Genomic DNA, 56,198 nt, shown 5'->3' on the forward strand with positions numbered 1-56,198 from the left:
CGCGTCCCGCTTGAACTCGGCCGTGTACCGCTTACCCATGTTGCTCTTGCTACTCACTACCTGTGACTGCTTCCTCCGGGACCATCCGTCCCAGTATCAAGCTGTCCGGCCGACAGGGGGAACCTCAGGCCGCCTTGGTGATATCCCAGGTGAACACCTGCGAGGGTGCGGTGGCGACCAGCTCGGGCACCGTCTTCGCCGGGTGGGTGGCCTGGCGGCGGCGTTCACCGGCCTGCCCCTTCTCGCGCAGGATCCGGTACATCGTGGAGACGGAGCAGTGGTAGCGCCCGGCATCCAGCTCGCGGGCCCAGATCTGCGCGGGCGGCAGCTCGGCGTACTCGCCCGAGTTCATCAGCTCCAGGACCGCCGCCCGCTCCTCGGGCGTGAGGGCCGAGGGCTGGACCTGCGGTTTCCTGGGCTTTCGCCCGGGCGGGGGCCGCAGCCGGCGGTAGTGGGTGGCCCGGGAGCGGCCGGTCAGCCGGCAGGCCGCCGTGACACCGAGCTTGCCCTCGACGCCGGTGAACGCGTCGTCGACCACCGGGTCGGCGGCAGCGTTCAGTCCGCGCCCTCGGAGATCATTTCCAAGAGCGCGGAAGCTTTTCCCATGACCTCCAGCGCGGCCTTGTTCCGGGCCAGTTCCTTCTGAAGCCGTTCCACCTGACGGCGCAGCTTCTCGTTCTCCGCCTCGGCAGCCGGCTTCTTCGGCCTCGCCGGGCTGGTGCGCTTGTCAACCAGCTTCTCCAGGGCCCCGGCATCCCGCGCGGCCCGCCATTCCTTGACGTGCGAGTGGTATAGGCGCTCGCGGCGCAGGACCGCGCCCTTCTCGTTCTTGGGCGCGGCGTCGTACTCGGCGACGATCCGCAGCTTGTACTCGGGACTGAACGTGCGGCGCTTCGGCCTGGGGGCCGGATCGGACTCGGCGGTGGTGCTGGTCATGAGGGGGTGATTCTCCTGTCGTGCCCTCTCAGGCTAACCCGACGAAGCGGAACGTCTCACCCAAGGCTGGCAGAGAGGGTCTGGACCGCGACCAGGTGGTGCCGACCGCCTGCGGCTTCGGCGGCCAGGGCACGCAGCTCCCCCACCGTGATCCCGCGCGGTGCTCGCTGCCCGGCCCCCGGGTGAGTGCTCGTCGTCGCGTCTCCTTCGCCGCCCCGGCCGGGGCGGTAGGGGCGCAGGAGCAGCGTGCAGCCGACCCCCTTGGACGCGGTCTGAACCGTGGCCGGTAGCGGACGTAGTCGAGTAGTCGAGGGGAATCTCGCCCCTCGTCCCTCACCTCGAGTGTGCAGGGGGCCGTGATCTTGGTGTGGGTGGCTCTACGCTGCTGCTTCCCAGGCGCGGACGACCGCCGCGATCTCCTACGGCGGGTTCTGCGTATCAGCGCTGGTCAGCGACCCACGGGAGCGACAGGAGAGCCCGCTTTCCCTCTCTGCCGGACACCCCGCAACCTCGTCACCTGAACCGACGCCGGGCGCGGGACCCATCCGTGCCCACGAACTGCTGAACTCAGGCGTCGTGGGCGCTCGCAAACGAAGCGGTCGGGACCACGAGTGATCCGACGGGCGGAATCCTCGCCCATTCGCCCCTGAGGCACCGTCACTTTCTTCATGTCGCGCCCATCATCGTGACCTGCGGCGATGCGAACAGAAGCGCCAGCCAGGAACCCAACCGGGCTAAATTCGCGCGCCCTTCTCACGTTGCGACGATCACACTCCGGGGTTTGCCTCGTACGAGGAGCGCAGCACAGGCACCGCGCAGACAAACCGTCAGGAAAGCTCCACCGAAGGAGAAGGAATGCGTCTCGCACACGTCGGTCCCCAGGTCGCCCTGATCACCGGCGCCCTCACTCTGTCCGCCCCCGCCGCCATGGCCGCCGCCTGGGAACCGGCCACCGGCGAGTCCACCGCCGACGTCAGCCTCAGCCCGCGGAAGGCATCTCCCGGCAGGACCGTCACCGTCACCACATCCGCCTGCGGCAAGGAGACCTACGGCAAGGGTGAGTCGGAGGCGGGCGGGAAGTTCCACCTCCTGGCGGGCGACCGGGAGGGTGTTCTGGTGGGCGAGTTCAAGGTGCCCGAGAATGCCACCCCCGGCACGGACACCGTGACCCTCAAGTGCCCGCCTCGCATCAAACAGACCGTCACGTACCAGATCGTCGATCGCCCCAAGGGCGGCGTCGACGCGGGACGCGGCTGGGCCGCCGGAGCCGGTGAACCGGACGACCGGAACTCCCGGCTCGCCCTGGGCGGGCTGCTGCTCGGCGGAGCCGTCGCCGGCGGAGTGGTCACATGGCGTCGACGCTCCACGGACACCCGGACAACTGCCTGAGCCTGTTATACAACCCTTGCGAGCTTTGACCTGGTATCAGGATCTTCGAGAACCATCGAGGCGGGCGGTTCGCCTGCTGAGCACGCGATGTGACGTCTCGCCGGCTCGTAGCGGTGTCGGGTGTGGGAAGCAGTGCAGGCATGGGCGCTGGTGATCATGTGGGTGTCAAATCCGTATGAGCACCGAGCGAGTCCATGCCTGCCCACCCGTCTTCCCCCATGCCCTCCCACCCTGGAACAGCTGGGGGACGTCTCTCGTCCCGTCGCGCTGGAAACCATCGCCGACCTGCGGACATACCTGAATGGCGTCCCCGATCGAGGCGCGCACCGTGGTGTCCATCGCCTTCCACGACTTCGACCCCGGCGCCCGGTAGGAGGTCGGCACCGCCGACAGCTTCGCCTGCACCCGGCCGTCCGACAACTGCCAGAACCGCGCGTTCGCCGTCCGCCGCCCCGGTCAGCACCTTGACCCGCTTCGCTGCCGGCTCCTCACGCCCCTTCGGCAGCTTCTGCCGGTCCGCGACAGCGAGCTCATCGTGCGACGGCGGCTTGCCGAGTATGTGGTCGTTGTCGTCGTCCGTGAACCATCCCTTGACGGTATCGACAATTCCCTTGCCGTCACCATCGCCGGATCCGGACGTCGCATACGCGACCTGAGGCAACGCGGTACGTGTCACCGCGGAAACCACCAGGCACACGATCAGCGTGGCAAACCTGTGCCTCACCGCAACCCTTTCCAACTCTCAGACATCATGAACGCGCCGCCCGAAAGACATCTGGCCTGCCGTCAGAGCAGGTCGGAGGAGAGCAGCGCCGCAGTTCCAATCACCCAGGCCACCACCTACCGCGCCGGGACGGATGATGAAGTGTCAATCCCCTCTTGCAGCGTGGAGACGATCTATACGGCCAGTCCCTCGGCGAGGGCGGCTCGGCAGTCACGTTCGTAGTCGATCGGGCTCTTGAACCCGCACACGCTGTGCAGCCGCCTGGCGTTGCAGAAGTCGGTGATCCAGGTGGCGATCCTGATCCGGGCCTCGGTGCGGGTGGCAAAGGTGCGCCGGTTGAGTGAGGCCACCAGCAGCTCGGCGTCGTGCCGGGCGCCCATCGCGTGGCCGAGCAGCCGACGGGAGAACAGATCGATCACTGTTGCCGAATAGTAGGACTCCGTTAGGTCAGTATTGATCTTGATGCTGCAGTTCTGGCAGGGAGAGGTTGGTGGCAGGTCGCGCAGGTGCCGGTCCAGCACCTCAGGATGTCCTGGATGGCGCCCAGGATCTGGTACAGGGTGAGCGCGGTCCAGGTGCTTTGGGGGCCAGACGCTGTTCGGGGAGGAAGGCGTGTGCGGCGTGACGAGGGCGACGTGGCGGTGCCAGCCGGGCCAGGAACAGCCTTCGAAGTGGTCCAGGCCCAGGCCGCGCTTGAGTTCGCGGTAGTCGTGCTCGATGCGCCAGCGGACCTCGGCCAGGCGGGCCAGGTCGGCGATCGGGGTGTCGGCGGGCAGGCTCGACAGCCAGCAGTCGGTGGGCGCCTCGGCGTGCTCGGGCCACTCGACCAGTAGCCAGCAGTCGGGCAGTACGCCGTCTCGTTCAGGGAGAGGCCGGTCGCCGGTGACAGGCCGGCAACCGGATGCGAGGTCCCAGCGCCAGAGCGAACTCTCAGCAGATATACACTCAGAGTGTATCTGCGGTGTATGGTCCTTGCATGAGTGTTCCTCTCACCCTGTTGGGGCTGCTGGAGCGGGAGCCGAGTCATGGCTACGACCTCAAGCGCGACTACGACGCTTTCTTCAATCGCGGCAAGCCGCTGCCGTACGGGCAGGTCTATACGACTCTGGGCCGGCTGGCGCGGGACGGAAAGGTCATCGCCGGCGAGGCGGAGCCCGGGGTCGGCCCCGAGCGCAAGCGCTACGTGATCACCGAGGCAGGGGCGACGGAGTTCGAGACGTGGCTCACCGAGCCGGTGGCCCCCGAACCCAATTTGCAGACCGTGCTGTTCACCAAAGTCGTGCTGGCCCTGATGCTCGGCCGGGACGCCCAGCAATATCTCGACACCCAGCGGGCCGCCCACCTGGAGCGGATGCACGAGCTGACGAAGCTGCGCCGCACCGGTCCGATCATCGACGCCCTGCTCGCCGACCATGGCCTGTTCCACCTTGAGGCCGACCTGCGATGGATCGAGCTGACCACGGCCCGGATGGATACGCTGGCAGCGGCGGTGCGCACATGAGCGCCCTCATCGAGGCCCGTGACCTCACCCTCTCCTTCGGCGAGACCCCCGCCCTGCGCGGCGCCAGCCTGGCCATCGAGGCCGGCGAGGTATTCGCCGTGATGGGCCCGAGCGGCTCAGGCAAGTCCACCCTGCTGCACTGCCTGGCCGGCATCCTCACCCCCGACTCGGGCGAGGTGCACTTCGACGGACGCCGCATCGACACCCTGAACGAGGCCGAGCGCAGCGCCCTGCGCCGCGACACCTTCGGCTTCGTCTTCCAGTTCGGCCAGCTCGTCCCCGAGTTGACCGCCGAGGAGAACGTCGCCCTGCCGCTGCTGTTCTCCGGCGTACGCCGGGCGGCCGCGCTCGCCGAGGCCCGGCCCTGGTTCACCCGGCTCGGGTTGGACGGCCTGGAGCGGCGCCGCTCAGGGGAGTTGTCGGGAGGGCAGGCGCAGCGGGTGGCGCTGGCCCGCGGTCTGGTGGCCCGGCCCAAGGTGCTGTTCGCTGACGAACCGACCGGGGCGCTGGACTCGCTGACCGGCGAGCAGGTGATGGACCTGATGGTGGACGCGGCCCACGAGGAGGGCACCACCGTCGTCCTGGTGACCCACGAGCCCCGGGTCGCCGCGCATGCCGACCGGGAGGCCATCGTCCGGGACGGCAGGGCCAGCCTGCTCACGACCGGACGGATCGCCTCGTGATCGCCTTCGCGCTCCGTCTCGCGGTCAGCGGCGGCCGGGAGGCGGTCGCCCGGCTGGCCATGATCGCCGCCGCGGTCGCCATCGGGGTCGGGCTGCTGCTGTCGACTTTCGCCAGCATGAACGCCGTCGAGCGGACGAACCAGCGACAGGTGTGGCTCGACACCGGCGCCGCGAGCCGTACCGAGCGGGCGGATGCTGATCCGGTGTGGTGGTGGCCGCACGGCGACTACTACGACGGCAAGTCCCTCACCGAGGTCGACGTCGCCGCAACCGGCCCGACCTCGCCCGTCCCACCCGGCCTCACGCACCTGCCGGCGCCCGGCGAGTACTACGCCTCTCCCGCACTGGCCAAGCTGATCCGCGACACCCCGGCCGACCAGTTGGGCGACCGCTTCCCCGGGCGGCTCACCGGCACGATCGGCGACGCCGCTCTGGCCTCCCCGGACTCGCTCATCGCCGTCATTGGCCGTACCCCCGCCGAACTCAAGGGCGCACCAGGGGCGAGAGTGGTCACCACCATCGCCAGTAGCCGGCCACCCATGTGCGACAACGAGTGCTGGGACAACGCCGTGCGCGGCGACGCGCTGACGCTCATCTCCTCCGTGGTGGCCGGGGCGCTGATCTTCCCTGTGCTGATCTTCATCGCCACGGCGACCCGCTTGTCCGCTGCCACGCGCGAGCAGCGGTACGCGGCGATGCGGCTGGCTGGGGCCGCTCCCCGGCAGGTGTCGGTGATCTCGGCGGTGGAGTCCGCACTGGCGGCGGTCGCCGGGACGGTGGTCGGCTTCGGGCTCTACGCCGCGCTGCGCCCGGTGGTCGCCACCATTCCGCTCACCGGGCAGCAGCGGTTCTTCCTCTCGGATCTGACGCTCAGCACCCCGCAGGCCCTCGGCGTCGCCGTCGGCGTGCCGGTGGCGGCGGCGATCGCGGCGCGCCTCGCACTGCGCCGCGTCACCATCTCCCCGCTCGGCGTGACCCGCCGGGTGACCCCGCGCCCGCCGCGCGCCTGGCGGCTGATCCCGCTGCTGGCGGGCCTGGCCGAGCTGGCGTACTTCGTCTTCGCCGGCCGCCGCCCGGCGACGGGGAACGGCCAGACGGCGGCCTACCTCCCGGGCTTCCTGGTGGTGATGCTGGGGCTGGTGATCGCCGGGCCGTGGCTGACCATGGTCGTCGCCCGGGCGGTGGCCCGGTACACCCGACGCCCGGCCGCCCTGATCGCGGTGCGCCGGCTCGCCGACGACCCGAAGGCCGGCTTCCGCGCGGTCAGCGGCCTCGTCCTGGCCCTGTTCGTGACCACCGCGACAGTCAGCATCATCGGCACTGTCAACGACTACCGCGGAACGCTGGGAGGCGACCGGCAGACCCGGACGGTGGTGGAGGTCGGCAGCGACGGCGAGGCGCCGCTGGCCGGGGCCGTCCCGGCACAGCTGCTCACCGAGGTGCGCGCGATCCAGGGCGTGCGGGGCGTGGCGGTCGTCCACGCCAACCCCGACGGCGTCGGCAAGGTGGTGCACCGGGGGGTCCACCCCGGTGATCCGCCCCTGGGCGCGCCGGCCCTGGTGACCTGCTCCGACCTGGCGCAGACTCCCATGGTGGGCCGCTGCCCGGCCGGGGCAAGTGTCGCGGCCGTCGACTTCTACACGTTCGTCAACCTGCAGTCGGACCCGAGCTTGCCGTGGCCCGCCGCCGAGATCAGCACCGCGGCCGTCGCGAAACTGCCCGTGCAACTGGTCTACGTGGCCACCGACGGGTCGACAGCCGCCATGGAACGCGTACGGACGGAGCTCACCACCGCCTACCCGCACCAGCAGGCCCGCACGGTGGGCGACTGGGGCACCAAATTGCAGCAACAGCTGGCCGGTTGGCGGCAACTGGCCAACGTGGTGCTGCTGACCACCCTGCCGATCGCAGGCTGCAGTCTGGCGGTGAGCGTGGTTGCGGGCCTGTCGGATCGCCGACGCCCGTTCGCGTTGCTGCGGCTCACCGGCGCGCCGCTGCGGTTGCTGCAGCGGGTCATCGGCCTGGAGAGCACACTGCCGCTGCTGGCAGTGGCCGCGATCTCGATCGGTACGGCCTTCGCCGCCTCGGCCCTGTTCCTGAAATCGCAGATGCACTACGACCTGGTGTCGCCGGACGTGGCGTACTTCGCGCTCGTCGCCCTCGGCCTCGTCGCCTCGCTGGGCATCATCGCCTCGACCCTCCCCCTGCTCAAACGCATCACCGGCCCAGACGCCGCCCGCAACGGCTGACACGCCAACTCGCCGCTACGGCCCCGGACATCCTTCCCATCGGCGTCCGGGGCTGATGGAGCTCTTCGCAACACGACAACGGTTGTCTCTGCACCCACAGCCAAGAGCCTTGACGATGTACAACGCTTCGGACCATCCGTCTCGGCGCCGGGAACCCCGGCCCGACCAAGGCAGTGTCCGGCGGTGAACATCCTCGAAGAGGTCTTCCTTCCGAGCGCCCGCCATGTTCAGGAGGAGCGACAGCGACTGGAGTGGATGCGCGACGACGAGGGCGAGGGCGACCCCTACCGCGGGCCGATCGACCTCGACAGCGGCATCGTCCGCATGAGGATCAGCCCGAAAACAGCCGCCCAGGCGAAGCGACGTCGAGGACCTGACGCGAGGCCATGGCGATGCCGCCCCACACCCAGTGCCACAGGCTGCGAGACCGCTTCCGGCCAAGAAACCCAGACTCGGGAGGATTCATGACCGTCACGGCGTCCAACAGCCGAACACCAATGACCCGCCGTCGCATGCTCGGGGCAGCGCTGACCGCTGGGATCGGGACTGCCGTGCCGCTCGGCGTCGCACCCCGCGCGTGGGCGGCTCCGACCGCCTCCGGTCCGGCGCAACTCACGCTGCCTCCGCCCACCGGGCCTCACCCGGTGGGCATGGTGCCGCTCCACCTCGTCGACACCTCACGTCCGGATCCCGTGGCCGGCCCGGGGCATCATCGCGAGTTGATGGCCAGCGTCTGGTATCCCGCCCGTAGGGCGGAGGGCCTGCCGCGTGCCCCCTGGATGACCGAGGGCGCGCTGCGGGCGTTCCTGACGGACGCCGGCTTCGTCCTCGACCCCGCCCTCGGCCCGCTCACCGCAGGGCACGTGGGCGCGCCCGTGCACCGCATGGGCCGTCGCCTGCCCGCCATCGTGTACTCGCACGGCGCGGGCAGCCACCGCGGCGACCACACCATCATGGTCCAGGAACTCGCCAGCCACGGCTACGCCGTGGTCACCGTCGACCACACCTACGACACATTCACCGAGTTCCCCGACGGCCGGGTGATCACCCCGGGCGACGTCCCGATGTTCCCGAAGGACTTCGCCACGGACCTCCGGTTCCTGCTCGACTGCGTGGAGGAGCTCGCCACCGGCCGCAACCCCGACGTCGACGGAACAACACTGCCTCAGGGCCTGCTCGGCGCCCTCGACCTGCGGTGCATCGGCGCCTTCGGATGGTCGAAGGGCGGCACCGCCACCGCGCTCACCCTGCTCGCCGACCGGCGCGTCCGAGCCGGGCTCAGCATCGACGGCCCGATGTAGCCGACCATCACCGCCGACCTGGACCGGCCGTTCATGATGATGACCGCCGTATTCACCCGGGCCGCCATGCCGGACGTCGCCGAGTTCTGGACGCACCTTCGCGGCTGGCGGCTCGACATCCAGGCCGATGGGGCCGTCCACAACTCATACGGCGACAACGCAACGCTGATCCCGCAGGCAGGCAAGATCCTCGGCATGACCGACCAGCAGATCCAGGACTGGATCGGCACCCTCGACCCGGCCCGGTCGGTACGGATCCAACAGGCCTACCCACTCGCCTTCTTCGACCTGCACCTACGACACCGCCGAGGGCATCTGCTCGACGGTCCGAGCGCGGCCTTCCCGGAGGTGAGGTTCCTTCCATGAAGCCGTGGACCGCGGCGCTCACGTCCCGCGCCGCGGTCCGTGCGCGCCGGTGGCGAAGAGCCGCGGTGAGAACCTTGCTGCCCCGTCGAGCAGAACGCCAGCCGGAAACCTTTCCAGCAGATCTCTCCGGTCAGCTCCGACAGCCCCAGCTCGGCACGTGGGCGCGGGGACTCGGCCCATACTCCTCCGTCCAGCAGCCGACCCGCGGCCTTTTTGCCCACACGCCGCATCTCGATACGGTGACCAGCGTCGTTCACCGGCTCGCCGGTCAGGACGGAACCTTGCTCGGGCCCGTTGAGAGCGGCGAGAGCGCCGGAAGGCGCCCACACACACCACTGCTGGAAAAGAGCCACACGTCAGCCGCGACACACTGATCACGCATGGACCGTGCCCATCGCGGATCCATGGGCCTGGCCCGGGGGCCGGACTCGCCGCCGACGATCACCCGGTCCGGGCCGCCGGCCGGCCACGGACGGATGTCCAGCGCACCCAGCAGAGGCTCGCAACCGGCAAAGCCCACCGCAGCCGGGGTCTCGGCCAGGAGCGGCAGGCGCACCTTCGCCCACCGCTGGCTCTCTGCCGGCACCCCCCAGCCACGCGTTCGGCAGCACAGCCGGCATACACGGTGCCTCAGGTACGTCCTCGTGATCGCACCGACCGCGCTCCGCCGCCGCCTCGATCCAGGCGACACACTGATCCCGATCGCCCCACCGGTGCACCCAACCACGCGTCCGGCCGGGACGCTTGGTGAGAATTTGGTAGGTGTGCAGCCCTGGAACCGGCCCCTCCACGATGCCTGCCGGCATCCACCCAATGTCCCGGCCGCCCATCCGACGACGTCCAGAACATCGTCGTCCACACTGCCGCGACGAACTCGTCAGGCACCGCGTCATGCCACAAGTCCGACCTGCTGTTGAGGAACACCCGCTTGGGCTTCCGCCAGCGCAGCGGCAGTCCCAGCCGGTCCGGCCACAGCGCAAGGTCGGGCTCTGCGCACGGGCGTCGGCGATGATTGGGGCCAGTTCCCCGTCGTGCCAGGCAGCCGCGCGCCGGACCACCTCGTCGTGCAGCAGCGGGAGGTGCGCGGTCAGGGCGGAGACGGCGTCGAAGACACCGTCGAGGGCGATGACGGCTGCGAGGCGCCGCTCATCGGCTGCCGCGCGAGGCGCCAGGTAGCCGCCGAGGCTGACGCCGAGCAGCGCGATGAGTGCCGGGTCGACGCCCGGGTACGGGGCGAGGAAGTCCAGGACGGGGCCGACCACGTTCTCCCGGTCCGGCCGAAAGATCAGCCCGTTCCGATGGATGGCCGCGGGCTGCCCGGGGCCGTCGAAGGTCAGGACGTGGCACCTGCGTTCCTGTCCACCGACGGCGCCGAAGAACTGCAGTGGTTCGGCAGCGCCGTCGAATCCGTTGTCCATCACCAGCGTCGGCTTCGGGCCCTCGCCTGCCGCCCGGTAGAAGTAGCCGTGCAATACGGCGTCCTCATAGGGCATCTCCACGGGAGTGATACCCCAGAGGTGGGCGACGGCATCACGGAAGCAGGCGACACCACGCTGGTAGGCGTGGCCGATGCGTCGGCCGTGGGGGTGCCATGGAGGAAGAACTCGGCCGCCCGGTAGTAGGTAGAAGCCCGCAGCAGCCCGTCCCGCGCGCTGACGGGGTGGCTTGCGCGAGCTTCGGGCTCCAGACGCTCGGCGGTGGGCAGCCAGGCGTCGTGCCGGCCGTCGTAGTAGCCGGAGGTGACCTGGGAGGCGGTTGCGACGATTTCACCGACGTCCGAGCCTCCGTGGACGGCCAGGCCGAGATTACGCAGGGTCTCGAACCAGAACTGCTGATCGTCCTGGAACATCAGCTGCTGCATCACATCTCCGTCTCAACGAGAGCCCGGAAGGTGCGCGGGGGTCGACCGGTGAGGCGCTGGACAGTGTCGGTGATGCGGTCCTCCGCCCCTTGGGCGATGGCACGGTCCATGTCGGCCAGTATTGCGGCGAACTCCACCGGCACCTGCGTCGTGAGGCGATCGCGCATCTGCTCGTAGGGCAGACGGCGGTGGACCACGGGCCGACCGGTGACCTCAGTGATGATCGCGGCGACGTCGTCGTAGCCGAGTGCCTCGGGTCCGGTGAGGACGAGATCGGTGTTGGGGGCTTGCTCGTCGGTCAGAGAACGCACGGCGACGGCCGCGATGTCCTCGGCGTCGACGAAGCCGACCTGGCCGCTCGCGGTGGCGGTCCAGATGATGCCCTCGTCGCGGATGCTGCGGGCGTGCACGTGCGTGCCGGTGAAGTTCTGCATGAACCACGAGGGCCGCAGTACCGCCCACTGTTCGAACAGATCGGGCAGGGCCTGGTGCACTGTTCCCACCGCCGGGCCGCCCTCGGGGATGGCCGAGGAACTCAGGAGCACCGCGCGGTGCACGCCGGCCATGCGGGCCTGCTCGAGGAAGGGCAGCATGGTCGCCGCGGGGTCGGAGTCGCCCAGGGGCGGTATGAGGTAGACGCGGTCGACGCCGTCGAGGGCGGCCGCGTGGGTGGCGGGATCGTACCAGTCGAAGGGGACCGGCTCGGCCCCGGCGACCGGGGTGGCCCGGCGGCTGGCGGCTTTGACGCGGTGCCCCGCGGCCATCAGCTGTGCGGCGGTGCGGCTTCCGGTGGTGCCGGTGGCACCGATGACCAGAGTGGTGCTGGCGGTGGTCATCGGCTGCTCCCGGAGAAGTCGGCGCCGGGCGCTTGGACGGCGAGGGGGTTCCAGTAGTCGCGGTAGGAGGACACGTGCCCGTCTCGAACGGTCACGACGGCGATGTAGGTCATGTCGAAGGGAGCGTCGCTCTCCACCAGGCGGCCGACGCCGCGCATCTCGACCACGATGGTCGCCGGATCGGTGGTCTGGTGGATCCGCAGGTCGGGGAAGTCGTGCAGGTCGATGTGGTCGGGGTAGTGGCGCATGTAGGTGGCGACGGCTTCCTTGCCCTCCAGACGCCGGGGCCAGCCGTCGGGGGCGAAGGGGAACTCCATGAGGCCGTCCTCGGCCCACAGGGCGACCCACGCGGGAATGTTCTTGTCGAGCAGGAGTCGCAGGCTGTGGCGGTACAGATCCGCCGGGGAGGTCGGTGCGGACATGGGTATCCTCCAGTCACAGAATCCGGACCCTGGGTCCGCTTCAACGATATGGACCACGGGTCCGTTTTGCAAAGGGAAGGAGCGGCATGCCCGAACGCCAGTCGTCTCGCAAGGACGCCATCCGCAACCGGGAGGCCGTGCTCGCGGCCGCCGATGCCCTCTTCACTCGCCGTGAGAGTCCCGAGGACGTCACCATGGCCGACGTCGCGGCTGCGGCCGGCGTCGGCAAGGGCACGCTCTTCCGGGCCTTCGGCGACCGCGCCGGGCTGCTCCGCGCGCTGTACGAGGCACGGCTCGAACCGATCAGGCAGGCCGTCGAGAGCGGCCCACCACCCCTGGGACCCGCGGCCCCACCGCACGATCGCGTACCCGCCCTGCTGGATGCCGTCCTGTGCTTCAAACTCGACAACCGGCGCCTCGCGCTGGCCCTGGAGGAAGGCGGGAGCAGCAGCCCGTACCGGGCGGAACACTACGAGCGGTGGCACAGCCTGCTCCGAGCCGTACTGGAGCAGATCCCCGGCCCGACCGACAGCGACTTCACCGCCCACGCCCTGCTCGCCGCCACACGAGCCGACCTCATCGAACACCTGGCCGAAGAGGAACGCATGCCACGCGAAAGTATGCGGGCACACTTGGCGAACTTCGCCACCAGAGTCCTGACCTCCGACCCACTGCAAGGACTGACCACCGAGGAGTGATCAACGATCGGACCAGCCCTTGATCAGCAGCGCCTCTCACAGACGGCTCTTTGCCCGAGCAAGGGATCTGTACGGTGAGTGGTGTGACTCCCGCACTGGAAGCGACAGTTGGCGGCTGACGTGACGAGTGACACCGAGGCCGGGAAGGCCGCTGTGAGTGGGACGGGCGCCGTGGATGACGTCCGGCAGCCCCCGCCGCGTTCACCCTTGACCGCCTTCCTGGGTACAGCTACCGCGCTTCGGCACAAAGGCAGCACATGCAGCTGCTCACCTTGGGCCGGGACTGCGACGCTGGCCGCCGAGCCCTGGGGGCCCTGTTTGTCCAGTCAGCAGGTCCTGCGGTAGGGGACGTCGGGGATGTGGGCTTTCCATTCCTGCTCGGTGAGGGAACCGCTCTTGGTACAGAGTTTCCGGATCAACTTCGCAGGCGTTGCGGCGTGTGTGAGGAATCTGCCGTCCTGGTCCACGCTGGTCAGCGTCGAACCGTCGGGTGCGAAGGTGACCGCGACGACCGAGCCGAAGGGGTCCCGGGTGCCCGTGAACGGAGGGCCGAGCTGACTGTGGGTGCGGCTGTCCCACACCATGATCTGTGCCTGCTCGCCCGGGTCCTTGTGCACCGTGGCGAACAAGCTGCCGTCGGGCGAGACGGCGACGGTATGGCCGAACTGGGTGGACACCGCCCCGGTGCGCAGGTCTTCCCCTGTGGGCAGCAGGGTTTGGGCGTCCAAGGTCCTGAGGTACGGCTGGAATCCCTGCGGATAGGAGTAGACCGTTGAGCCGTCGTCGCTGATGGCGTTCATCTGCAGGTTCCCGGCGCTCTTGGTTATGATGCGGCCGGACGGGAACGCGACCCGCCCGAAGTTGGGCGCGGCGATCACGGACGTGCCGCTGGGGTCGAAGAGGACAGCTGATCCGTTGCCGTCGTAACCGAGCTTCGCGCGTATGTCCCGGATCCGGTGCATTGTGGTCAGGTCCCAGAACCTGAGCGTGTTGGTCCCGTCGGGCATCACCACCTGCGCAGCGAACGACCGGTTGTCGGGTGAGAAGGCGAATTCCTGCATCGCCCCGCTGCGCTGTTTCCAGTCGAGGGGAGTGGAGAGAGTGCCGAGCTTTTTCTTCTCGGCCAAGTCCCAGATCTCGACTTCGGGGATGCTGCTCTGGACGGCGAGGAGGCGTCCGTCGGGGCTGAGGGTGGGGTTGCCCGCCGTCGGGCCTGGACTGGGGATGGTGGCCCGTTTGGTGTGTGTCAGTGGGGACCAGATCTCGATGTTGCTGCTGTTGAGGAGCGCAAGGGTGCGCCGGTCGGCGCTGACCGCGCCCTCCGTGTAGAACTTGCCTGTGCCCTTGGGCGCTTTGGTGACTGTGGTGATGTCGAGTGAACGGACGGCACCGTCGATTCCGACGCATCGCAGCTCGGAGTCGTCGGCTGTGAAGAGCGTGCCGTTGTCACTGAAGCACTCGCTGTCGGTGGTCGAGTAGTGCATGAGGGGCTTCGTCTGGCCCAGGAAGGCCGTTTCCCAGATGACACCGCCTTGGGCGAGGTACCGGCTGTCCCGGCTGAAGCGGAGGGGATACAGCGCGGGGTCGTCGCCCCCGGTGAGCTCTGTTTCCCAGAAGCCCTCTGCACGGTGGTACACGCGGACCTTCTCGCCCTTTACGCTCAGGGCGACCAGTTTGCCGTCCGGGCTGAAGACGACTGGGCCGGGAAAATCCTTGGTGCTCAGCTTGAGGTCGGGAACGGGGATCTTCTTCTTCGTCCGGGTGTCGTACCAAGTGAACGGCTGCCCCTTGCCGTTGGGGTAAGGGAGGGAGAGTGTGCGTTCGTCCGGTGAGAACGAGGTGTTCCAGACGGGAAAGCTGCCTCCGGTCGTGGTGATGATCTTCTTGGCCGTGCGGGTGTCCCAGATCGCCATGGTGGGCTCCGTGTCGGCGTCGACTCCCTCGGTCCGCAGATAGGTGCCGTGAGGGCTGAGCGCCACTCTCGGCTGGTGCACGTCTCTGCCGCTGGGGTAGGTGTGCGTGCCGAGGGGGCGCGCGTTGGTGGCATCGAGCAGGCGGGTCTTGCCGTCCTCGGTGCTCACGGCGGCCGTCCTGCCGTCGGCGGACAGCGTGACGTAGCGAACCTTGGACCGGGCGTTGTAGTGGCCGGTTTGTCGGCGGGTATCGACGTTCCAGATCCCGACGCGGGTGTCACCGGCGGCGATGAGGGTGTGCCCGGTCTCGTCGAGGGCGGAGGTCGACACGACGTAGCCGGGAAGCCTGAGGACCTCGTCTTCCTGCTGGTTGCTCAGAGTGAACAGTGCGGACAGCGACTCGGGGGTATCGCCGAGGCGGGCGGAGGCCACCGCCAGTCGGCGGGCGAGCTGGGGGTCGGTGCGGCGGAGCGACTCGGCGGTGCCGGCCACCTGCGCGGAGGCCGCGCGGTCGCGCTGACCGACGACGGTCTGTCGCTGTTGGAGGGCGACGCCGGCGGCGATCAGGGCGAGGGCCAGTGCAGCGGTGAGGAAGACGTTGATGCGTTTGGTGCGGCGCAACTGTGAGCGCTGATGCTGCCGGCTGGTCTCCAGCAGCACGGTGATTTCCTCCGGGAGCGGTCGCTGATCCGCCCATTCCTCTCCCTCCGCGAGGAGGGAGCCGTTCAGCAGGTCTCCGGGAAGCCCGCTCTGCGCATGGCTGGCCTGCTGGTCGGTGGCGCGCTGCAGCCAGACGTGGAACTGCCGGTCCTCGGCCACCCAGTCACGCAGGTCGGCCCAGCCGCGAATCAGCGCGTCGTGGATGAGTTCCGCCGCCGGCTCCCCGGGGGGCTCGCCGACGGCTGTGGTGGCACCATCGGTGGTGATGATGCGGTAGCGGGTGAGCGCCGCGATGGCCTCGTCGAAGGCGCCGTCGGTGTCGGAGCCGGGGCCTCTCGGGTCGGCGGCCAGGGCGCGCAAGCGTATGAAGGGGACTCGCCGGCGGGTGGCAGGGATGCCGCCGGCCTCGTCGGCGGGCCGCACCAGTGCGGTGAGGATCCGGCGGGCGGTGGGCTGTTGGTCCGCGGGCAGTTGACCGAGGGCGTGGTTGCACAAGTGCGAAAGGCTGCCCGGGACCTTGCCCATCTGCTCGTAGGCCTCGTGGGTGAGGCGGCCGTCGTTGTCGCGACGCAGCCACAGCTGACGCAAAGTCAGTTGCAGAGGTGGGAGCAGCGTGACCGGCGCCTGCCGTGCCACCGGGTCGATGTCCAGGATGTCGTCGACGATCCGGTCAGCGAGGTCGGGCGCGAGAGGCAGACCGACGGCGGCGGCAGGCCGCGTGATGATCTCTTGCAGGTCGCGGCGGTTCAGCGTCTCGGGGACGTTGCACAGTCCGGGCAGGGCAACATCCATCAGGTGGGGGGCGAGGGTGCTGAGGGGAGCGTAGAAGTCATTGCGCATGACCAGGAGCACGGTCACGGCGGTATGGGACCTGATCAGCTCCACGAGCTGGTCGATGGCTCGCAGACGCCGGCCCTCGGAGTGTGTCTGCGAAGAGCCGGCCGGCTGGGTGAGGAGTTCCTCGAACTGGTCTATGACCAGGAGCAGATGGTCGTGGTCCGGCTCGCCGTCGAGGCGGGCCCGCGCCGCGCTCGCCAGGCCATCGGCCACCGTGCCGGGCAGTCCGGAGTCCTCCAGCTCGGTGAGGAGGTCCTGGCCGGGGTGGGCACGCAGGGCCAGCCAGCGGTCGCTGCCTGGAATGTCCCCCTTGGCCAGGGCGGGCAGCACGCCCGCGTTGACCAGTGAGGACTTTCCCGCCCCTGAGGGGCCGAGCAGCATCAGCAGCCGGTTTCCCCTCAGCGTCGCAAGTACGCGCTCCACTGCGACCTCGCGGCCGTGGAACCAATCGGCCTGCTTGTCGGTGAACGGCTCCAGCCCCAGATACGGACATGCCGTGTCCTCGGTCAACTCGGGCCGGATGTCCCGCAGTACCCCGGCCGGGGTGGCGTAGGCGGTGCCGAGCCCTTTCAGATACTGGTCAGGGGAGGCGATGGAGGTGACCATGCCGATCGTCAGCCCGGTCAACTCGTCCACGACCGGTCCGCCGCTGAATCCGGTGGTGAGGTCGTTGGCCTTCGTCAGCTGGAGCAGCCGTCCCGTGGCACGGCCCCCGGGCAGCAGGCCGCCTGCCTCTCCGTACCCGAAGCGGCCGCCCGGCGGCGCCTGGGAGGGAAATCCGTACGAGAAGACCCGGTGTCCGCGGGAACCCGCGCTCGCGCCCACGGGCATGCCCTGGGCCCCGGACGGCACTGACTGGAGGCGGAGGACGGCGACGTCCTGTGCCTCCGGCGCCCGCCATTGCTCGGCGACCACCGCCGCCATGACCCGCGGTGTGTCCGGCAGGCGGGGAAAGAGCACCTCCACCTGCCCTCCGGGGTGCTGCCTCGCGGCATCGACGACATGCGCGCAGGTGAAGCCAGTCCTGTCCTCGGTCAGGAAGCCCGCCCCGGCGATGCCGCCGTCCGGCGCGAGAACCTGGAAGACACCGCTGTGGACGGCTGGTTCACCTGAGCCGGCAAGGCTGTTCACGTCCCCCCGGGAGGTCATCAGGCGGCCGCTTCGGCCCGGCGCCGAATCGCCCCCCGCTTCTTCACGGTGCATCCTGCCCGGAGTCACCGCGCTCCCACATCATGCGGACCTTGAGGTGGAGGGCCGCCTCCCCGGCCGTGATGACCGCACCGGCCTTCGCCGACAGGTTCACGCCGAACTCCACCTCCACCCCCCGGGGCCCCCGCCTGCCTCAGCGGGTCCTGCACTGCCCGTGCCGTCTCGCGTACGGGGACCAGCGACTCGTGCAGGGTCCGGGGCAGTTCGCGCACCGCGTCGCCGACTCGCCCCGCTACCACCGGTCCGTCGCACTGCGGTGCGCCTTCCACTTCTTCCAGCAGAATCGCCCCGCCGCCTTCCAGCGGCATCCGGGCAAGAGCGGGCACTGTCCTACCTCCTTGGGACCTCCACCTCGGATCTGATCCATTTAACCGGGAAACGTCTCCCGTCGGCCGCTCGTCTCTCTGCTTCCTCAGAGACCGCCACATTCGGATCAGGCGATTCCGTGACCTGGTTCGTGGGTCAGAAGGACGACCGCGGCCTGAAAGCAACGAGCGCATCGGCAAGCATCGCCGACCCGAACCCCGAACCAGCCGTCCCGCGCGTGGACGCCGACGACCCGCTCGCCCCGTACCGCAAGCGGTGCCGGCCGCCGATGGACGTCTACCGTTGTCACCGTCCGGTGCACGGCGGCGCCAGCCACCTGCGGCCCGACGGACCACGGGTCCTGGAGGAGTGGGACGCCTTCACCTACCAGGTGATCGGCACGGCACCGAGCCTCGCCGCCGCCCAGAACTGGGTTGCGCGACCCCGGCCACACCTCGGTCCACGTCACCTGATCGGCCCCGGAAGCGACCGCACCCGCGCCCAGGTACGCGACGACCACGCCCGGGGCGTGTGCCCCGCTCCCGTCGATCCCCCCGCCCGTGGGATCGGAATCGAGGCCTGAAGCGGAATCGGCTGGTCAAGGGCCCCAGGGAGAAACGGGGTTAGGAAGTCCAGGGGGGTGTCGGAGGCAGACCGCCGACGGTTTCGCCCGTATCCCCTGCGCCACCCACGCCTCCGCCCATGCCGCCCATGCGACCAACGCCGCCCGGTGCCGGGGCACCCAGTAGCACACGGCGCCGAGTGCTGGTCGGCGTCGCCGTAGGGACGGTCGTTGCCCTCCTGTCGACCCTTCTCACCGTCCTATGGCCCGGCGAAGCGCAGTCCAGCCTTCTCGACGGTCTACCCGCGTCGCTCGCGTATTTCCCGACGGCGCCGGAGTTCCAGTTCGACGGGCTCTTCGATGCGACGGTGTGCGTGTGGCGGGAGAAGGAGGCCAAGGCCTGGCAGTGCGGTCCGGTCGAGTTCGCCTCGGATGGCTCGGACGCGAGGTTCTCCTCGGCGAGGGTGTGCAGGGGCAGACAGTCGGGTGCGGTCGTCGTGCTGATCTCCTTACGAGACTTCGACACTTCGAAGATCAGCCGGTGGCCGTTCGTCTATGCGGGCACCATCCCGATGCCCGAGCAGACCCCCGGATCAGGTCGAACCATTACACCACTTCCCTGGACGCAGCCCCCGGACCTGAGGGAACCGCAGTGGGGGCGCCGGAATGGCGCCCCCACTGCAACGGCCGTGCGGCATTACCGGGTTCAGAGCAACCCGATAATGCCGTTGACGATGGCGGTCACGATTTCCGGGATCTGGCCGAGGATGGTCGACACCATTGCCATCACCTTTCCTCCCTGGACGACACACCCCGCAGGGTGATTTCACGAAACAGCGTACCCGTCACTTCGGCTGAATTACTGACCGCGCACTACATTCACTCCGGTGGGCCAATTCCAGTGGACAGGGGGAAAGGAATATGTTCTGAGGCGCCATTGACGGGGTGCACACCCCATTACAGGGTCGTGTCCCTCGTCGTGGTGTAAGCAATCAACTGGCGCGCTTCTGAGGTTTGCGTTTCGGGGTGACGTGGCTTCAGCGGACGAGCGTATTCCGGTGGCATGAGCTGTACCGATGGGGTGGCCCGACCGCGGTGGAGCGGGCCCGGGGCCGCCCGGGAGCAGTGACTGACCGTCTTCCGCCTGCCGGCCTACGCGCCGGACCTGAACCTGGCCGAAGGTGTGTGGGCGAACTTGAAGAACGACCTGGGCAGCCTTGCGGCCCGCACCGTCGACGCCCTGGCGGCCTTCACCCGCACCCGGCTGAAGAAGATGCAGTACCGGCCCGGCCTCTTCGACGGCTTCATCGCCGAGACCGGCCTCACCTGGACGCTGCCACGACGTCACCCCGAAGCGAAATCTCCAGTTGTTCGGGGTACTGGGTAGTGCGGGGGCGCTTTCGGGGGGGGGCTCGGCGTAGAGCTCGTCCATGCTGCCTTCGGGGATGGACATGACGGGAGGCGAACCCGCCCTCTTCATCGAGCTATTGATCGCCCACGGTCAGGAACTCGTCTACATCCCCGGCATCGCAGTGAACCGCGCCACCGACAGCTACCGCGGCGAGGGCAAGACCGACGCCCGGGATGCGAAGGTCATCGCCGACCAAGCCCGGATGCGCCGGGACCTGCAACCGATTCGCCCCGGTGACGAGGCAGCCATCGAACTGCGGTTGCTGACCGAGCGCCGTTCCGACCTGGTCGAAGACCGAACTCGCGCGCTCAACCGACTCAAGTCGCTGTTGAACAGCATGTTCCCGGCTCTGGAACGAGCCCTGGACTTGGGCAGAGTCGGCTCCTTGGTCCTACTGACGGAACATCAGAGCCCGGCAGGGATTCGCCGCACGGGCCAACGGCGCCTGACGACCTGGCTGCGCAACCGCAAGGTCTACCGCCCGGACGTCCTTGCGACCAAGGCCGTCGAGGCCGCAGAGCGCCAGCACACAGCCGTTGCCGGTGAGAAGGCGATCTCCGAGATGGTGCACACGCTGGCGCAGGATGTGCTGACCCTCAACGAGAAGATCACCGAGGTCGACAAGCTCATCGAGGCCCGGTTTCGCGAGCACGAGCTCGCCGAGGTGATCACCTCCATGCCCGGCATCGGCGCCATCCTGGGCGCCGAACTCCTCGCCGCCACCGGCGGCAGCATGGATGCGTTCCCCACCCCGGACCGGCTCGCCGCCTTCGCCGGAGTGGCGCCCGCGCCACGAGACTCCGGGCAGGTCAACGGTAACCTCCACCGCCCCAAGCGATACCACCGACGCATGCAACGCGCTTTCTACCAATCCGCGCTGGTCAGCATCCGCTGCGACCCCAACTCGCGTCGCTTCTACGACAGGAAGAGAGCCGAGGGCAAGCGCCACATCCAGGCTGTCCTCGCGCTGGCCCGTCGCCGTGTCAACGTCCTGTGGGCCTGATCCGTGACCGACGGTGCTACACCGTCACGCCACCAGTGACCTACACCGCTTGACTTCCAGATCGGGAAGCATCTCGACGAGCACGGCGGTGACCAGCCGCAGCGGGGCGTCGTCGTTGGGGAAGACCTGGACGACGCCGGTCCTGCGTTTGATCTCCCGGTTGATCCGCTCCAGCCGGTTCGTGGACTGGAACTTCTTCCAGTGCCGGGGCGGGAAGTCCGCGCACGCGGTCAGGTCCTCCTTCGCCTCCAGCAGCATTGTCTTGACCTTGGGGAACTGGGTGGCCGAGCATGTCGGCGACGGTGTCCAGCTGGGTGCGCGCGAGGCCGACGGTGGGCTGGGTGAAGACCGTGCGGATCGTCGCGGAGACCATCTCGCCGGAGTCCCGGTCGATCACGCTGAAGACGTTGCGCAGAAAATGGACGACAACGCCGCCAGACGGCGCCGAGCATGACCTTGCGGACCGCAGCGACCAGGCCCGAGTGCTGGTCGGTGACGACCAGGCGGACCCCGGACAGGCCGCGTTCACGCAGGGAGCGCAGGAACTCCTTCCAGAACGTCTCGCTCTCGCTGTCGCCGACCATCAGGCCCAGGACCTCGCAGTTGCCGTCCTCGGTGATGCCGGTGGCGACCACGACGGCCCGCGAGACGATCTGGTGGCTCACCCTCCCCGTGCAGTAGGTCGCGTCCAGATAGACGTAGGGGACGCGGAGGTGGTCCAGCGGGCGGGTGCGGAACGCGGCCAACGGCTCGTCCAAAGCCGCGCACATCTGTGAGACCTCCGACCTGGAGGTCCCGCTGTCCCCGCCGAGGGCTTCGACCAGGTCGTCCACGCTGCGGGTGGAGACACCGTGCACGTATGCCTCCATGATGACGGCGTAGAGGTATTGGTCGAGACGGCGTCGGCGTTCCAGCAGCGAGGGGAAGCAGTTGCCGGTGCGGACCTTGGGGATGGCCAGGTCCAGGTCGCCGGCCAGCGTGGTGAGCACCACCCGCAGACGCCCGTGCCCATGCGTCGACGCATTCCTGTGAGTGCTCAAGCAAGTACGGAGAGATCTGCACCAGCGCGAGGTCGGGACAGTCGGTCCCTCTGCCTCGTGGGCAAGGCGGGGGTGGGGAAGCGCACCTCCCAGCACGATTGCGGTGCCGGCCACGGTCCGGTCCTCGTGGATGTTGATCTGTTGGCCGGTTTCGACGTACGCCCGGTGAGTAGGGGTGAGGGGAATGGTGTTGCAGTCGACTACATATACCTTCAGGTCGGACGCCAATGGCCACCCGCCGATCTTCAGCCCGGTGGATCAGCCTCTTCGAAGCACCGCCTCGAGCATGGCCCGTCACTGACCTGGGACAGTGCCCAGCGGCACACGGGCGAGTACTCACCGTCCGCGCTCTCATCCAGCGCCACGAACCGTGCCGACTCGACAGGAAATGACGCGGGGAGGATGCGCGACCGGAGAGGGCGTAGAAAGGGCATATGGGTGCACGAGGTGTGTCGAAAGGCCGTCTGTCGGAGCAGCGCACGGGGCGTGGGCTGCTCGTGATCGCGCTCGCACTGATCGTGGTCATCACTGTGGCGGACATCGGTATCGGAACCAGTGTTCATCTGGGGCCGTTGCTGGTCATCGCGCCGGCGTTGACCGCCTCCTTCGCCGGACCGAGACTGACCGCGCTGGTCGGGGCTCTGGCGCAGGCTGCCCTGCTGTTCATCTCCATATTTCACGGTGGACTCACCACGACCAATCACGTGGCGCAGCTCATCGCCTTGGCCGTGCTGTCGGCTCTGGTGGTCTTCATCTGCTACGTGCGGGAGCGGCATGCCTCGCAGCTGAACCGGGTACGGTCGGTGGCCGAGACGGCACAGCGGACCCTGCTGCGGCCTCCACCCCGCAGGGTCGGACCCCTGCGGGTGGCTTGGCTGTATCTGGCCGCCGAGGACGAGGCCCAGATCGGGGGTGACCTGTTGGCGGTCGCCCGCACCGATCACGCCTGCACCCGGGTACTCATCGGAGACGTCCGAGGCCACGGGCTGGCCTCCATCGGCGAGGCATCGGTGGTGATGGGCGCGTTCCGTGAGGGCGCACCACGGTACGACTCCTTGCCCGAACTCGTCACCGCCGTCGAAGAGAGCGTCTGCCGGAACCTGGAGGATGGCGCCGATACCGCGCACGACGCCGGCGAGCATTTCATCACCGCCGTCATGCTCGACATTCACGACCAGGGCCTGCAGGCCGAGATGCTCAACTGCGGCCATCCGCCGCCCCTGTTGATCCGTGGCGGCCAGGTGACCGTCCTGAACTCCCTGCGTCCCGCACCCCCGCTGGGTCTGTGTGGCCTCTGGGTGCGGAACGACCGCTCCGACCACTTCACCCTGGAAGCGGGCGACATGCTACTGCTCTACACCGACGGCGTGATCGAAGCCCGCTCACCGACGGGGGCCTTCTACCCGCTCGTCGAGCGCCTCGCCGCCTTTCCCGCCTCGAGCCCTGACGCCCTGCTGCACCACATTCACCGCGACCTGCTCGAGCACACCAGCGAGCAACTCAGCGACGACGCCGCCTTCCTGGTCATCGAACGCACAGCCCCGCGCCATCTGCGCCGACCATCCCCCATCTCCCAACCGGCGAATCTGCCCCGTCTGCATCCGGCCGACCGTCACCGCCTGGCCCGCTGAGGACACTCCGCGCTCCCGCAGGTGGTCATTTCCAGTTCCGCTCCGACCGCGCCATCCGACGCCACCAGACCCTCGCAAGGGGGCTCGGCGGCCTGCCGCCCGGCCCGCCCGTCGTGCAGCATCTGTCCGTGCGCTGCCTCGCCGCCCCGCCCGGTGGACGAGATCCAGCGCATCACCCAGACGCGGCGCCGTCACCGATGCACCAGCACCCTGTTCTCCCCCGATGTCCCGGCCGGCACCTGGACACTGGTCCCGGCCACCGCGACGAGCGTGCAACTGCCCTGCGCCCTTGTCTCGCTGCTAGTCGAAGGCCGGGGCCCCGGCTGCCGCTCCGGAGGCGGTTGCGGATCGGGGCGGCCAGCTCGGGGATCGTGTGCGGGATGCCCCGTAGGCGGAGCCAGGTGCGACTCGCCTTCGAGCTGTCGCCCTCGTCACCGATGACGTAGACGTGCCCGGCGGCCGGCCGGGGCCGATGCGGGGCACCGGGATCGCCCCGCTCACTGTGAGGGGAACTGAGTGCAGTCGTCGGTGTCACTGCCGGTGACCACGGGTGTGAGGGGGCAGCCGACTGTGCGATGCCACCTTTCGGGCTCCGGTGACTTGGTGGATGGTGGGCCCGCACGATCGTGGAGTCGACCGACTCCAGCCAGTGGATGTCTCCCGCCGCGTCCGCCTGGGTCTGCGCCGTCTGGGGCATCCGCTTGAACATGCCGTTCTCGGCCCACCGGCGAAACGGGGGGTATGGAGCATGGCCCACGGTCCGTACCGCTCGGGTGCACATCCCGCCCAGGTCGCCCGGGTACGGACCTTCCGCTCGATCCCGTTGAGGACGTTCCGGTGGTCCAAGCTCTTACACACCCGCAACGGCTCGGGCAGCGGCGGCCGGACGAACTCCCACTCCGCATGGGACAGATCGTGGGGAACGTGTCACCCGACCGTGATCCACCACCGGCGATCACGGGACGACAGGTCCGCAGCGTCGCCGTACGCGGCTGCCGACAATCCCTGGGAACCTCGGGTCTGATGTGCTCGATCGTTCTCGACGTCGATCGAATGGGAAACGGGTTGTGACGCCCTAAGCTCTTTCGTAACGCCTCGCCTCCGTGACGAATGACTGGAGCCGCCCATGAGGGGACGGAAGCGTCAGGTCTGCGCCGCCCCGCTGCCGGATCGCGGCCGTGGCCGGACTCCCGTCTACTGCTCCGCGGCCTGCCGCCAACGCGCCTACCGCCACCGACGCACCGCAATCGACCAGCCGGCGGCCGACCTCCTCGCGGACATCGAGCAGCGTGTGAAGACCCTGGCTCTGCAGCCTCCGCATGCTTTCCGCTCGGACGCCGAGGCCCTGGCCGCGGCGGTACGCAAGCTGCGGCGGCTGGCCCACAACGTCACGCAGGTCGCCGTGACGAATACTGCGGAACGGCCGCCGGACTCCGACGACGAGGTCGACTTCGCCACACTCGTCGAACCCCACCGCACATGGTTGCACCTGCACTGCTACCGCATGGTGGGCTCCTACGACGACGCCGAGGACCTGGTGCAGGAGACCCTGCTCAAGCCTGGCGCGACCGATCCGGTTTCGAGGGCCGAGCAACGCCCCGGACCTGGTTGTACCGGATCGCCACCAACGCCTGCATCGACCACCTGCGCCGCACCGGCCGCCGTCCCCGGCGGTACGAGCCGGTGCCCGGCATCGAGTCCGGCATCGGCGAGCCGCCGGACCGCCTTCCCTGGTTGCAGCCCTATCCGGACCGGCTGCTCGACGAGTTGTCGGCCGACGGTGCGCAGCCGGAGACCGCCACCGAGTCGCGGGAGACCGTGGAACTGGTCTTCCTCGCCGCGCTCCAGCACCTCCCGCCCCGGCAGCGCGCGGTGTTGATCTTCCGTGACGTGCTGGGCCGCTCCGCGGAGGAGGTGGCGACGCTGATGGACATGAGTGTCGCCGCATCCAACAGCGCCTTGCAGCGGGCCCGGCAGACGCTGCGTGAGCGGCTGCCTCGACGGCGGATGGACTGGGCAGTCGGGAAACGCGGTCAACAGGAGCACGACATCGTGCGCCGCTACATGGTCGCGGCCGAACGCGCGGACGTGTCGATGATGGCCGACCTGCTCAGCGCCGACGTGGTGGTGACCATGCCACCCAATCCGGTGTGGTTCGCCGGCCGGGACGCACTGCTCCGGCATCTCGGACGGGTGTTCGACCCAACCTCGCCGGGGTACTACGGTCGCTGGCGGCACCTGCCGGTCTGTGCGAACCGGCAGCCGGCCGTCGCCGGCTACGTGCAACGGCCGGGGACCTCGGTGTACCGGGCGCAGATGGTCGACGTGCTGCGCATCGAGGCCGGACGCATCGTGGAGATCACCACGTTCGAGGCCCACCTGGTCGCCGCGCTCGGTCTACCGCTCAGGCTGCCGGTCGAACACGCCGCCGACGGGCACCGATGACAGACCCCTCCGGCCGACGTCCAACTCTTCGAAGTCGTCACCGATTCGGGAAAACAGGAGAGATCATGACCACGCAGAAGTTCCAGGTCGAGCGTACCTACGCCGCCTCACCAGAGAAGATCTGGGAGCTGTGGACCACCGAGGCCGGTATCGAGGCCTGGTGGGCGCCGGAGGGGTTCACCGTGCACGTCGACGCCCTGGACCTGCGCGTCGGCGGCACCTTGACCTACGCGATGACCGCGACCGGCCGCGAGCAGGTCGCGTTCATGGAGAGCGCGGGCCTGCCGCTGAGCTCGACTTCTCACAAGACCTTCACCGAAATCGAGCCCACCCGGCGTCTGGCCTACACCACGCTCGCCGACTTCATCCCCGGCGTCGAGCCGTACGAGTTCCTCACCGAAGTCGAGCTGCGTCCGACCGCCGACGGTGGAACGCATGTGACCATGACGGCCGACACCATGCACGACGAGGAATGGACCGGGCGGCTGGCCGCCGGTCGGGCGAACGAGATGGACAACCTCGCCAAGGTGGTCGGGTCCTGACCGATCGAGTCCGCGTGCCGTTCGCACTCGTCGGGAGCGAGGGTGCTACGGACGAGTTCGAGCAAACGCCCTGTGCCCAACGCGTAGCCACGTTGGGCACAGGGGTGTTCGACGTGGGGTTGCGTCCTGGGAAGCTCTACCGGGTTCACTCTTCGCAAGGTGCGAGTGTCCGCAGAGAGCCGCCTGTCAGCTCGGAACATCGTTCGGTGCCAGTGCTGCGCCGTCGGACTCCCGCGCCGCCGGGAGCTCCGCGACCCGATGCCGGCGGACCGAGCGGACGGCGGATACGGCCAGAACGAGCACTCCTGCTCCGAACACCACGTTGCCGACCAGGCCGACAGTGACCGGGACGCCCATGTCTGCCGCGTGGGTGAAGCCCACCCAGACGTAGGTCAGCAGTGCACCGATGGCCACCGCGGTGTTGTGCCCCGCTCCCCAGCCGCGGTTGCGCGACGAGCGGATGGCCAGGACCAGAGCCGTGGCGGCCAGCAGCAGCCAGATGAGGGCCGAGATCCAGTCCGGCACGCGGTCCCGCAGCAGCGCCTGGCTGACCCAATAGGCGCTGGTGAGGACGAAAGCCACACATCCCGCCCACCACAGGCCGGGAACGGCGGCCTGGGCCTGGGGCCGTGGGGTGTGGCCGGCGAGGCAGGCCGCCACCACAAGGACGACGATCAGGACCGTACCGGTGGTCCACTGCCCCGTCGAGGCCATGAACCTGTCGTTGTAGGCATACTGCAGGGCGGCCAGGGCCAGCGAGCCCACCACGAACACCAGTGTGGTCGTGCTCAGAGCGAGCCGTCCCAGCCATGGCCGCCGCGTGTCTCGGCTGAAAGCCTCGACGAGCGCGATCGGCACACAGATGCTCCAGATCATGTGCATCGAGATCACGTCCTGGAGGAGGGCCACGCTGGTGCCGAGCAGCGGCAGGTGGGCGCCCGCGTAGACGAGGCCGAAGTCGAGGCCGCCGTAGCGGGGGTTCCAGAGCATCTGGTCGACCGGCCCCTCCTCGAACAGCGTAGGCAGCGCCGAGCAGCAGCATCGTCGGCCAGCCGCGTCCGGTGCGCCGTGCGGTCTCTCGGATGAGCAGGGCTCCGCACCCGTACAGCGGAATGAACACGAAGAGTGCTTCCAGGTCGCTGATCGGCGTGTTGCCCAGGAGGAACTCGCCGATCAGCGGGGCCAGCATGATCAGGGTGAGGGCCGAGCGCCATCGGTGCGGGGTTTTGCGCACTTCGTTCATGCATTCGACGCTAGGTCCAGATCCTCGGCCGTCGCTTCTGCCGTCCGGCCAGAGGCGTTGGGCCACCTGGCCAGAGTGTCGGCTATTCGGTTTGCGCGTCGTGGGCGAGCAGGGCCAGCTGAAGGCGGCTGTCCAGGTCGAGTTTGGTCAGGGCGCTGGACAGGTGGGCCTTGACCGTGCCGGTGGACAGGTGAAGCCGCTGGCCGATCTCGGCATTGGACAGCCCCTCGGCCACCGCGTCGGCGATCTGACGTTCCCGCCCGGAGAGCACAGCGAGCCGGTGCCGCGCCTGTTCGGTGCGGATGTTGGCCCCCGCCGCTGCGTGTTCGATGAGCGCTCGTGCCGCCGCTGGGGAGAGCGCCGGCTCACCGAGGAGGCCCGGCGCACCGCCTCGACGATTTCCTCGGGCCGGGTGTGCTTGAGCAGGTAGCCCGCGGCTCCGGCGCGTATGGCTTCCAGGATGAGGCCGTCGGCGTCGAAGGTGGTCAGCATGATCACCTGAGGAGCGCGGCCTCGGTGGGTCACGGTGCGGGTCGCGGCGATCCCGTCCATGCCCGGCATTCGGATGTCCATGAGGACGACGTCGGGCGCATGCCGCCGCACGGCCTGGACCACGTCTGCGCCATCTTCGACCTCGCCGACGACCTCTATGTCGGGTGTGCCGCTCAGCATCAGGGCCAGCCCGGCCCTCACCAGCGGGTCGTCGTCGACCAGCAGGACACGGATCGTCTTCGTCATCTCACGGGCCAGAGTAGCTGGGCCTGCAGAGTGAAGGCTTGGCCGTCACTGCCGTATTCGAGCAGGCCGCCGTCCAGTCGCACCCGCTCGGCCAGTCCGGCCAGACCGGTTCCGGTGCCCGGGATCTCACGTCTGGGCCACGTCGCGGGCATCCGGTTGCTGATCTCCACAACCAGGCCCGAGCCCGGTTCACCGCTCAGCCGTACGCTCACCTTGGCCCTCGGGGCATGCTTGCGCGCGTTGGTCAGGCCCTCCTGGACCACCCGGTACACCGTGCGCTCGGACTGCGGGCGGGGCGGGTTGGCTTCATGACCGGCGAGCTCGTTGTGGAAGTCCACCTTCTGCCCTGCCGCTCGGGCCTCATCGACCAGCTTCGGCACGTCGGCCAGGGAGGGTTGCGGGGCCATCGGTTCGCCGACGCCGACCTCGGTGCGCAGCACCAGCAGTACGTCCTGCAACTCGTCCACGGCCTGGTGTGCGTTGTCGCGGATGATCTGTGAGCTCTGCAGGATCTCGGTGTCGCTCATGTGCCGTCCGGTTCCGGCGGCGGACTGCTCGGCCCGATAGGCCAGGGCGCCGGCATGGACCGACAGCAGCGAGATGCGGTGGGCCAGGACATCGTGCATCTCGCGGGCGATGGCCTCACGTTCGTCGCGGCGGATGTCGGCCAGCCGCTGGACATGCTCCTTGCGCTCCAGATCGGCTTCGCGCCGTACCGCCAGTGTCCACAGCCGTCGAGCCCGCAGGGTACTGCCCCACGCGAAGGAACCCAGGTAGTACCCGAGTGCGAAGGCCACCCCGGCCAGCCCGTCCGTCTCCCAACCTGCAAGGAGCAGTCCGCCGAGCGCACTCGCCACCAGATACAGACCGAGCACCGCCAGCGAGCGCCGCCACGGCAGCCTCAGCGCAAGGTTCACGGTGATCACGATGCCCGCGCCGAAGAAACTGCTGGATACGGCCACCGCCGGCAAGGCCAGTAGTGCCACAGTCAGCGGATGGCTCCGGCGCCACCACAGCGACAGGCAAGCCAGCATCCCCAGCAGCAGGTCCGCCGCCAGGAGCCAGTCCGAGGGGTGATCGTACTTCTGGACGAAGCCGCAGACCGCCAAGCCCAGCAGGGTAGCGCCGCCGAACGTAAGCGCGTCGACCATCCAGTCCCGCGTGGTCCTGCGGACCTGGCCCTGGTCTTCGCCGGCCAGGAACGCGCCGGGCAGCAGCCATTGCGGCACGGGCTGTTCTGCAGTGCCGTTGCGTCTCACGTTCCACACGATAGGTCCGCCGGCAACCGGCCGGGACGGAGGCGCGCGCTCTGAAGCCACCGGCAGTCACCTGGTCGCTCTCGGCATAGAACTCCGCGAGCCCTGTGCGCTTCCTGCGGCTGCGCGACGACCTCACCGTGCAGGAGGTTCCGCCCTTCGGGACGTGACCGCGTCCTAGCGCGAATCTCATCCGCGACCGGCTGCCTGCGTTCGGCGGCTGCGCGTGTGGCACGAGCCGAAATCCTCGCCCCGCGCCGGTACTTCGCTCCGGCGCGCAGGGGCGGGGCGCAGCCAGATGCGTGCGTCGAGGCCGGTGCCGGGGGCGGGGTGGAGGGTGATGGCGCCGCCGGAGGCGTCGACGAGGTGACGGACGATGGGCAGACCGAGGCCGGTGCCGTCGTGGTGGGAGTCCGAGGAGCGCCAGAACCGGTCGAAGGCGCGCCCACGGTCGGCGTCGCTCATGCCCGGGCCCTGGTCAACGACGTGGAGTTCGGTACCGGGAGCGCGGTGGAGGGTGATGGTGGTGCTGGGTGGGCAGACGCGCAGGGCGTTGGCGAGGAGGTTGTCGATGATCTGCTCGAGGGCGCCGGGGATCGCCCACACGTGGCCGGCAGGTGGGCCACTGGTGCCGAGGGCGACGTACTGCTCGGCGGCCAGCGGCTCCCACATCGCCACCCGGTCGGCAAGGACAGCGTCCAGATCGACGGGTTCGGGGGTGGTCGCGCTGTTTTCCAGGCGGGCCAGGGCGAGCAGGCCTTGCACCATGCGGCCGAGGCGTTCGACCTCGTGGACGGCTTCCTCCAGGCTGCCGTGGGCACGCGGGTCGAGGTAGGGCTCGAAGTTCTCCAGCCGCAGCCGTAGTGCGGTCAGTGGGGTTTTCAGCTGGTGGGAGGCCTCGGAGGCGAACGCCTGCTGGGCCTTGAGCAGATGCTGCAGCCGGGTCGCGGTGTGAGTGAACGACGTGGCCAGACTCCGCAGTTCGGGCGGTCCGGTGGTGGCGTCGGGTGGATGAGGCAGGTGCCCGTCGGCGAGCTGGGTGGTCGCGGCCTCCAGGGTGCGCAGAGGGCGGGTGATCCAGCGGGCCAGACTGAAGGCGACCAGCGCGACCGCGGTGAGGATGCAGGCTCCGGCCAGGGCCAGGGCGCCCCAGATGCGGTGCACCCGGGTACTGACCTGGTCCAGGGGATAGGTCAGGCGCAGGGCGCCGCGGATCGTGGTGCCCGAGGAGCCGGGCATGGTCGCGGACAGCACGTCACGGCCGTCGCCGTCGGCCGTGGTGGTGACGGTGGGCTGGTTGTTCAGGGCGCGGGCGATGTCCGGCTGGGCGGCGAGGCTGATACCGGTGCGGCCGTCGGGACCGGAGTCGGCCAGGACGATGCCCTGTTTGTCGGTGACGACGACGTGGCCGCCGGTGCGGGTGGCGTAGTCACCGACCACGTCCGGCAGCGCATCGAGCCGGCCCTTTTCGATGTTCTCCTCGGTGACCTCGGCGAGCATGGAGGCGTCGCGTTCCACGCTCTGGGCGGCGCGGGAAGTCTCGCCGCGTGCGTAGATGTAGCCGAGCGGGATCTCCAGTCCGGCCAGCACGAGAACGGCCAGGGCGAGGTAGCTGAGGAGGAGACGGCGGGTCATCCGGCCGCCTCGGAGACGGGGGGTTCGCCGGGGACGGTGAGGCGGAAGCCGACGCCGCGGGCAGTGGTGATCCATCCCGGGTCGCCCAGCTTGCGGCGCAGGGCGGCCACGTGAGCGTCGAGGGTCTTGGTGGGGCCGAAGAAGTGCGGGTCCCAGACCGTGTCCATGATCTGCTGCCGGGAGTGCACTGTCCCAGGATCGTCCGCGAGGAAGGCGAGCAGGTCGAACTCCCTGGGGGTCAGAGCGATGTGCCGGCCGTTCAGATGGACCTCGCGGGTGCGGCGGTTGAGGGCCAGCGGCCCCAACACCTGTGCTCCGGAGGCCGGCTGGTGTGGTTCGGGTGATTCCGCGGGCCCGGTCGGCGTGAAGGCGGGGGCTCCTGCGCGGCGGGCGACTGCGCGGATACGGGCGATCAGTTCCCGTACACCGAAGGGCTTGGCGAGGTAGTCGTCGGCGCCGAGCTCCAGGCCGACGATACGGTCGGCTTCCTCTCCCCGCGCGGTGATCATGATGATGGGGACGGCAGAGCGGGCCCTGAGGCTGCGGCAGACGTCCAGGCCGTCCATGTCGGGTAGACCGAGATCCAGCAGGACCAGGTCCGGCGCGGTTGTGGTGTCGGCGAGGCCGGCAGTGCCGGTGCGGACGTGGTCCACGGTGAACCCGTAGCGTCCCAGGCCCTCGGTGAGGGGGCCGGCGATTCGGTCGTCGTCTTCGATGAGCAGCAGCCGCATGGCGCCAGGTTCGCACAGCTGTGCCAGGGGAGTTGGGGGGTTCACGGGAAGCCACCAGGGACCGGAGAAGACGAACGGGACGATGCAGGACAGGATGTGCTGCCCGGCCGACGTGACCGGGAGGACGGCGTCGGCCGGACGGCGGCGGGACGGCGGTGGCGCCGATCAGGGGAGTCGGTCCTCGGCGTCGTCGCCGTCCTCGCGTCCTTGCTCCTGCCCCCGTGTTCCTCGCCGGGGCCCTGCTCAAGCCGGTAGCCGACGGCGAGCTCGTCTGCGTGGGCGCAGTGGCGGCACCTGCGCTGCCACTGGGCGACGTGGGGCTGGCCGTGGCGTCCGGCGCCGTCGCACTCGGCGCCGTGTCGACGATCGCTGTCTGTGCCGTGTCTGCGGGCGAGTCGGACGCGCCGGGGTTCGGATGGCCTCGGATTCTCCCTTCCAGCGGCTCAGGCCGTGGCCGTCAGCCGGCGTCGTCGGCCTCCTCGGTACCCTCCTTCTTGGTGTCGGTGACCTTGAAGGACTTGTCGATGTACACCTCGATCGTCGTGCCGTCCGACTGCTTCACCTCCACCGCGTACATGCCGGGCTTCTCCGCGTCCTCCTCGGACTTGACCACCGTGCCCGGGTACGCGGCGAGCGCGGCGGCCTCGGCCTTCTGCTTGATGTCACCGGTCAGCGGTGGCTCCGTCTTGTCGTCGGTGTCACCGCCGGTCGCCTCGGCGCCGCCCGTGCTCTGGGCCTGCCGCTGGGTGTCCGGGGTGTCCGCCGCCTTCGAGTCGGAGCCGCCGCAGGCGACCAGCGCGAACATCAACACAGCAGCGGGAGCGGCAAGCACGGCACGGCGGGGCAGAGCACGCATCGGGGGGCCTCCGGACACTGGGGAATCTTGCGGGTTCGAAGGCGGTGGAACCGGCCTTCGGGGGATGACAACGACCCTAGGAACCCGTTGTTGAGAGACAGCCCAGCAAACGGAGAGAGGCAGCCCAGCAGACCGCCAATTCTTCGCCACACCTGGCGCTGTTCACGATGGGCACGTGTTCAGCACCCGGGACGCCTCAGAGCGGCACCACAGGTGTCCGTGCTCGTGCCCAGCGCGCGCTGGAGCGAGGCCGTCGCGGAGGACCTGCCGTCTTCGGCCGCCGTCACGCGGTGCAGACGGACCGGACGGGCGGGTTCAGTCGTCTCCGGCGGCGTGCAGGAGCGTGCGGGCTGCGCGGGCGGCGACCTGCGGATCACGCATCCCCTGGTAGACGGGTGGGATCGGGCGGTCCACACCGAGCAGGGTGTACATCGCCAGCATCGCGGCGTGCACCGAGTACTCCACGGTGAAGACGACGTCGTCGGGCATCTCGACGAACTGGCCGGCGAATGCGAAGTTGCGGGCGCCGTCCGGCACGGCCTCGGGCCGGTCCCCCGGAGCCCGGCAGGCGAAGAGGGCGGAGGCGTAGGGCATCATGGCCGTGGTGATGTCGGTCGTCTCCAGCACGTGGTCGAGGAGATCGTCGAAGCCGAGTTGGCGGACGAGCTCCGTCAGGATCTCCCTGCCGGTCGACTGCGCCATGGGCTTGCGCACGTAGTCGCCTTCGCGGTCGATCTCGAAGCCGTACCCCCACAGGGTGTAGGTTTCCTCGGGCATGTCCGGAAAGTGCGGCTGGTAGGGGACCACGATGGACAGGTGCCAGCCCGACTCGATCCAGGTCATCAGCGCGCCCGTGCCCGGTTCGTTTCCGGTGTAGGCGGTGATGCGCTCGAGGAGCGCCTCGTCGTGCATGGTGAGGGTGAACGACTCCCACTTGTGCTCGTCCACGTTGCCGTAGAAGGACAGGGGACGCCCGAAGTCGTCGGCCTTGCGGGCGATTTCCTCCCACAGCGACCAGCCCTGGTCACGACGGTCCCGGATGAGTTCCGGCACCGTGTCGTTCCCGCCGTAGGTGGAGTCGGCGGTGATCGACCCCAGGGTGATCAGGGTGTAGTCGTCCGGCCCGAGTTCGAGACGCCGGCTGCCGTCGGCGTCCTGGATGTGCAGGCAGGTGGCGCGGCGGCCGGTCTCCGGGGTGCCGCTGAAGTCGACGTCCAGGACCCGGGTGCCGAGGCGTACGTCGACGCCCTGGGCCACCAGCCAGCGCCGGAGCGGCACGACCATCGAGTCGTACTGGTTGTAGACGGTCCTGCGCACGCCGGACAGGGTGTGGATGCGGGGGAACTCCTGGGCGAACCGCAGGAGGTAGCGGCGCAGTTCCGCTGCCGAGTGCCAGCGCTGGAAGGCGAAGGTGGTGCGCCACATCTGCCAGAAGTTGGTCGTGAAGAAGTGCGGGTCGAACATCTCGTCGATCCGTTTGCTGCCGAGCAGGAGTTCCGGTGTGGCTATGAGGCGGGAGAGTTCACTCCGGTCGCGGACGGAGAAGCCGAAATCGGAGGCGTCCAGGATGCGGTGGCGGCCGTCGATGAGGCGGGCCCGGGCATGGGTCCTGATCCGGTTGTTGAACGCGCGCGTCTCGTCCGTGACGCTGACGTCCGGATCCTCCAGTGAGGGGATGGTGCTGAACAGGTCCCACACGCACCGATACGCCTCCTCCTCCAGCATGCGTCCGCCGCGTGTCACGTACGCGTCGCGGTGGGCCGGGGACTTGGCGCCGTCGAGGGAACCACCTTCGACGTCCAGTTCCTCCAGGATGTGGATGTGTCTGCCGGACATGCCGGCGTCGCGGACGGCGAAGGCTGCCGCCGCCATACCGGCAATCCCGCCGCCGACGATCCACAGGTGCTTGTTGTCGTTGTTCATCGCCATGACCTCAATTCCGGACTGGACTCCGTTTCGAGCGTACTCAGTTGTTCCTCTCGATCTTCTATCCTGGACACATGAGGGACCTTTGACCCTGCCGCACTCCGGATCAGGGCCCTTCGGCCCCCGATGACGGCCGTTCTTCACGGAAAGGGCAGCCCATGCAGCCGACCCCTCCCCCGTCGCGGCCCGTAGCAGCGTCCGCCGCGCAGCCTGTCAGCCGCCGGGAGCGGAACAGACAGGACAAGATCCGCCGCATCCTCGGCGCGGCCACCGAACTGTTCGCCGAACGCGGCTACTCGGCTGTCGCCACGCAAGAGATCGCCGATGCGGCCGACATCGGTACCGGCACCCTCTTCCGCTATGCGGGGTCCAAAGCAGGCCTGCTCATGCTGGTGATGAACGAACAGTTGCGGCTCGGCGTCGAACGGGGCATCACGCTCAGCCGAAACGGCACCGCCCCCACCGAGGCGATCCTCGCGCTGGTGGCACCACTGGTCGAATCGGGCTGCCACCACCCCGAGAACACGGCCGCCTACCAACGGGAGACGCTGTTCGGAAGTGGCCCGGAGCGGGAGGCTGCCGCCGCCCATGTCGCCAGGATCGAGTGCGCGATCGAGGAAATCCTGCGCAGGTACGTCGCCACCCGAGGGATGCGCCCCGGACGCGACCTGGGGATGGCGGCCCACGTCATCTACTCGACCATGTACATGGACATCGTGCGGGTCTGCATGGGCCGGGCCCCGGCCGACAGCCTCACCAACCGCCTTCGCCGGTCGGTCGACTACCTGCTGGACACCCTGGTGCGGCCGCCCACCGACAGAGGCACCCCTCCTGGATGAACTCCGGGGGTGCGAAGAGATCGAGCAGGCCGCCGGCCGACCACCGGCGATGTGCCCTATCCGTATGGGCACGTCCCGGAGAGGTCCGCGCAGGACGCATCGTCGTCGCACAGAGGGCGCGGATACGACGAGCGGGGGGACGGGCCCTGTCCCCCGGCCCGATGTTCAGCCGATGGATACCTCCTTCACGTGGCTGTCCCCCTCAATGCCTGGCGCGACTTCGTGACGCGCACCGAGCGCTCCGGTTGGCCCGACCCGTCCACCAAGGCGCCCAGAGGCAGTGCCGGCCGGCACGGTCGGCGGAGGCAGGGCACCGCTCCGGCGTCCGGTCAGCCGGTGGCGCGGAACTCGAGCGTATCGATCACGCGGTTGGAGAAGCCCCACTCGTTGTCGTACCACGCGACCACCTTGACATGGCGGCCGTCGACGCGGGTGAGGGCCGAGTCGAAGATCGACGAGGCGGGATTGCCGACGATGTCGGACGACACGAGCGGATCGTCCGAGTACTCCAGGATGCCGGCGAGCGGCCCCTCCGCCGCGGCGCGGTACGCCGCCAGCACGTCGTCGCGCGTCACGTCGCGGGCGACGGTCGTGTTGAGTTCGACGACCGAGCCCACCGGCACGGGGACGCGGATCGAGTCACCCGACAGCTTGCCGTCCAGGTTCGGCAGTACCAGGCCGATCGCCTTGGCCGCGCCGGTCGTGGTCGGCACGATGTTGACGCCGGCGGCCCGGGCACGCCGGGCATCGCGGTGCGGACCGTCCTGCAGGTTCTGCTCCTGTGTGTAGGCATGCACCGTCGTCATGAACCCGTGCTCGATGCCGGCGAGTTCGTCGAGGACCTCGGCCAACGGCGCGAGCGCGTTGGTGGTGCAGGAGGCGTTCGAGACGATGGTGTGCACGGCCGGGTCGTAGGCGTCGGTGTTGACCCCGAACGCGAGCGTGACGTCGGCACCGTCCGACGGGGCGCTGACGAGTACCTTCCTCGCGCCCGCGTCGAGGTGGGCACGGGCGGCCTTGGCCGAGGTGAAGCGGCCGGTGGCTTCCAGGACGATGTCGACGCCGAGTTCGCGCCAGGGCAACTGCTCCGGTGCACGCTCGGCCAGCACCGTGATCCGACGGCCGTCGACGACAAGGGCGTCGCCGTCGACGCTCACCGGACGCCCGAGTCGGCCGGCCGTGCTGTCGTAGGCGAGCAGCCGGGCAAGAGCGACGGGCTCCGTCAGATCGTTGACGGCGACGATCTCCAGGGCGCTGTCGCGCTCCAGCACTGCGCGCAGCACGTTGCGTCCGATACGGCCGAATCCGTTGATGGCGATGCGAGTCATGAGTGATGTCCCTTCCCTTCCACACCAGGCTCACCCGCGGCTCGCGCCGCTGACAGTGGCGGGACCGCCATGGTTCACAAGGATCACGCCATCCGGTGACGGGCGGGTCCCGCGCCCCGGGTGAAGGTGCGCCGGTACTCGCTCGGCGTGGTGCCGAGGATGTGCTGGAAGTGCAGGCGCAGATTCGCGCCGGTGCCGAGCCCGACGTCGGCGGCGGCGATCTGCTCGACGCCGCGCTGCGAACGCTCGAGCAGTTCGCGGGCCAGGTCGATGCGGGCGCGCATCACCCAGTGCATCGGCGTGCAGGCGGTCTCCTCGGCGAAGCGCCCGGGAGAACGTGCCCGGCGAGGCCTCGCGTCGTGGACGGCGGTGAGATGATCGCCGGGCCGGTAGGTGTACCTGCGAGCGCGGATCCTGCGGCCCGGCCGTGCGATCAGGCTCTGCTGCATGAGCCGGCCCGTCGCGTCCCAGTCAGAGGTGAAACGAAGGTTCTCGCCCACGGTGCGTTCGGTCTCGCGGCCGAGGAGGTCGTGGCCGAAGGCCAGGGTGTGCCGGCCGTCGACGGTGAGGGCGGTGCGGTTGCCGACCTCGTCCCGGTCCAGGTCGGTCCGCGCGCCGGTGGGCGTGGTACGCGAGATCCGCCTGCCCGCCGGGGCGTAACCGAACGGGAGGGTGGTGCCGTCCACGGTCCGAGGCCTTTCTGCCGGCTTTCGGCTGCTGTCGGACGGGACGCGGCGTCGTAGGAGAACGTGGTGCGCGTTTTCCCAGCCGTCTTGGCGGCGAGCCGGCCGTTCTCGTCGAACTCGAACCCGATCTTCCGCCCGGCCGGGTCGGTGCCTGTGACCAGCCGAGTCGTACACGCAGCAGCTGGTACGACCGTCGAAACCGGTCTCGGCGAACACACTGCCCACGGGATCTGATGGAGCCCCGGGTGTGTCCGAGGGGGTGCAGCACGGTCAGCGGTGCGCCGTGCTCATCCAGGCTGGTGCCGTGCTCGAGCACGGTGTCCGGGGTGAACGCCGGGAAGGTCGGGCGTATGGTCCGGCGCAGCAGGTGCCCGAACGGACACAGCACGTCTGGAAGTCACTGCGGCCGTCCGCGGTCGACCCGACAAAGTCACTCCTCTGCCACGGGAGACGGCCGTCCGTCGTCCAGGATGCCCAACAGGCCGACGAAGCTGGCGTCGAGGAACACGCGGAGTTCGTCCCTCGCGCCTGCCTCGTCCACCGGCCAGTTCGTCGTCGCCTCTTCCGCGAAGGCCATCCATGCGCGCGTGGCGATGCGCAGTCGCGGCGTGTCGGGCGCCCCGAGGCGGAGCGCTCCGTCCATCACACGCCGGGCGACGGCCTCCCGGGTCTCATTCACGATGTCCTCGACCGCGGGATGGCTGCCTGCGGCCCCTCGGACCAGCGACAGGTACACCTGGCGGTGCTGAAGCACATACGCGACGAAGCCGGAGATGAATTCTCGTCGCCAGGCCTCCGGCTCCAGCATGCCGTCCGGTTCGACGGCCGTCATGAACCGTTCGCACTCCGTACGGACCACCGCGCGGTAGAAGTCCCGCTTGGAGTCGAAGTAGTGGAAGAGCAGTCCTCGGGAGATGCCGGCCCGACGTGCGACCTCGTCGGTGGACAGTTCGTCCAGGGAGCGTTCCACGAGCATCTCGAGCCCGATACCGACGAGCTGCTGTCTACGCAGTTCAGGGCTGAGGCGAGTGATGCGTTTGCCGGACATGCCCGCAGTCTACGAGCCGCGCGACCGGAGCGATCAGGGACATGCATCCGTCCCGCGCGGGCAGCGGCAGCAGCCCGGGCAGCTGTGTTCCAACACACCCTGGACCTCGTTGACAGTTGCTCAACACGGGTCGTAGAAAGTTATTGAGCATTACTCAACAACGTGCCCTTCCCATGCCCCGGGGCACCGAGGAGATCAGCGATGAACACCATGCGCGCCGCGCGCTTCGACCCGGCCACCCGTCGGCTCACCGTCCAGGACGTGCCGACACCCTCCCCCGCCCCGGGACAGGCCCTGGTGAAGGTGGCCGCCTGCGGCATCTGCCACTCCGACCTGAGCCTGCTGAACGGCGTCTTCCGTACCGAGCTGCCCAGGATCACTCCCGGTCACGAGGGTGCGGGCACCGTCGTGCGGTTGGGCGGCCCCACTCCGGGCTGGGAGGTGGGAGACCGTGTCGTGCTGCACGCCGGACGGGCTTGTGGGACCTGCGCCGCCTGCATCTCCGGAGCGGCGCTCGACGACTGCGAACGCATCGAGATCATGGCGTTCGACTTCGACGGCGCCTGGGCGGAGTACGTGCTGGTGCCGGTCGCCTCGATGGTCCGGGTGCCGGACACCATCCCGCTGGAGCGGGCGGCGGTGCTGGCCGACGCCGTGTCCACCCCCTATGCCGCGGTCGTCGACACCGCGGCCGTACGCCCCGCCGAGACCGTCGGCGTCTGGGGTCTCGGCGGCATCGGCACGCACGCCGTGCAGACCGCCCGGATGGTCGGCGCCGCCCCCGTGATCGCGCTGGACCCGCTCCCCGAGGCCCGGCAGCGCGCTCTGGAGCTGGGAGCCGACCACGCGGTCGACCCGACCGCCGTCGACGCCCTGGATCAGATCGCGCGGCTCACCGGCGGACGCGGTCTCGACGTGGCGATCGACGCCGTCGGCCGGGGGGTCAGCATCACCCAGGCAGGCCGTGCGCTCGGCCACCGCGGCCGCCTCGTCATGGTCGGCATGTCCCAGGACCGGATCGAACTGGGCCCGATCACTCCCTTCGCGCGCGGCAAACGCACCGCCATCGGTCACCTCGGCTACCGCAAAGAGCACATCGAGCAGCTCGTCGACTTGGTCTCCCTGGGCCGCATGGACATCAGCCGCTCGGTCAGTGCCCAGTTGCCGCTGGAGAACATCACGGAGGGCGTGCGGCGCCTGGAGCAGCACGAGGGCAACCCGATCCGCATCGTCATCCGACCCGACTCCACCGCTTGACCGCGGGCCACCGCTGCGGCGGTGCCACACCCCACTCACACCCACGCCACCGCATCCGCCAGAACGGTCTCCCTCCCCATGACCTTCCGAGGCCAGTCAGCACCGACACGCTCGGCTCCGCGCTCCCCCTCAACCGCCCCGCGTACGGCTACGGCCGACCCGCATGGACACAGACCGACATGCTCGCCTTCCGGTTCGTCACCGACAGGCGCACGGCCGCCGCCGTGCTCCCTGAGCACCTGGAGCCGGACGACCACCCGCGCGCGGCGCTGGTCTTCTGCAACTACGGGTATCAGCAGCGCCGGCCCGTACCGGGAGGCCACCCAGCAGATCGACGTGAGCCTGGACGGCCGCCGGGTCAACCGGATCCGGCACATCCACGCAACCAACGCCAACGCCCTCGTCGGCAGGCGAGAGCTGATCGGCAACCCTAAGTTGCCTGCCGCGATCGAGTTCGACCGCTCACGGGAGACCGCGAGCGGACCCTTCCAGGCCCCGCTGGAGCGCCCGGCCGGTGCCGCCGGCGTACGGGGTCTTCCAGCCGCAGGTCGTCGACGGCCCGGTCGAGGGCGTGCGCGAGACATGACTCGGGCAGCGCCGCATGCCCTGCCTGATGGGCGGTCCGGCTGCGCTGGACGAGTTCGTCCGCACCGAGGTCGAGGTCCGCGCCGAGGAGATGTGGCGCGGCACCGGTGCTCCGGCCTTCACCGGACACTCCGAGGTCGATCCCCTGCACCGGATCCCGGTCGTCGAGCCGGTCGAGACCGTTCTCGGCATCGACATGACGCTCACCCCGTTGAGCATGGAGCCCGTTTCCGTCCACTGCGAGAAACGACCACACGCGAGCCGCAACCACACCGTGGTGCCGCAAGCGGCGCCACCAGGGAGATCTCATGACCCACACCTACGGGGCCACGCCCCGCCACAGCGCTGACCAGGTCGACCGTGCGATGCGCGCCATGGAGGACCACACCGGCACCGTGCCGGGCCACCGTCGGGCGCATCCGCGCGGCATCGGTTTCCGCGGCACGTTCACCGCCACCCCCGAGGCCGCTGCGCTCACCATCGCCGAGCACTTCCAGGGCAGGGCCGTCGACACGGTCGTACGACTGTCGAACGCGACGGGCAGCCCGTACGCCCCGGACCGCGCCGCCGGCAGCCGCGGCGCCGTCCTCGGCCTCGCGGTCCGCTTTGCGCTGCCGTCCGGATCACACGCAACCTGGGGCGCGCCCAACATCTCCGCGTTCCCGGCGGGCACGGCCGAGGAGTTCATCGGCATCACGACGGCCCAACGCCGCGGCAGGCGCGGGCTACCCAACCCCGGTCGGCTGTTGGGGTACGTGGCGGGTCACCGACACGCCATTCCTGGGCTGAAGGCCATCGCCGGCCTGCCCGCCACCGAGAGCTTTGCGACCACGCCGTTCTACGGGCTCCACGCCTACCACCTCGTCGACGCGGAAGGGCGGCGGCGGGCGTTCCGCTACCGCTGGGTCCCGGAAGCCGGTGAGGCGACGATCCGATCCGAGGACGATCGGCTGCTGCCGCCGCAGTACCTCATCAGCGAAATCAAGCAGCGCGTCGAACGGGCGCCGGCCGTCTGGCGGCTGGTCTTCCAGATGGCGGCCCCCGGAGACCCGACCGACGACGTGACCCGCCAGTGGCCGGACGATCGCGAAACGGTGACAGCGGGCCGCCTCGTCGTCGACCGACTGCACGAGGACCAAGAACACGTCGAGGGGCTCGTCTTCGACCCCACCAACGTCCCACCGGGCATAGAACCGTCCAACGACCCCGTCCTGCACTTCCGTTCCCAGGTGTACGCGGAGTCCCACCGCCGCCGCAGCCAGGAGGACAAGCCGCGCCTCAAGCCGGAGTGACCGGCAGCCGGGCGACGCACGGCACGGACGGGAGCGTCAGAGCAACGGCGGATCTGCTGGTCGGGGAGGGGCACCACATGTGAGACGACGCGCTTTCCGCAGGTGGGCATGGTCACCGTGGGGGCGAGCAGGTGTTGTCGCCGGCGACGGTGTCCAGCCGGGGGCGATGACGGCCGACGGGCCCGTGGATCCGCATCGTCCTGAGCACCGGGATGAACTGCGGGCTGTCCGTGGCCTGGCCCGGGGGCTGGACGAACGTCGGTGGCGGCACTCCGGGGCAGCGGCCGGGTGCACCTCGCTGGTCGGCCCGCGCCTTGAGCGTCCCAGGAGGGCGGTCTTCAGGCGGAGTCCCGCCGCCGGAATGCGTCGCCGTTCTTCCCCCTCGAGATCATCCCCCCGGTATCCGGCCCGATTCGCAACCAGATCGGCGCGCGGGCGCCGCGAACGACCAGGAGCCCTGCCACGTCACAGCCCCCACCAGCCCACCGTCATCAGCCTCGAACCTCAGGATGAGAAGGATTCAGCGGCGATGAACCGATTCACGATCTCGGCGAGTTCGGAGCCTCGGTCCTCCTGCAGGAAGTGTCCGCCGTCCTTGATCGTGATGTGCTGCTGTCCCCGGGCACCGGGGACCCGCTCCCGGAAGATCCGGTCGAGACCTCCGGTGATCGGGTCCTGGTCGCTGAAGGCACACAGGAAAGGCTTGTCGAAGCGCTGCAGGGCCTGCCAGGCCTCACGGTTCGGCCCGCTGGCGGGATCGTCGGGCGAGATGGGAACGAGCATCGGGAACCGGCGCGCGCCCGCCTTGAAGGAATCGTCGGGAAACGGTGCGTCGTAGGCCGCTGTCACCGCGGGGGACAGGTCGCTGCGGCAGCCGGAGTTCACGATGTCCCCCACACGGAGATCGGGTGTGTTCTGACTGAATTCACGCCATTTGAGGAATGCCTTCGACGGCTCGCCGTCTCCTGCGGGCAGGAAGGTGTTGGCCACGACGACTCGGGCGAAACGGTCGGGGTGCTCCGCCACCAGGCGGAGGCCGATGAGCCCGCCCCAGTCCTGGCACACGAGGGTGATGTCACGCAGATCGAGGCGGTAGAAGAGAGCCTCGCGCATCCAGTCCACGTGGCGTTGGTAGGTGTAGTCGGAGCGGGCAGCCGGCTTGTCGGAGCGGCCGAAGCCGATGAGGTCGGGAGCGACGCACCGATGGCCCGCCTGGCCGAGCGCCGGGATCATGTGCCGGTAGAGGTACGACCAGGACGGCTGACCGTGCAGCAGCAGCACTGTCTCTCCCGAACTGCCGTCACCTTCGTCCACGTAATGCACACGCAGCGTCCTGCCGCTGCCGTCCCCGGCCGCCACATCCACGTAGGCGGGTGCGAAGGGGTAGCCGGGCAGGTCGTTGAACCGTTCATCGGGCGTACGCATGATCTGCATGGTCCGGGTGCCTCCTGTGCACTCTGGGTACGGCGACACTGCGTCGAGCGGCCGACCGGCCACGGGGTGTCGCGACCGGTCGGGCATCGCGGCAGCGCCTCGCCGTGCCGACCGTCGTTGTCGTCCGCTTCACTCCGGCAAGGCGCGGACACCTGCACCGTCGCGTCCCAGGAAAGGAGCCCACAACTCGGAACGACCGTTTCAAGATACAGGGAGTGCCGGTCGCGCGCCAGACCGCACCTGACCGACCACATCAAGCGGTTCGGCGAGTACGCGACCCGCGAGCTCGACATCACCCCCGACGCCTACGGCGCCCGCCTGGACGTCGACTTCAGCGTGATCGGCGACAACGACAAGGCGGCAGCAGCGTGACGGACAAGCCGAGGTTCAGGACAGGCTCACAGAACCTCCGCCGTCTTGAAGTGGCCGGCCAGCAAGGCGGCGTGACATCGTTTCGGAGTGCTCGTGCTCGTCGTGGGCGGCAGTCTGGGTGTAGATCGTCTGGAGGTGGTGGTTTTGCCGATGAGTTCACCGTCCTCGAACGGTCCATCCAGCGACACGACCGTTCTCCACAGGAGTGCCATGTCCACCATCCAGCCAGTGATCATTACTGCCGACCTTGACGTTCTGCTCGGCTTCTATACGAAGTTGTTCGGCGCTGAGGAGATCTTCCGGGTACCGGCGGAAGGCCCGGCCTTCTACCTCGGCTTGCGCGTCGGTGACACCGACCTCGGGCTGGTGTCCAAGGCGAACCCGGGGACCGGGGCGGCACCGCGGATCCTGCTCAGTATCGGTGTCAACGACGTCGACGAGACGCTCGCCCGGGTGACGGCGCTGGGCGGCTCGGTCCGTAGCCGCCCCAACGACATGCCGTGGGGACAGCGTGTCGCCCACATCCAGGACCCGGACGGCAACCCGGTGAACCTCACCCAGCCGATCCCCGGCCCGGTGTCGTAGTTCCGGGGCATGGGCTGATCGTGGGCTACCTGCGGTAGAGATCAAGCGCCTGTAGCGGCGAGGCGCGAGCGGGGGCAGTACGGGGCTTGGTGAGGATCCGCCAGTTCTTCAGATGGGCAAAGCCGCGTTCAACCGGGACACGCTTGCCGGCCCGGTGCCGGGACGCGTCGCTCCGGCCGGGCCGACAGATCAACACCCCGACCAGCCACTTCAAGATGGCGGAGCTTCACGGCACCAGCCGCCTCCCGGCGCGCATCTCGGCGGCGCGGAATGCGTCGGCGAGGCACACGTCAGTCCTCGCCGACCGGGCAGGGCTGTCGTCCAGCACGGTCGCGAAGCTCGGCGCGGCCGGCGAGTGGTCAACCCGTCAGTCGTCGAAGCGGTGACGGGACGCCTCGATGTGACCGAGGTACCGGTGGGTCCAGTCGCACAGTCCGCCGATCGTCACTCGCAGGGCCTGGCCCGGCTCGGTGAGGGTGTACTCGACCCGCGGCGGCACGACCGGGTGCACCGTCCGCTCGACCAGGCCGTTGCGCTCCAGCATGCGCAGGTTCTGGGTGAGCATCTTGTGGCTGATGCCCTCGATCTCGTCCCGCAGCTCACCGAAGCGCAGGGTGCCCTCCCCCAGCGTTTCGATGATCAGGAGGGCCCACTTGTTGGCGACGTCCGAGAAGACCTCCCGAGCCAGAGAGTCGGCGCGCCTCACGTCCGCTTCGTCGGGCGAGCCGCTGAGCTGTTTGGTCACCATGAGGTTCCCCAGTCACTGAAAAGTGCGTTCTTCCATGTCAGCGACCACTCTCCTACGGTTTCGAAGTATCTACAAGAGAGCAAGCGCGTCGCGAAGCGCCCTCATGACAAGGAGGCAGCAGCATGCCCATCACCCTGATGAACCCCAGCGGACTGCCAAAGATCGACGCCTACCAGCAGGTCTCGATCGCGACCGGCTCGAGGCTGCTCTTCATCGCAGGCCAGGTCGCCTGGGATGCCGACGGTGTCACGATCGGCGAAGGTGACCTCGCCGCCCAGGTCGAGCAGTGCTACCTCAACATCGGCACCGCCCTGGCCGAGGTCGGCGCCTCCCTCGACGACGTGGCGAAACTGACCGTCTACGTCGTGGACTGGACACCTGACAAGATGCCCCTGCTCATGGAAGGGATCACCCGGGCGGTCACGAAACTGGGCGTCACCCCGGCACCCCCTGCCACCCTACTGGGCGTTGCGGCGCTGGACGTACCCGAGCACCTGGTCGAGATCGAAGCCACCGCAATCATCGACTGAACAGGTTCTCCCGGGAATGTCGCCGCCTCGCGCTCACCCCTCGTCGCGGTGACATCGTGGGTTGTCGCAACGAGGGTGGCCCTGGACCACGATTGCGATCCGGGGCCACCTCCGCGCCCGCACAGCAACAGCCCGCCGCCCTGCAGGGCTCAGCGCTTGGCCACGAACACGTGCGCGGCAATCCGCACGGGGAGTTCAGCGGCCTCCCGGCCGCTGCCGACCATCACGCCACCGGGCAGCGACGTCACCCTCACGACCTCGCCGGGCCGCTCCCCGGCGTGCCGAAGGCCCTACATCGGCCGGCCGTCGGTCTGGATCGGCTCCGCGATGCGCCGTCGACCGCGCTCGCGCCGTCCGGCCCGGGCTCAAAAAAAGCCGTCGCCCGCCTCCAGCGCACCCACGTGGGCGTAGTTCGCCACCGCTTGCTGGAGTTCGGCGATCACGAGACCACCGTCAGCACGATCTTGCCTTGGAGGTGGCCCTGCGCGGCTCGCGTGTGTGCGCTGCCCGACTCGGGCAGGGGGTAGGTGCTGTCCACCCCGACCTGGAGCTTGCCCTCGTCGAACAGTCGCCCGATCTCGGCGAGTTGGGGGCCGTTGGAACGCACCTGAATGTTCGAGACCGTGATGCCCAGACTCGCCGTCTCCTCCGAGTCGTACTGGGCGAAGAACACCGGAAGCATGGTGCCGCCGCGCTTGAGCACGGCCAGGAAGCGTGAGCTGTCCGGGCCACCGACGGTGTCGATCACCAGGTCGACACCGCTGACCACGTCCGTGGCCCGCGTCCTGGTGTAGTCGATGAACTCATCGGCGCCGAGCTTGCGCAGGAACTGCTCGTGCCGGCCCGAGGCCACCGCGACGACGTGTGCCCCCTTCCATTTCGCCAGCTGCACCGCGAAGTGGCCCACCCCACCGGCGGCCCCGTTGACCAGCACGGTCATGCCTGGCGTGATCGGCACCGGCCGGTGCACCTGGCCGGTGAAAGGTGACGGCACGTCGTGGCCGAGATCAACCAGGTACTGCCATGCCGTCAGCACGGCCATGGGTGCCCCAGCCGCCCGCACGTGGTCGATACCGGCCGGCTTGTGAGCCAGGTCCGAAGCCGGCGCGGCCACGTACTCGGCGTACGTCCGGCCGTCGAATCCGGGGAACCGCAGCATGCCGAAAACCTCGTCACCGACGGCGAACCCCAGCACGTCCGGAGCGACCTCCTGGACCACACCCGACATGTCCGTTCCTGGGATCAGGGGGAACTCCAGCGCCGGCCTCATCTCGGCCGGCATGACCTTCATCCCCTCACGCAGGTACCAGTCCGGCGGGTTGACACCCGCCGCGTGCACCCGGACGAGCACCTCGCCCGGGCCGACCTCGGGAACCGGCACCTCGTCATACCGCAAAACCTCCGGCCCGCCCGCTTCGTGGAACTGGATCGCCTTCATCGCGCCTGTCGCTTTCTCGGGGAAACGTTGCTCCTTCAGTCAATGCCCAGGACGGCACGGCCGTCCAAGACCGGTTGGGCAACCTGATCATTCCGAAACGGCATGACGCATACCCTGGAAGGGTGAACGATCTCGGACAGGACCTGGAACTGCGACTGGTGCGCTACTTCACCGTGGTGGCGGCGCACCAGCACTTCGGCCGGGCCGCCGCCGAATTGCACGTGGCCCAGCCGGCGCTGAGCCGCCAGATCCAACGGCTCGAAAGACATCTCGGCGCACGGCTGCTGGACCGCGTACCCCAGGGCGCCCGGCTCACCCCGGCCGGCCAGAGGTTCCTCCCCCGGGCCCAAGCCCTGCTGCACGCCGCCCGCCAGGCCGAGCTGGCCGTGCGTGAACAAGCCGGGACCGAACGCATCGCCATCGGCTACGTCGAAGACCTGGTGATCACTGCCGCCGTACAAGAACTGCGCCACCGATACCCGGACGCCGAGATCGCCACCCGGTACCTGAGCTGCCGCGACGTCGGAGCGCTGTCCGACAGGCACGTCGACGCCCTGATCGCGCGGGCGCCCCTGCCGATCGCCGCCGCCGACGTGTCCACCACCTTGCTCTACGAAGAGCCCCGGATGCTCGCGGTCCCGCGCGGCCATCCCTTGGCCGACCGCGCGTCGGTGACCGCGGAAGAACTGGCCGGCGAGGAAGCGGCACCGTGCGCGTTCGCGACCACGGACTGGACCTCCTACCGGATCCTCGGGGCCGGCGTGCCGCCGCCCGAGAGCTACGAGGACAAGCTCGAACTCGTCGCGAGCGGCAGGGCGATCGCCGTGCTACCGGTCGGCGATCGCCGTAGCTCACTGCGTCCCAACCTCGTCACCGTCCCGATCCAGGGCGCTCCCCCCAGCCAGGTCGTCCTGGTCAGTCGCAAGGGCGACCCGAATCCGATGATCAGGAATCTCCGGCTGGCAGCCCAGGCCGCCCTCACCGCCCCGGCAACCTGACCGGAACCAACCGACCCACTCGGCACTGCCCGGCATCGTGGCGCAGCGCCCTCGCCTCTGTGGCCTTCGTGTGATCGCGATTCTGTGACGGAACGTCGCCTGATCACGCGAGGACCGTCCGTCTGCCAGGCGAATCCCCAGGTGAATGTCCACGTGCGACGCGATGTTCGATGCCGGACCTCGGCCCACAGGCTAGGGCTGCCCCGTGCGGCGGCGCAGAGTCCGGAAGGCGACCAGGGCGAACAGCGCCGCCACCGTGACCACGAGGGTGCTCTCGGCGAGCTGGTAGGGCCAGTAGTCGCCCGGCTGGAGGGAGTTGAGCACGTAGGAGTCTGTCGGCAGCAGGTCGTAGAACTGGAGACCGAGCACGCCGCCGCCGTGCATGCCGTGGACTTCGGAGTAGGCCGGGAAGTCGAGCAGCAGAGCGGCGCGCGAGCGCACCAGCACAGCGGCCACCAGCCAGGTCAGGGCGGGCGCGGCGACGAATGACGGCCACGTGCGGCGCAGGGCGGTGCCGGTCAGCGCGCCGGCCGCGACGCCGAGCAGCAGGTAGGCCACGGTGACCGGGCCGACGGTGAAGTACACGGTCTGCCGGTCGACGCCGTAGGTGAGCAGGTCGAGGTCGAATGCGTGCACGACGGTGAACCGGTACAGCATCACCAGGGGCAGCAGAAGTGCGGTGAAGAGCACCGCCAGGCCTGTCCAGCGAGCGGCGAACCATCGCCGTGCGGAGACCGTCTGCGCGAGGGTGAGAGCGAACCGACGTGTCCCCCACTCCCCGCCGGTCAGCAGGCCGGTGATCGCCGCGGCGCACAGGGCCGGCAGGAACGCGATGCGCTTCCCGTCGGCGAGCAGAGTCGCGGTTGTGTTGTGCGCGTCGTGCGGGTAACGCCCGAAGTGGTAGGCATGGTTGCCGACATGGTCACGCAGGGCTGCGGCGTCCGCCCATTGCTGGTAGTGGTGGACCAGCAGGGCGCCGAAGACCAGGGTGGCCAGGAAGAGGACGAGGGCGAGGGGTATCAGTTGCCGCACGACGATCCGTGCGAGCGGCCGGTGTTCACCGGTCGAGTGGCACGTCGGCGAGGTCGTGGTGTCGGAGGTAGCGCTCATGAGGCGGGTTCCTTGGCGTACGGCACGGGGGAGAGGACGAGGTCGCAGACTCCCGGAGCGGCGAGGCCGGCGAGGACCAGTTCCTCCAGGGACGGGCTGCGGACCTCCCAGCCGTCGGGCAGAGGAGCGGTGGCGCGGATCAGGGCACTGGTGCCGCGTCCGGCGGGGCGGGATTCGAGGACCGTGTGGCCGGCGAGCCGTTGGGCACCGCCGGAGAAGGTGACCACGGCGTGCTGGGCGAGGAGTTCCTCGATGTCGCCGCACAGGCGCGGGCGACCCTGGTCGAGCACCAGCAGGTGATCGCAGACGTCGGACAGCTCGGAGATGATGTGCGAGGACATGATCACGGTGCTGCCGGTGTCGGCGACATGGGCCATGAGCAGGCCCATCACCTCCTGACGGGAACGCACGTCCAGATCCGCCATCGGCTCGTCCAGAAGCAACAGGTCGGCGCGCTTGCCGAGGGCGAGGGCCAAGGCGACCCGGGTGCGCTGACCGCCGGACAGGTCCCCTATCCGCTCGCGCCGGTGGAATCTCGGCAGGTCGGCTGCTCGCTCGGCCAGTGCCGCATCCCAGTTGCCCTGGTTGGCCCGGGCGCCGTAGCGGAGCGTCTCCGCCACCGTGAGCCGGGGGAAGAGCGGGCGGTCCTGGGCGAGGTAGGCGACCCGCGGATGACCTGTCCTGACCGGTTCCCCGAACACCTCGACCGCCCCGGCGGTGGGCCGCTCCATACCGGCCGCCATCTCCAGCAGCGTGGACTTCCCGGCGCCGTTGGCCCCGACCAGGGCGCAGACCACGCCTGAGGGGATGCTGAAGGTGCAGTCGTCGAGGACGGCCCGGCCCCTGCGCCGGTATCTCTTGGTGACGCTCCGGGCGGCTAGGGCCACATCAGAGCTGCTGGTGCTGGGTGGCATCGGTTTCCTTCGGTGAGTAGAGATCTGCGAGTACGGCGGTGAACAGCGCCGCCAAGTCCTCGCGTTCGAGTCCGGCGGAGCGGGCGCGTGCGGCCACCTCCGCGAGTTCGGCTCGCCAGGGCGAGTCCGCGGAGGAGCTGCCGAGCGTGCCCACCACGAATGTCCCGTGCCTGCGTCGGGTCTCGACCAGGCCCTGGTGCTCGAGCTCGCGGTACGCCTTGAGCACGGTGTTGGGATTGAGCGCCGTCGCCTCCACCACCGCTCGCGCGGTGGGCAGGCGGTCGCCCGGCCCCAGCAGACCGAGGCGAAGGGCCTGCTGGACCTGATGGACGATCTGGAGGTAACTGGCAACCCCGCTCCGCCGGTCGATCCGGAAGGAGAACACCACTACCGACCCCCATTGCATCAATGAACTAGTGGAATGATGCATTGACGCCGCGGTCACGTCAACTGCCTGCCTTTCTGCCAAAGTGGTGTGAGGCAGGCATGCCGTACGCATCATTGACGCGAAGGCGGCGCTCGCCGCGCCGGCGGGGCGGCCGAAGGCGACCCGCGGGACAAGGAGATCGCCCGGCTGCAGGCCCAGGTCGCCCGGCTCGCACAGATTTGCGCAGCGACCAGCTTCACAACGCAGCTCGGGCACTCGGCCGGGCGGGGGGGGCCGCTGCCGGAACGGGGCGAGCGTGGCGCGCACGAGGTCGGCAGCGCCCCGGTCTGGATCGAACTGCGCGATCACGGCCAGGTGCTGGTGTAGCTGGAAGATGGGCATGTGTTCGCGCCGGCCGCGGTCGAGCCCGGTCAACTCGGCGTACAGGCCGAAGAACCCGTGCGCCTCGGGCGGCGACGCCGTCGTCCACAGGTGGGCCAGGTCGACCTCGGCCCTCGTGTACGACACAGCCGGGTCGATCAGCGCGGGCCGCCCGTCGAGGCGGCAGGGCACCGTGACCGTGCGGGGCCCGGCTTCGGCCGCCGCCCGAGCGCCCGTATCGCTTCCGGGACCTCAGACGGAGATCGGGGGCGGCTGGGTCCCTGGGGAGCAGCGGACCTCTGAGTCCCTACGCCGGCAGACCGAGTCGGTCGTCCAGCCAGTCGAAGACGCGCTGTTCGAACAGAGCGCGGCCCATCGGTTCGCAGTGCAGGTGGGCTCCTTCGGCCTCGGTGAATCGGACCAGGTGTTTCGGACCGGGCAGGGCGTCGTACAACTGCTGCGAGGCGCCCGGCCAGAACTGTTCGCCCTCCGGGTCGGTGATCAGCAGCGGGCTGGTGATCCGGTCGGTGACGGGCGTGAGGTCGTACCGGGACATCTCGGTGAGCAGGTCGAAGGGGGAGTCGATGCCGTACGGCTTGGTACGCCAGCGCCAGGTCGCGGCGATCGCCGGATTCTGGGCGAGAGCTTCCCGGATCACGTGGTCGAAGGTCTCCCGATCGCCCGACTCCCACAAGCTGTGCAGGTCGGCGCCTATGTTGTGCCACCAGCTGTCCGCCACGCGCATCACACCGGGGTCGGCGACCGCGGCGGCGATCCGGTGCTCGAAGGCGAGCGCGCGCGGGACCCAGTAGCCGGCCTGGCTGATGCCGGCCAGGACGATCCGCTCGGGGTCGACCTCGGGGCGGGAGAGGAGGAAGTCCACCACCGGTGTGATGACGTTCTCCCAGTCGGGCCGGAAGGTCGTTCCCCTCTCGAAGAGCATGGATTGCTGGCCGGGCCCGTCGAAGAGCAGTACGCGGTAGCCGCGAGCGACGGCGGGTGCGCCGAGCAGTGTCCAGGCCGTGCTGATCGGGCCGTCGCTGCCGTTGTTGGCGATCAGCACCGGCTGTGGGCCGGACGCGGTGGGTGGGCCGACCAGGTATCCGGGCAGGTTCGTGTCCTCGTACGGCACGCGAACCGCTTCGGCGGGCGGGGTCCAGGCCCGCATGAAGTGGTCGAAGCATGCTCGGTGTTCGGGGAACACCTCGTCCAGCCGTTTGGCGGGGTCGGCGACCGCGTCGACGCCCACCAGGGCGGCACCGAGATATCCGGCGGCGCGCAGCCAGGCGTCCCGAGCGCTGGCCGTGTGTCCCCGTGCCGCGCTGCGGTCGGCCTGTTCGCGGACGTTGCGTGCCAGGTCCACCCAGGCGCTGAACCATGCCTCCCCGTCGCCGTCCGACACGGTGGAGGCGGTCGCCAGAACCTCGCCGACGTCGGCGCCCTGCCGCCAGGCCGAGCCCAGGGCCAGACGGATCTCGTAGTCGAACTGCTGGTTGTCGTTGAAGTGGTAGGCCATAGCGGCTCCCGGGTTCGTCCTGACGCACCCCCTCTCGCAGGTCCGGACCCTGCTTCTCACCCTAGGAGCCTTTCGGGCAAGGTGCACCACGGGCCGCGTGCGGCCCGTGGTGCGTGAGGGTGTGGCCCGGTGTGGTCCTCGAACCCGGCTCGGACGCCCTCGGGGGTTGCGGTGGTCCGGCACCGCCGGCCCGGGTTCCATGGCACTGGCGGCGCCGGCCGGTCCGTCCCGTGCGGCGCGTGCTGCCGGAGCGGTCCCGCGGGGGTGCCGGGGACGCGGGTCCGAGCGGAGCGAGAGCCCCTTGCGGGCTTCGCGGACGCGGGGGGGCCGGCGCGGGTCCGGCGGCGCGCTCGGCCTCTCGCATCCGCCGGCCCGGAACGGGCTCGGCGGCCGGTCGGACGACGCCGTACCGTTGCGGGCCGGCTCAGCAGGTGGGTACTCCGGGCAGCCACTCCGGGCCCTTGATGTAGATGTTGGTCATCCACGAACCGTCGGTGAGCCGGGACCAGGCGTCGTTGGTGTAGCCGTCGGCGGTGACCTTCTGGGCGTGGGCCTGGCAGACCACGTTGACGGTGGTGGGCTGCGGAAAGTAGTCCACCACGGGGGCGTTCACGTCGGCCTCGGAGTGGGTGCGGACTGCGGTGCCCCAGGTCTGGAAGGCCTTGCTGCCACCGCTCGGCGGCGGGGTGGAGCTGCCGCCGCAGTCCGGGATGCCGGGCAGCGACGCTGGGCCCTTGATGTAGATGTTCGTCAGCCAGGAGCCGTTGGACAGCCGGGACCAGATGTCGTTGGTGTAGCCCTCGGCGGTGACCGTCTCGGCGTGCTTCTGGCACATGACCGACACCTGGGTGGGGCCGGGGAAGGTGTCCACGACGGACGCGTTGACGCTGGGCGAGGAGTGGGTGCGCACCCGGGTGCCCCAGGTCTCGAAGGTGGTGCCGCCGTTGGCCGGCGGGGGCGGCACCGTGCCGGAGCCGTCGATGCGGACGGCGCCCGCGTAGTCGCCGCCGGTACGGACCGGGGCCACCCGGATGTGGGTGCCCGACTCGTAGGCCTCCACCATCTGTCCGGCGCCGATGTAGAGGGCGACGTGGTGGATGTGGCCCCTGCCCCAGAACATCAGGTCGCCGGGGAGGAGGGGCGCCGAGCCCTGTGCGGCGGAGAACCTGGCCGCCGCGTGCGAGGTGTGGAACTGGTCGTCGGAGGTGCCGTTGAGCAGGTCGCGGCCGGTCGCCCGGGCGTAGGCGTAGCGGGTCAGGCCGGAGCAGTCGAAGCCTCTGCGCTCGTTGTCGTGGAGGCTGTCGGGGTCGGAGCCGTCGTAGTAGCCGTAGGTCGGGCCCGGGGTGGCGCCGTGGCCGCCGCCCCAGCTGTACCAGACGCCGATCTGGCCGCACGCGGCCCGGACGGCGGCCTCGGCGGTGCCCGACGCGCCCGGGGCGAGGACGCGGCAGGCGGCCTGCGTGGACGCGGGGGCGGCCGACGCGGCGTGCGCCGTCACGGGCAGAGCGGCGGAGAGGGCGAGCCCGGCGACAGCGGCCAGCGAGCGGCCGACGACGTGGCGCGTCCTGATGGTGGTGTTCACGGTGCACATCCTCCGTTGACGGTGTGTCATCCCGGGGACCGCAACGGGCGTGCGGCGATGTGCCCCACTTCGAGTGACGTACATCACATCGACTGGGGGGCTGGGCGCTCATATCCGCTCCGCCCTTCCGCCGTCTCCCGGATGCCCCCGCCATGCACGGCGCCGTCCGGTCGCGCCCCTCCAGCGGGCGGCTCCCTGCCCGACGACCGAGGGATGCGACATGATTTCTTCCGGGCCGCCGACGACCGCCCCGACCCGCCCCCACTCCGCCCTGCGCGGCCGGTTGGCCGCCTGCGCACCCGCCGCGGCGCCGGCCGGCTTCCTGCTCGCCGCCCCCACCGCCGCCGCGACACCTGTCACCCCTTCGACCCCTTCGGCCCCTTCGGCCCCTTCGGCCCCTTCGGCCCCTTCGGCCCTGTCCGCCCCGTCCGCCCCGTCCGTCCGCCCCGTCTGCCCCGTCCGCCCCGTCTGCCCCGTCCGCCCCGTCCGCCCCGTCCGCCCCGTCCGCCCCGTCCTCCGACGAGGTGTACGTCTGGGCGACGGGTGTGAATCTGCGGCCGTGCCCGCGGGTGGCTGAGGCCTGCCGGCCCACCGCCGTGCGCCTGGGGCGCGAGTGCGTCGCCGCCTGTTGCCAGGCCCTCGGCGACCGCGTCGTCGACGGGCCCTACGAGAACGCCTACTGGGTCGAGATCGCCGCGCACGGCCAGGTCGGCTGGATCAGCGCCGTGTATGTGCGCGGCGGCGCCGACAACCAGCCCGTTCCCGGTGTCCCGGGTCCCGCCAGTTGCGTCTGACCCGTCCCGTCCCGTCCACCACGTCAGGAGACCGCCGTGCCCCGCTTTCCGTCGCTCCGTCGCTCCGTCGCCGCGTCTGCCGGCATCGCCGTCGCCGCCTTCTCCCTCTCCGCCGCCCTGCCCGTGACGGCGCACGCCGCCCAGGCCGGCCGGTACTACCACACCTGGGCCACCGACGTGGCCGTCCGGGTCAGCGAGGTCGATCCGGACGCCTGCGGACGCCACCCGTCCGTCGCCGACTGCCCCGACGTGCGCGAACGACTGCAGCCGGGTACGCAGTTCTACGTCTACTGCCAGGGCCCCGGGCAGACCGTGGGCGGGAACCCGTACTGGCTGATGATCAACGGCAGTACGACCACGGGGTGGATGGCCAGTTACTACGTCGCCTACCCGGACGATCGACTGCCCGACGTCCCGGACTGCCCCGGCACGAGCGGCGTGAGCGGGGCCGGCGCACCGGTCGCCGCGAGGAGCGGGCGCGCGCTCGGGCCGTACAGTGTCACGGCGTACGAGACGGTCAACATCCGCAGCGCACCCAAGACTTCGTCCCGTGCCTTCGACAAGATCCGGGCCGGGGAGACGCGCACGGACGCTCTCTGCTGGACACACGGCGAGACTGTCCGGGACCACGGCTATACCAACGACGTATGGATCGGCTTCACCGAGGGATGGGCCAGCGCGGTCTACCTGAAGGGGAACGAGTACGCGGGGCTGCCGGCCGACGCGACGTGTTGAGACGGCGTACGGAGCAGGGGGGCGGGGCCGAGTGCCCCGCCCCCCGTTCCTGCTCCTACGCCCGGTCGCGGGGCCGGGTGTCGGCCAGCGCGGCCCGCATCTTGGCCAGGCCGCGCATCCGGTTGCGCTGCACGGTCCCCCGGTGTGCGCCCAACCGCTCCCCCGCCGCGTCGTGGCTGAGCCCCTCCAGGTCCACCAGGATCACCGCGGCGGCCTCCTTCGGCGACAGCAGGGCGAGCAGTGCCAGCGCCGCGCAACGGGCCTCGCAGCGCTCGACTCCGCCGTCCCAGCCGGGTTCGGGCAGCCGGTCGGTGGCCGACTCCCGGCGGGACGGCCGCTGCCATGAGTCCCGCAGCAGGTTGAGCGCGGTCGCCGAGACGTAGGCGTACGGATGCTGCTGGGAGGCGAGGGTGCGTCCCCTGGCCCGGCGGGAGAGCCGCACATAGGTGTCCTGGAGCAGGTCGTCCGCGTCGTGCGGATTTCCGGTCAGGGTCAGCAAGCGCCGGCGCAGCCGGGGCATGACCTCGGTGAAGACGGCATCGAACTCGTCCGAGTTCATGCCGTCGAGCGGTCGGTCGACGACGGTGTCGCAGGGCTCGGTGATGCTCATCGGAGTTCCCCCATGTGCCCGCGGTGCCGCTGGTCGGGTGGACGCGGGCTGGTGCTGTGTCCGGCTGGGGCCCGGGTGCGCCGGCCGGTCGTGACGACGTACTCGGTACGGGCGGAGCCGTAACGGAACGGTGCGAGAG

50 protein-coding genes and 9 pseudogenes are annotated in these 56,198 nt (G+C 69.6%); 28 read left to right on the top strand and 31 right to left on the bottom strand.

The genetic code is table 11. From position 1 onward, the window contains the following. Positions 1–124: 124 nt before the first annotated feature. Positions 125–538, bottom strand: coding sequence for a helix-turn-helix domain-containing protein (locus tag JS756_RS30460; RefSeq protein ID WP_205386490.1), 414 nt, complete (start codon positions 536–538; stop codon positions 125–127). A 17-nt stretch (positions 539–555) separates the two neighbouring features. After that, the gene (locus JS756_RS30465) at positions 556–936 is read right to left on the bottom strand and encodes a hypothetical protein (protein ID WP_205386491.1); all 381 of its coding nucleotides are present in this window, start codon (positions 934–936) and stop codon (positions 556–558) included. Between the two features lie 855 nt (positions 937–1,791). Between JS756_RS30465 and JS756_RS30470 the strand changes: the two genes are divergently transcribed. After that, on the top strand, positions 1,792–2,325 hold the full coding sequence (locus JS756_RS30470) for a sortase (RefSeq protein WP_205386492.1): 534 nt from the start codon (positions 1,792–1,794) through the stop codon (positions 2,323–2,325). An 897-nt stretch (positions 2,326–3,222) separates the two neighbouring features. Here the strand turns inward: JS756_RS30470 and JS756_RS30475 are convergent. Together JS756_RS30475 and JS756_RS30480 are read right to left on the bottom strand one after the other, a co-directional pair. Then, positions 3,223–3,468: a hypothetical protein gene (locus tag JS756_RS30475; RefSeq protein WP_240204602.1), complete on the bottom strand. Its 246-nt coding sequence runs from the start codon at positions 3,466–3,468 to the stop codon at positions 3,223–3,225. Between the two features lie 103 nt (positions 3,469–3,571). Continuing rightward, positions 3,572–3,906: pseudogene (locus JS756_RS30480) on the bottom strand (IS701 family transposase); the annotation flags it as partial. A gap of 119 nt (positions 3,907–4,025) precedes the next feature. Here JS756_RS30480 and JS756_RS30485 point away from each other — a divergent pair. From JS756_RS30485 to JS756_RS37150, 6 genes are all read left to right on the top strand, one after another. Next, positions 4,026–4,550 (top strand): PadR family transcriptional regulator, encoded by a 525-nt coding sequence (locus JS756_RS30485; protein WP_205386493.1) that lies wholly within the window; start codon positions 4,026–4,028, stop codon positions 4,548–4,550. After that, the gene (locus JS756_RS30490; RefSeq protein WP_205386494.1) at positions 4,547–5,233 is read left to right on the top strand and encodes an ABC transporter ATP-binding protein; all 687 of its coding nucleotides are present in this window, start codon (positions 4,547–4,549) and stop codon (positions 5,231–5,233) included. Before JS756_RS30485 ends, JS756_RS30490 begins: the two co-directional genes overlap by 4 nt. Beyond that, positions 5,230–7,482: an FtsX-like permease family protein gene (locus JS756_RS30495; protein WP_205386495.1), complete on the top strand. Its 2,253-nt coding sequence runs from the start codon at positions 5,230–5,232 to the stop codon at positions 7,480–7,482. The genes JS756_RS30490 and JS756_RS30495 overlap by 4 nt, the downstream gene beginning before the upstream one ends. Before the next feature lie 183 nt (positions 7,483–7,665). Further along, the gene (locus JS756_RS37895; RefSeq protein WP_307791241.1) at positions 7,666–7,950 is read left to right on the top strand and encodes a DUF6191 domain-containing protein; all 285 of its coding nucleotides are present in this window, start codon (positions 7,666–7,668) and stop codon (positions 7,948–7,950) included. Positions 7,951–7,994: 44 nt separating this feature from the next. Then, the gene (locus tag JS756_RS37145) at positions 7,995–8,783 is read left to right on the top strand and encodes an alpha/beta hydrolase (RefSeq protein ID WP_275892753.1); all 789 of its coding nucleotides are present in this window, start codon (positions 7,995–7,997) and stop codon (positions 8,781–8,783) included. A 33-nt stretch (positions 8,784–8,816) separates the two neighbouring features. Next, positions 8,817–9,149 carry a hypothetical protein gene (locus JS756_RS37150; protein WP_240204604.1) on the top strand — a complete coding sequence of 111 codons (333 nt, stop codon included), beginning with the start codon at positions 8,817–8,819 and terminating at the stop codon, positions 9,147–9,149. Between the two features lie 268 nt (positions 9,150–9,417). On the opposite strand, the gene JS756_RS30505 is transcribed toward JS756_RS37150, so the two are convergent. Both JS756_RS30505 and JS756_RS38115 read right to left on the bottom strand, forming a co-directional pair. Continuing rightward, positions 9,418–9,876: a DUF5131 family protein gene (locus tag JS756_RS30505; RefSeq protein ID WP_368861123.1), complete on the bottom strand. Its 459-nt coding sequence runs from the start codon at positions 9,874–9,876 to the stop codon at positions 9,418–9,420. Further along, on the bottom strand, positions 9,780–10,187 hold the full coding sequence (locus tag JS756_RS38115; RefSeq protein WP_368861124.1) for a DUF5131 family protein: 408 nt from the start codon (positions 10,185–10,187) through the stop codon (positions 9,780–9,782). Before JS756_RS38115 ends, JS756_RS30505 begins: the two co-directional genes overlap by 97 nt. Before the next feature lie 26 nt (positions 10,188–10,213). Here JS756_RS38115 and JS756_RS30510 point away from each other — a divergent pair, with 26 nt between their 5' ends. Next, positions 10,214–10,768 (top strand): hypothetical protein, encoded by a 555-nt coding sequence (locus tag JS756_RS30510; protein ID WP_205386497.1) that lies wholly within the window; start codon positions 10,214–10,216, stop codon positions 10,766–10,768. Positions 10,769–11,009: 241 nt separating this feature from the next. On the opposite strand, the gene JS756_RS30515 is transcribed toward JS756_RS30510, so the two are convergent. Continuing rightward, on the bottom strand, positions 11,010–11,846 hold the full coding sequence (locus JS756_RS30515) for an NmrA family NAD(P)-binding protein (protein ID WP_205386498.1): 837 nt from the start codon (positions 11,844–11,846) through the stop codon (positions 11,010–11,012). Further along, positions 11,843–12,268 (bottom strand): nuclear transport factor 2 family protein, encoded by a 426-nt coding sequence (locus tag JS756_RS30520; RefSeq protein ID WP_205386499.1) that lies wholly within the window; start codon positions 12,266–12,268, stop codon positions 11,843–11,845. The genes JS756_RS30515 and JS756_RS30520 overlap by 4 nt, the downstream gene beginning before the upstream one ends. Positions 12,269–12,354: 86 nt before the next feature. Here JS756_RS30520 and JS756_RS30525 point away from each other — a divergent pair, with 86 nt between their 5' ends. Continuing rightward, positions 12,355–12,966, top strand: a complete 612-nt coding sequence (locus tag JS756_RS30525) for a TetR/AcrR family transcriptional regulator (RefSeq protein ID WP_205386500.1) — start codon at positions 12,355–12,357, stop codon at positions 12,964–12,966. 326 nt (positions 12,967–13,292) lie between these two features. Here the strand turns inward: JS756_RS30525 and JS756_RS30530 are convergent, their stop codons facing one another. Next, positions 13,293–17,507 carry an nSTAND1 domain-containing NTPase gene (locus JS756_RS30530; RefSeq protein ID WP_205386501.1) on the bottom strand — a complete coding sequence of 1,405 codons (4,215 nt, stop codon included), beginning with the start codon at positions 17,505–17,507 and terminating at the stop codon, positions 13,293–13,295. A 61-nt stretch (positions 17,508–17,568) separates the two neighbouring features. Then, positions 17,569–17,679, bottom strand: coding sequence for a hypothetical protein (locus JS756_RS37900; protein ID WP_307791242.1), 111 nt, complete (start codon positions 17,677–17,679; stop codon positions 17,569–17,571). A gap of 351 nt (positions 17,680–18,030) precedes the next feature. On the opposite strand from JS756_RS37900, the gene JS756_RS37155 reads away from it, so the two are divergent. From JS756_RS37155 to JS756_RS30555, 4 genes and pseudogenes are all read left to right on the top strand, one after another. Beyond that, positions 18,031–18,474, top strand: a complete 444-nt coding sequence (locus JS756_RS37155) for a DUF6087 family protein (protein ID WP_240204606.1) — start codon at positions 18,031–18,033, stop codon at positions 18,472–18,474. A 179-nt stretch (positions 18,475–18,653) separates the two neighbouring features. Further along, complete coding sequence (locus JS756_RS30545; protein ID WP_205386502.1) at positions 18,654–19,277, top strand: hypothetical protein; 624 nt, start codon at positions 18,654–18,656, stop codon at positions 19,275–19,277. Between the two features lie 305 nt (positions 19,278–19,582). Beyond that, positions 19,583–19,840: pseudogene (locus JS756_RS30550) on the top strand (hypothetical protein); the annotation flags it as partial. 58 nt (positions 19,841–19,898) lie between these two features. Then, a pseudogene (locus tag JS756_RS30555) lies at positions 19,899–20,920 on the top strand (IS110 family RNA-guided transposase); the annotation flags it as partial. Here JS756_RS30555 and JS756_RS30560 read toward each other — a convergent pair. Next, positions 20,919–21,862 (bottom strand): annotated as a pseudogene (locus tag JS756_RS30560) (IS256 family transposase); the annotation flags it as partial. The pseudogenes JS756_RS30555 and JS756_RS30560 sit on opposite strands and share 2 nt — an antisense overlap. Before the next feature lie 479 nt (positions 21,863–22,341). Between JS756_RS30560 and JS756_RS30565 the strand changes: the two are divergent. The 4 genes and pseudogenes from JS756_RS30565 to JS756_RS30575 all read left to right on the top strand — a co-directional run bounded on the left by JS756_RS30565 (position 22,342) and on the right by JS756_RS30575 (position 26,525). After that, entirely contained in the window at positions 22,342–23,538 is a 1,197-nt protein-coding gene (locus JS756_RS30565; protein WP_205386504.1) for a PP2C family protein-serine/threonine phosphatase, read from the top strand. Positions 23,539–25,042: 1,504 nt separating this feature from the next. Further along, positions 25,043–25,143: pseudogene (locus JS756_RS37905) on the top strand (sigma factor); the annotation flags it as partial. 3 nt (positions 25,144–25,146) lie between these two features. Beyond that, positions 25,147–25,983, top strand: coding sequence for an RNA polymerase subunit sigma-70 (locus JS756_RS37910; RefSeq protein WP_307791245.1), 837 nt, complete (start codon positions 25,147–25,149; stop codon positions 25,981–25,983). A gap of 65 nt (positions 25,984–26,048) precedes the next feature. Next, on the top strand, positions 26,049–26,525 hold the full coding sequence (locus JS756_RS30575; protein WP_205386505.1) for an SRPBCC family protein: 477 nt from the start codon (positions 26,049–26,051) through the stop codon (positions 26,523–26,525). A 186-nt stretch (positions 26,526–26,711) separates the two neighbouring features. Here JS756_RS30575 and JS756_RS30580 read toward each other — a convergent pair whose 3' ends face one another. The 7 genes and pseudogenes from JS756_RS30580 to JS756_RS30610 all read right to left on the bottom strand — a co-directional run bounded on the left by JS756_RS30580 (position 26,712) and on the right by JS756_RS30610 (position 34,913). Next, positions 26,712–27,515, bottom strand: coding sequence for a hypothetical protein (locus JS756_RS30580; protein ID WP_205386506.1), 804 nt, complete (start codon positions 27,513–27,515; stop codon positions 26,712–26,714). A 335-nt stretch (positions 27,516–27,850) separates the two neighbouring features. Then, positions 27,851–28,506 (bottom strand): annotated as a pseudogene (locus JS756_RS30585) (response regulator transcription factor). Beyond that, positions 28,503–29,765 (bottom strand): sensor histidine kinase, encoded by a 1,263-nt coding sequence (locus JS756_RS30590; protein ID WP_307791244.1) that lies wholly within the window; start codon positions 29,763–29,765, stop codon positions 28,503–28,505. Before JS756_RS30590 ends, JS756_RS30585 begins: the two are co-directional and overlap by 4 nt. Positions 29,766–29,951: 186 nt before the next feature. Next, a complete protein-coding gene (locus JS756_RS30595; protein WP_205386507.1) occupies positions 29,952–31,397 on the bottom strand; it encodes a sensor histidine kinase in 1,446 nt (481 codons plus the stop codon). Next, positions 31,394–32,128, bottom strand: a complete 735-nt coding sequence (locus tag JS756_RS30600) for a response regulator transcription factor (RefSeq protein WP_205386545.1) — start codon at positions 32,126–32,128, stop codon at positions 31,394–31,396. Before JS756_RS30600 ends, JS756_RS30595 begins: the two co-directional genes overlap by 4 nt. Positions 32,129–32,585: 457 nt before the next feature. Beyond that, positions 32,586–32,984 carry a PepSY domain-containing protein gene (locus JS756_RS30605; RefSeq protein WP_205386508.1) on the bottom strand — a complete coding sequence of 133 codons (399 nt, stop codon included), beginning with the start codon at positions 32,982–32,984 and terminating at the stop codon, positions 32,586–32,588. Between the two features lie 315 nt (positions 32,985–33,299). Next, positions 33,300–34,913, bottom strand: a complete 1,614-nt coding sequence (locus JS756_RS30610) for an oleate hydratase (RefSeq protein WP_205386509.1) — start codon at positions 34,911–34,913, stop codon at positions 33,300–33,302. A gap of 155 nt (positions 34,914–35,068) precedes the next feature. Between JS756_RS30610 and JS756_RS30615 the strand changes: the two genes are divergently transcribed. Next, entirely contained in the window at positions 35,069–35,749 is a 681-nt protein-coding gene (locus JS756_RS30615; protein WP_205386510.1) for a TetR/AcrR family transcriptional regulator, read from the top strand. Positions 35,750–36,078: 329 nt separating this feature from the next. Here the strand turns inward: JS756_RS30615 and gap are convergent, their stop codons facing one another. The 3 genes and pseudogenes from gap to JS756_RS30635 form a co-directional block, all read right to left on the bottom strand. Continuing rightward, complete coding sequence (gene gap / locus JS756_RS30620) at positions 36,079–37,077, bottom strand: type I glyceraldehyde-3-phosphate dehydrogenase (protein ID WP_205386511.1); 999 nt, start codon at positions 37,075–37,077, stop codon at positions 36,079–36,081. An 83-nt stretch (positions 37,078–37,160) separates the two neighbouring features. After that, positions 37,161–37,425 (bottom strand): annotated as a pseudogene (locus JS756_RS30625) (helix-turn-helix domain-containing protein); the annotation flags it as partial. Positions 37,426–38,193: 768 nt separating this feature from the next. Then, positions 38,194–38,811 carry a TetR/AcrR family transcriptional regulator gene (locus tag JS756_RS30635; RefSeq protein WP_205386513.1) on the bottom strand — a complete coding sequence of 206 codons (618 nt, stop codon included), beginning with the start codon at positions 38,809–38,811 and terminating at the stop codon, positions 38,194–38,196. A 201-nt stretch (positions 38,812–39,012) separates the two neighbouring features. On the opposite strand from JS756_RS30635, the gene JS756_RS30640 reads away from it, so the two are divergent. The 4 genes and pseudogenes from JS756_RS30640 (at position 39,013) to JS756_RS30650 (ending at position 41,945) form a co-directional block, all read left to right on the top strand. Beyond that, positions 39,013–40,068: a zinc-binding dehydrogenase gene (locus JS756_RS30640; protein ID WP_205386514.1), complete on the top strand. Its 1,056-nt coding sequence runs from the start codon at positions 39,013–39,015 to the stop codon at positions 40,066–40,068. A gap of 78 nt (positions 40,069–40,146) precedes the next feature. Beyond that, positions 40,147–40,539: pseudogene (locus JS756_RS38125) on the top strand (acetoacetate decarboxylase family protein); the annotation flags it as partial. Between the two features lie 142 nt (positions 40,540–40,681). Next, a complete protein-coding gene (locus JS756_RS37160; protein WP_240204607.1) occupies positions 40,682–41,002 on the top strand; it encodes an acetoacetate decarboxylase family protein in 321 nt (106 codons plus the stop codon). Further along, a complete protein-coding gene (locus tag JS756_RS30650) occupies positions 40,962–41,945 on the top strand; it encodes a catalase family peroxidase (protein ID WP_205386516.1) in 984 nt (327 codons plus the stop codon). The genes JS756_RS37160 and JS756_RS30650 overlap by 41 nt, the downstream gene beginning before the upstream one ends. 504 nt (positions 41,946–42,449) lie before the next feature. On the opposite strand, the gene JS756_RS30655 is transcribed toward JS756_RS30650, so the two are convergent. Continuing rightward, the gene (locus tag JS756_RS30655; RefSeq protein ID WP_240204608.1) at positions 42,450–43,370 is read right to left on the bottom strand and encodes a haloalkane dehalogenase; all 921 of its coding nucleotides are present in this window, start codon (positions 43,368–43,370) and stop codon (positions 42,450–42,452) included. A gap of 126 nt (positions 43,371–43,496) precedes the next feature. Between JS756_RS30655 and JS756_RS30660 the strand changes: the two genes are divergently transcribed. Together JS756_RS30660 and JS756_RS30665 are read left to right on the top strand one after the other, a co-directional pair. Continuing rightward, a complete protein-coding gene (locus JS756_RS30660; RefSeq protein WP_205386518.1) occupies positions 43,497–43,751 on the top strand; it encodes a hypothetical protein in 255 nt (84 codons plus the stop codon). A gap of 210 nt (positions 43,752–43,961) precedes the next feature. Then, entirely contained in the window at positions 43,962–44,336 is a 375-nt protein-coding gene (locus tag JS756_RS30665) for a VOC family protein (RefSeq protein WP_205386519.1), read from the top strand. A gap of 367 nt (positions 44,337–44,703) precedes the next feature. Here JS756_RS30665 and JS756_RS30670 read toward each other — a convergent pair whose 3' ends face one another. Further along, positions 44,704–45,084, bottom strand: a complete 381-nt coding sequence (locus tag JS756_RS30670) for a winged helix-turn-helix transcriptional regulator (protein WP_205386520.1) — start codon at positions 45,082–45,084, stop codon at positions 44,704–44,706. A gap of 122 nt (positions 45,085–45,206) precedes the next feature. Between JS756_RS30670 and JS756_RS30675 the strand changes: the two genes are divergently transcribed. After that, on the top strand, positions 45,207–45,614 hold the full coding sequence (locus JS756_RS30675; protein WP_205386521.1) for a RidA family protein: 408 nt from the start codon (positions 45,207–45,209) through the stop codon (positions 45,612–45,614). 149 nt (positions 45,615–45,763) lie between these two features. Here JS756_RS30675 and JS756_RS37170 read toward each other — a convergent pair. Continuing rightward, a pseudogene (locus tag JS756_RS37170) lies at positions 45,764–45,990 on the bottom strand (dihydrofolate reductase); the annotation flags it as partial. A gap of 63 nt (positions 45,991–46,053) precedes the next feature. Continuing rightward, the gene (locus JS756_RS30680) at positions 46,054–47,052 is read right to left on the bottom strand and encodes an NADP-dependent oxidoreductase (protein ID WP_205386522.1); all 999 of its coding nucleotides are present in this window, start codon (positions 47,050–47,052) and stop codon (positions 46,054–46,056) included. A gap of 122 nt (positions 47,053–47,174) precedes the next feature. On the opposite strand from JS756_RS30680, the gene JS756_RS30685 reads away from it, so the two are divergent. Continuing rightward, the gene (locus JS756_RS30685; RefSeq protein ID WP_205386524.1) at positions 47,175–48,050 is read left to right on the top strand and encodes a LysR family transcriptional regulator; all 876 of its coding nucleotides are present in this window, start codon (positions 47,175–47,177) and stop codon (positions 48,048–48,050) included. Positions 48,051–48,242: 192 nt separating this feature from the next. Here the strand turns inward: JS756_RS30685 and JS756_RS30690 are convergent, their stop codons facing one another. From JS756_RS30690 to JS756_RS30715, 5 genes are all read right to left on the bottom strand, one after another. Further along, positions 48,243–49,160 (bottom strand): ABC-2 membrane transporter-related protein, encoded by a 918-nt coding sequence (locus JS756_RS30690; RefSeq protein ID WP_205386525.1) that lies wholly within the window; start codon positions 49,158–49,160, stop codon positions 48,243–48,245. Next, entirely contained in the window at positions 49,157–50,074 is a 918-nt protein-coding gene (locus JS756_RS30695; RefSeq protein WP_205386526.1) for an ABC transporter ATP-binding protein, read from the bottom strand. Before JS756_RS30695 ends, JS756_RS30690 begins: the two co-directional genes overlap by 4 nt. Continuing rightward, the gene (locus tag JS756_RS30700) at positions 50,049–50,480 is read right to left on the bottom strand and encodes a GntR family transcriptional regulator (protein ID WP_205386546.1); all 432 of its coding nucleotides are present in this window, start codon (positions 50,478–50,480) and stop codon (positions 50,049–50,051) included. The genes JS756_RS30695 and JS756_RS30700 overlap by 26 nt, the downstream gene beginning before the upstream one ends. Positions 50,481–51,129: 649 nt before the next feature. After that, on the bottom strand, positions 51,130–52,338 hold the full coding sequence (locus tag JS756_RS30710) for an alpha/beta hydrolase family protein (RefSeq protein WP_205386527.1): 1,209 nt from the start codon (positions 52,336–52,338) through the stop codon (positions 51,130–51,132). Between the two features lie 424 nt (positions 52,339–52,762). Further along, positions 52,763–53,929: a C40 family peptidase gene (locus JS756_RS30715; RefSeq protein ID WP_205386531.1), complete on the bottom strand. Its 1,167-nt coding sequence runs from the start codon at positions 53,927–53,929 to the stop codon at positions 52,763–52,765. 560 nt (positions 53,930–54,489) lie between these two features. Between JS756_RS30715 and JS756_RS30720 the strand changes: the two genes are divergently transcribed. Then, on the top strand, positions 54,490–54,714 hold the full coding sequence (locus JS756_RS30720) for a hypothetical protein (RefSeq protein WP_205386532.1): 225 nt from the start codon (positions 54,490–54,492) through the stop codon (positions 54,712–54,714). 36 nt (positions 54,715–54,750) lie between these two features. Further along, positions 54,751–55,449: a hypothetical protein gene (locus JS756_RS30725; RefSeq protein WP_205386533.1), complete on the top strand. Its 699-nt coding sequence runs from the start codon at positions 54,751–54,753 to the stop codon at positions 55,447–55,449. Positions 55,450–55,504: 55 nt separating this feature from the next. Here JS756_RS30725 and JS756_RS30730 read toward each other — a convergent pair whose 3' ends face one another. Beyond that, on the bottom strand, positions 55,505–56,059 hold the full coding sequence (locus tag JS756_RS30730; protein ID WP_205386534.1) for an RNA polymerase sigma factor: 555 nt from the start codon (positions 56,057–56,059) through the stop codon (positions 55,505–55,507). Positions 56,060–56,198: the final 139 nt, after the last annotated feature.

The sequence above is a fragment of the Streptomyces actuosus genome, assembly GCF_016921115.1.
GTDB lineage: Bacteria > Actinomycetota > Actinomycetes > Streptomycetales > Streptomycetaceae > Streptomyces > Streptomyces actuosus_A.

What these genes read in the sequence shown, in the direction of transcription:
- JS756_RS30465 (WP_205386491.1), bottom strand. Translation starts at nt 936, where the DNA reads ATGACCAGCACCACCGCCGAGTCCGATCCGGCCCCCAGGCCGAAGCGC.
- JS756_RS30470 (WP_205386492.1), top strand. Translation starts at nt 1,792, where the DNA reads ATGCGTCTCGCACACGTCGGTCCCCAGGTCGCCCTGATCACCGGCGCC.
- JS756_RS30485 (WP_205386493.1), top strand. Translation starts at nt 4,026, where the DNA reads ATGAGTGTTCCTCTCACCCTGTTGGGGCTGCTGGAGCGGGAGCCGAGT.
- JS756_RS30490 (WP_205386494.1), top strand. Translation starts at nt 4,547, where the DNA reads ATGAGCGCCCTCATCGAGGCCCGTGACCTCACCCTCTCCTTCGGCGAG.
- JS756_RS37145 (WP_275892753.1), top strand. Translation starts at nt 7,995, where the DNA reads ATGCTCGGGGCAGCGCTGACCGCTGGGATCGGGACTGCCGTGCCGCTC.
- JS756_RS37150 (WP_240204604.1), top strand. Translation starts at nt 8,817, where the DNA reads ATGATGATGACCGCCGTATTCACCCGGGCCGCCATGCCGGACGTCGCC.
- JS756_RS30515 (WP_205386498.1), bottom strand. Translation starts at nt 11,846, where the DNA reads ATGACCACCGCCAGCACCACTCTGGTCATCGGTGCCACCGGCACCACC.
- JS756_RS30520 (WP_205386499.1), bottom strand. Translation starts at nt 12,268, where the DNA reads ATGTCCGCACCGACCTCCCCGGCGGATCTGTACCGCCACAGCCTGCGA.
- JS756_RS30525 (WP_205386500.1), top strand. Translation starts at nt 12,355, where the DNA reads ATGCCCGAACGCCAGTCGTCTCGCAAGGACGCCATCCGCAACCGGGAG.
- JS756_RS30565 (WP_205386504.1), top strand. Translation starts at nt 22,342, where the DNA reads ATGGGTGCACGAGGTGTGTCGAAAGGCCGTCTGTCGGAGCAGCGCACG.
- JS756_RS30575 (WP_205386505.1), top strand. Translation starts at nt 26,049, where the DNA reads ATGACCACGCAGAAGTTCCAGGTCGAGCGTACCTACGCCGCCTCACCA.
- JS756_RS30580 (WP_205386506.1), bottom strand. Translation starts at nt 27,515, where the DNA reads ATGCTCTGGAACCCCCGCTACGGCGGCCTCGACTTCGGCCTCGTCTAC.
- JS756_RS30595 (WP_205386507.1), bottom strand. Translation starts at nt 31,397, where the DNA reads ATGACCCGCCGTCTCCTCCTCAGCTACCTCGCCCTGGCCGTTCTCGTG.
- JS756_RS30600 (WP_205386545.1), bottom strand. Translation starts at nt 32,128, where the DNA reads ATGCGGCTGCTGCTCATCGAAGACGACGACCGAATCGCCGGCCCCCTC.
- JS756_RS30605 (WP_205386508.1), bottom strand. Translation starts at nt 32,984, where the DNA reads ATGCGTGCTCTGCCCCGCCGTGCCGTGCTTGCCGCTCCCGCTGCTGTG.
- JS756_RS30610 (WP_205386509.1), bottom strand. Translation starts at nt 34,913, where the DNA reads ATGGCGATGAACAACGACAACAAGCACCTGTGGATCGTCGGCGGCGGG.
- JS756_RS30615 (WP_205386510.1), top strand. Translation starts at nt 35,069, where the DNA reads ATGCAGCCGACCCCTCCCCCGTCGCGGCCCGTAGCAGCGTCCGCCGCG.
- gap (WP_205386511.1), bottom strand. Translation starts at nt 37,077, where the DNA reads ATGACTCGCATCGCCATCAACGGATTCGGCCGTATCGGACGCAACGTG.
- JS756_RS30635 (WP_205386513.1), bottom strand. Translation starts at nt 38,811, where the DNA reads ATGTCCGGCAAACGCATCACTCGCCTCAGCCCTGAACTGCGTAGACAG.
- JS756_RS30640 (WP_205386514.1), top strand. Translation starts at nt 39,013, where the DNA reads ATGAACACCATGCGCGCCGCGCGCTTCGACCCGGCCACCCGTCGGCTC.
- JS756_RS37160 (WP_240204607.1), top strand. Translation starts at nt 40,682, where the DNA reads ATGGGCGGTCCGGCTGCGCTGGACGAGTTCGTCCGCACCGAGGTCGAG.
- JS756_RS30650 (WP_205386516.1), top strand. Translation starts at nt 40,962, where the DNA reads ATGACCCACACCTACGGGGCCACGCCCCGCCACAGCGCTGACCAGGTC.
- JS756_RS30655 (WP_240204608.1), bottom strand. Translation starts at nt 43,370, where the DNA reads ATGCGTACGCCCGATGAACGGTTCAACGACCTGCCCGGCTACCCCTTC.
- JS756_RS30665 (WP_205386519.1), top strand. Translation starts at nt 43,962, where the DNA reads ATGTCCACCATCCAGCCAGTGATCATTACTGCCGACCTTGACGTTCTG.
- JS756_RS30670 (WP_205386520.1), bottom strand. Translation starts at nt 45,084, where the DNA reads ATGGTGACCAAACAGCTCAGCGGCTCGCCCGACGAAGCGGACGTGAGG.
- JS756_RS30675 (WP_205386521.1), top strand. Translation starts at nt 45,207, where the DNA reads ATGCCCATCACCCTGATGAACCCCAGCGGACTGCCAAAGATCGACGCC.
- JS756_RS30680 (WP_205386522.1), bottom strand. Translation starts at nt 47,052, where the DNA reads ATGAAGGCGATCCAGTTCCACGAAGCGGGCGGGCCGGAGGTTTTGCGG.
- JS756_RS30690 (WP_205386525.1), bottom strand. Translation starts at nt 49,160, where the DNA reads ATGAGCGCTACCTCCGACACCACGACCTCGCCGACGTGCCACTCGACC.
- JS756_RS30695 (WP_205386526.1), bottom strand. Translation starts at nt 50,074, where the DNA reads ATGCCACCCAGCACCAGCAGCTCTGATGTGGCCCTAGCCGCCCGGAGC.
- JS756_RS30700 (WP_205386546.1), bottom strand. Translation starts at nt 50,480, where the DNA reads ATGCAATGGGGGTCGGTAGTGGTGTTCTCCTTCCGGATCGACCGGCGG.
- JS756_RS30710 (WP_205386527.1), bottom strand. Translation starts at nt 52,338, where the DNA reads ATGGCCTACCACTTCAACGACAACCAGCAGTTCGACTACGAGATCCGT.
- JS756_RS30715 (WP_205386531.1), bottom strand. Translation starts at nt 53,929, where the DNA reads ATGTGCACCGTGAACACCACCATCAGGACGCGCCACGTCGTCGGCCGC.
- JS756_RS30730 (WP_205386534.1), bottom strand. Translation starts at nt 56,059, where the DNA reads ATGAGCATCACCGAGCCCTGCGACACCGTCGTCGACCGACCGCTCGAC.